General features: G+C 62.8%; 58 protein-coding genes and 1 pseudogene (1 of these 59 only partly in view). 28 read left to right on the top strand and 31 right to left on the bottom strand.

What is annotated here, in order from left to right:
• Window positions 1-69: 69 nt before the first annotated feature.
• Complete coding sequence (locus EOA78_RS05250) at window positions 70-216, bottom strand: hypothetical protein (protein WP_127314186.1); 147 nt, start codon at window positions 214-216, stop codon at window positions 70-72.
• Between the two features lie 405 nt (window positions 217-621).
• On the opposite strand from EOA78_RS05250, the gene EOA78_RS05245 reads away from it, so the two are divergent.
• The 3 genes from EOA78_RS05245 to ligD all read left to right on the top strand — a co-directional run bounded on the left by EOA78_RS05245 (window position 622) and on the right by ligD (window position 2,203).
• On the top strand, window positions 622-1,128 hold the full coding sequence (locus tag EOA78_RS05245) for a ferritin-like domain-containing protein (RefSeq protein ID WP_027154740.1): 507 nt from the start codon (window positions 622-624) through the stop codon (window positions 1,126-1,128).
• A gap of 92 nt (window positions 1,129-1,220) precedes the next feature.
• Complete coding sequence (locus tag EOA78_RS36900) at window positions 1,221-1,568, top strand: hypothetical protein (protein WP_245477405.1); 348 nt, start codon at window positions 1,221-1,223, stop codon at window positions 1,566-1,568.
• Window positions 1,451-2,203, top strand: coding sequence for a non-homologous end-joining DNA ligase (gene ligD, locus EOA78_RS05240; protein WP_245477403.1), 753 nt, complete (start codon window positions 1,451-1,453; stop codon window positions 2,201-2,203). Before EOA78_RS36900 ends, ligD begins: the two co-directional genes overlap by 118 nt.
• A gap of 7 nt (window positions 2,204-2,210) precedes the next feature.
• Here ligD and EOA78_RS05235 read toward each other — a convergent pair whose 3' ends face one another.
• Window positions 2,211-2,885 carry a winged helix-turn-helix domain-containing protein gene (locus EOA78_RS05235; protein WP_127314185.1) on the bottom strand — a complete coding sequence of 225 codons (675 nt, stop codon included), beginning with the start codon at window positions 2,883-2,885 and terminating at the stop codon, window positions 2,211-2,213.
• Window positions 2,886-2,953: 68 nt separating this feature from the next.
• Between EOA78_RS05235 and EOA78_RS05230 the strand changes: the two genes are divergently transcribed.
• The 3 genes from EOA78_RS05230 (at window position 2,954) to EOA78_RS05220 (ending at window position 3,950) form a co-directional block, all read left to right on the top strand.
• Entirely contained in the window at window positions 2,954-3,181 is a 228-nt protein-coding gene (locus tag EOA78_RS05230; RefSeq protein WP_127314184.1) for a DUF1127 domain-containing protein, read from the top strand.
• A gap of 95 nt (window positions 3,182-3,276) precedes the next feature.
• Entirely contained in the window at window positions 3,277-3,609 is a 333-nt protein-coding gene (locus EOA78_RS05225; protein WP_127314183.1) for an NIPSNAP family protein, read from the top strand.
• Complete coding sequence (locus EOA78_RS05220) at window positions 3,606-3,950, top strand: antibiotic biosynthesis monooxygenase (RefSeq protein WP_127314182.1); 345 nt, start codon at window positions 3,606-3,608, stop codon at window positions 3,948-3,950. Before EOA78_RS05225 ends, EOA78_RS05220 begins: the two co-directional genes overlap by 4 nt.
• A gap of 6 nt (window positions 3,951-3,956) precedes the next feature.
• On the opposite strand, the gene mbfA is transcribed toward EOA78_RS05220, so the two are convergent.
• Window positions 3,957-4,940 carry an iron exporter MbfA gene (gene mbfA / locus EOA78_RS05215; protein WP_127314181.1) on the bottom strand — a complete coding sequence of 328 codons (984 nt, stop codon included), beginning with the start codon at window positions 4,938-4,940 and terminating at the stop codon, window positions 3,957-3,959.
• 177 nt (window positions 4,941-5,117) lie between these two features.
• Here mbfA and EOA78_RS05210 point away from each other — a divergent pair, with 177 nt between their 5' ends.
• Complete coding sequence (locus EOA78_RS05210) at window positions 5,118-5,441, top strand: hypothetical protein (RefSeq protein ID WP_029347916.1); 324 nt, start codon at window positions 5,118-5,120, stop codon at window positions 5,439-5,441.
• A gap of 309 nt (window positions 5,442-5,750) precedes the next feature.
• On the opposite strand, the gene EOA78_RS05205 is transcribed toward EOA78_RS05210, so the two are convergent.
• Entirely contained in the window at window positions 5,751-7,100 is a 1,350-nt protein-coding gene (locus tag EOA78_RS05205; protein ID WP_127314180.1) for an MBL fold metallo-hydrolase, read from the bottom strand.
• Complete coding sequence (locus tag EOA78_RS37695) at window positions 7,097-9,205, bottom strand: S8 family serine peptidase (RefSeq protein WP_127314179.1); 2,109 nt, start codon at window positions 9,203-9,205, stop codon at window positions 7,097-7,099. Before EOA78_RS37695 ends, EOA78_RS05205 begins: the two co-directional genes overlap by 4 nt.
• A gap of 491 nt (window positions 9,206-9,696) precedes the next feature.
• Here EOA78_RS37695 and EOA78_RS05195 point away from each other — a divergent pair, with 491 nt between their 5' ends.
• From EOA78_RS05195 to EOA78_RS36880, 4 genes are all read left to right on the top strand, one after another.
• Window positions 9,697-10,674: a threonine/serine dehydratase gene (locus EOA78_RS05195; protein WP_127314178.1), complete on the top strand. Its 978-nt coding sequence runs from the start codon at window positions 9,697-9,699 to the stop codon at window positions 10,672-10,674.
• An 86-nt stretch (window positions 10,675-10,760) separates the two neighbouring features.
• The gene (locus EOA78_RS05190) at window positions 10,761-11,423 is read left to right on the top strand and encodes a glutathione S-transferase family protein (protein WP_127314177.1); all 663 of its coding nucleotides are present in this window, start codon (window positions 10,761-10,763) and stop codon (window positions 11,421-11,423) included.
• A 128-nt stretch (window positions 11,424-11,551) separates the two neighbouring features.
• On the top strand, window positions 11,552-12,562 hold the full coding sequence (locus tag EOA78_RS36885; RefSeq protein ID WP_281034032.1) for a cyclic nucleotide-binding domain-containing thioredoxin-disulfide reductase: 1,011 nt from the start codon (window positions 11,552-11,554) through the stop codon (window positions 12,560-12,562).
• Window positions 12,526-13,221, top strand: a complete 696-nt coding sequence (locus EOA78_RS36880) for an NAD(P)/FAD-dependent oxidoreductase (protein ID WP_281034031.1) — start codon at window positions 12,526-12,528, stop codon at window positions 13,219-13,221. The genes EOA78_RS36885 and EOA78_RS36880 overlap by 37 nt, the downstream gene beginning before the upstream one ends.
• 115 nt (window positions 13,222-13,336) lie before the next feature.
• On the opposite strand, the gene EOA78_RS05180 is transcribed toward EOA78_RS36880, so the two are convergent.
• Genes EOA78_RS05180 through EOA78_RS05165 form a run of 4 tightly spaced genes read right to left on the bottom strand, consistent with a single transcriptional unit; the run spans window position 13,337 to window position 17,047 of the window.
• Complete coding sequence (locus tag EOA78_RS05180) at window positions 13,337-14,473, bottom strand: ABC transporter permease (protein ID WP_127314198.1); 1,137 nt, start codon at window positions 14,471-14,473, stop codon at window positions 13,337-13,339.
• An 8-nt stretch (window positions 14,474-14,481) separates the two neighbouring features.
• Window positions 14,482-15,402, bottom strand: a complete 921-nt coding sequence (locus EOA78_RS05175) for an ABC transporter ATP-binding protein (protein ID WP_127314176.1) — start codon at window positions 15,400-15,402, stop codon at window positions 14,482-14,484.
• A complete protein-coding gene (locus tag EOA78_RS05170) occupies window positions 15,399-16,352 on the bottom strand; it encodes an HlyD family efflux transporter periplasmic adaptor subunit (RefSeq protein ID WP_127314175.1) in 954 nt (317 codons plus the stop codon). The genes EOA78_RS05175 and EOA78_RS05170 overlap by 4 nt, the downstream gene beginning before the upstream one ends.
• Window positions 16,349-17,047 carry a CerR family C-terminal domain-containing protein gene (locus EOA78_RS05165; protein ID WP_127314174.1) on the bottom strand — a complete coding sequence of 233 codons (699 nt, stop codon included), beginning with the start codon at window positions 17,045-17,047 and terminating at the stop codon, window positions 16,349-16,351. Before EOA78_RS05165 ends, EOA78_RS05170 begins: the two co-directional genes overlap by 4 nt.
• 90 nt (window positions 17,048-17,137) lie before the next feature.
• On the opposite strand from EOA78_RS05165, the gene EOA78_RS05160 reads away from it, so the two are divergent.
• Window positions 17,138-17,611 carry a CYTH domain-containing protein gene (locus EOA78_RS05160; RefSeq protein ID WP_127314173.1) on the top strand — a complete coding sequence of 158 codons (474 nt, stop codon included), beginning with the start codon at window positions 17,138-17,140 and terminating at the stop codon, window positions 17,609-17,611.
• A complete protein-coding gene (locus tag EOA78_RS05155; RefSeq protein ID WP_127314172.1) occupies window positions 17,608-18,555 on the top strand; it encodes a CHAD domain-containing protein in 948 nt (315 codons plus the stop codon). Before EOA78_RS05160 ends, EOA78_RS05155 begins: the two co-directional genes overlap by 4 nt.
• A gap of 54 nt (window positions 18,556-18,609) precedes the next feature.
• On the opposite strand, the gene EOA78_RS05150 is transcribed toward EOA78_RS05155, so the two are convergent.
• The 4 genes from EOA78_RS05150 to EOA78_RS05135 all read right to left on the bottom strand — a co-directional run bounded on the left by EOA78_RS05150 (window position 18,610) and on the right by EOA78_RS05135 (window position 21,964).
• Window positions 18,610-20,325, bottom strand: coding sequence for a SulP family inorganic anion transporter (locus tag EOA78_RS05150; protein WP_127314171.1), 1,716 nt, complete (start codon window positions 20,323-20,325; stop codon window positions 18,610-18,612).
• A 118-nt stretch (window positions 20,326-20,443) separates the two neighbouring features.
• Entirely contained in the window at window positions 20,444-20,713 is a 270-nt protein-coding gene (locus EOA78_RS05145; RefSeq protein ID WP_029347895.1) for a helix-turn-helix transcriptional regulator, read from the bottom strand.
• A gap of 198 nt (window positions 20,714-20,911) precedes the next feature.
• Window positions 20,912-21,613, bottom strand: a complete 702-nt coding sequence (locus EOA78_RS05140; RefSeq protein WP_127314170.1) for a phosphatase PAP2 family protein — start codon at window positions 21,611-21,613, stop codon at window positions 20,912-20,914.
• Window positions 21,614-21,625: 12 nt separating this feature from the next.
• Window positions 21,626-21,964 (bottom strand): hypothetical protein, encoded by a 339-nt coding sequence (locus EOA78_RS05135; RefSeq protein ID WP_127314169.1) that lies wholly within the window; start codon window positions 21,962-21,964, stop codon window positions 21,626-21,628.
• A 205-nt stretch (window positions 21,965-22,169) separates the two neighbouring features.
• Here EOA78_RS05135 and EOA78_RS05130 point away from each other — a divergent pair, with 205 nt between their 5' ends.
• Entirely contained in the window at window positions 22,170-24,161 is a 1,992-nt protein-coding gene (locus EOA78_RS05130; protein ID WP_127314168.1) for a PhoX family phosphatase, read from the top strand.
• A 145-nt stretch (window positions 24,162-24,306) separates the two neighbouring features.
• On the opposite strand, the gene EOA78_RS05125 is transcribed toward EOA78_RS05130, so the two are convergent.
• The 4 genes from EOA78_RS05125 to EOA78_RS05110 all read right to left on the bottom strand — a co-directional run bounded on the left by EOA78_RS05125 (window position 24,307) and on the right by EOA78_RS05110 (window position 27,602).
• Window positions 24,307-24,987 (bottom strand): GNAT family N-acetyltransferase, encoded by a 681-nt coding sequence (locus EOA78_RS05125; protein ID WP_127314167.1) that lies wholly within the window; start codon window positions 24,985-24,987, stop codon window positions 24,307-24,309.
• Window positions 24,984-25,475, bottom strand: a complete 492-nt coding sequence (locus EOA78_RS05120; protein WP_127314166.1) for a MarR family transcriptional regulator — start codon at window positions 25,473-25,475, stop codon at window positions 24,984-24,986. Before EOA78_RS05120 ends, EOA78_RS05125 begins: the two co-directional genes overlap by 4 nt.
• A 442-nt stretch (window positions 25,476-25,917) precedes the next feature.
• The gene (locus EOA78_RS05115; RefSeq protein WP_127314165.1) at window positions 25,918-26,679 is read right to left on the bottom strand and encodes an ABC transporter permease; all 762 of its coding nucleotides are present in this window, start codon (window positions 26,677-26,679) and stop codon (window positions 25,918-25,920) included.
• The gene (locus EOA78_RS05110; RefSeq protein ID WP_127314164.1) at window positions 26,676-27,602 is read right to left on the bottom strand and encodes an ABC transporter ATP-binding protein; all 927 of its coding nucleotides are present in this window, start codon (window positions 27,600-27,602) and stop codon (window positions 26,676-26,678) included. Before EOA78_RS05110 ends, EOA78_RS05115 begins: the two co-directional genes overlap by 4 nt.
• Here EOA78_RS05110 and EOA78_RS05105 point away from each other — a divergent pair.
• The 7 genes from EOA78_RS05105 (at window position 27,601) to EOA78_RS05075 (ending at window position 33,365) form a co-directional block, all read left to right on the top strand.
• Window positions 27,601-27,810, top strand: coding sequence for a hypothetical protein (locus tag EOA78_RS05105; RefSeq protein ID WP_127314163.1), 210 nt, complete (start codon window positions 27,601-27,603; stop codon window positions 27,808-27,810). The genes EOA78_RS05110 and EOA78_RS05105 overlap by 2 nt on opposite strands.
• 22 nt (window positions 27,811-27,832) lie before the next feature.
• Window positions 27,833-29,191 carry a cytochrome ubiquinol oxidase subunit I gene (locus EOA78_RS05100; RefSeq protein ID WP_127314162.1) on the top strand — a complete coding sequence of 453 codons (1,359 nt, stop codon included), beginning with the start codon at window positions 27,833-27,835 and terminating at the stop codon, window positions 29,189-29,191.
• An 11-nt stretch (window positions 29,192-29,202) separates the two neighbouring features.
• Entirely contained in the window at window positions 29,203-30,207 is a 1,005-nt protein-coding gene (locus tag EOA78_RS05095) for a cytochrome d ubiquinol oxidase subunit II (protein WP_127314161.1), read from the top strand.
• Between the two features lie 200 nt (window positions 30,208-30,407).
• Window positions 30,408-31,178: a transporter substrate-binding domain-containing protein gene (locus tag EOA78_RS05090; RefSeq protein ID WP_206533411.1), complete on the top strand. Its 771-nt coding sequence runs from the start codon at window positions 30,408-30,410 to the stop codon at window positions 31,176-31,178.
• A gap of 142 nt (window positions 31,179-31,320) precedes the next feature.
• Window positions 31,321-31,992 (top strand): amino acid ABC transporter permease, encoded by a 672-nt coding sequence (locus EOA78_RS05085; protein ID WP_127314159.1) that lies wholly within the window; start codon window positions 31,321-31,323, stop codon window positions 31,990-31,992.
• A 10-nt stretch (window positions 31,993-32,002) separates the two neighbouring features.
• A complete protein-coding gene (locus EOA78_RS05080) occupies window positions 32,003-32,662 on the top strand; it encodes an amino acid ABC transporter permease (protein WP_127314158.1) in 660 nt (219 codons plus the stop codon).
• On the top strand, window positions 32,640-33,365 hold the full coding sequence (locus EOA78_RS05075; protein WP_127314157.1) for an amino acid ABC transporter ATP-binding protein: 726 nt from the start codon (window positions 32,640-32,642) through the stop codon (window positions 33,363-33,365). Before EOA78_RS05080 ends, EOA78_RS05075 begins: the two co-directional genes overlap by 23 nt.
• A gap of 186 nt (window positions 33,366-33,551) precedes the next feature.
• Here the strand turns inward: EOA78_RS05075 and msrA are convergent, their stop codons facing one another.
• The 3 genes from msrA to EOA78_RS05060 form a co-directional block, all read right to left on the bottom strand.
• Window positions 33,552-34,292 (bottom strand): peptide-methionine (S)-S-oxide reductase MsrA, encoded by a 741-nt coding sequence (msrA, locus tag EOA78_RS05070; RefSeq protein WP_127314156.1) that lies wholly within the window; start codon window positions 34,290-34,292, stop codon window positions 33,552-33,554.
• Between the two features lie 106 nt (window positions 34,293-34,398).
• The gene (locus EOA78_RS05065; protein WP_127314155.1) at window positions 34,399-34,671 is read right to left on the bottom strand and encodes a hypothetical protein; all 273 of its coding nucleotides are present in this window, start codon (window positions 34,669-34,671) and stop codon (window positions 34,399-34,401) included.
• A 264-nt stretch (window positions 34,672-34,935) separates the two neighbouring features.
• Window positions 34,936-35,985, bottom strand: a complete 1,050-nt coding sequence (locus EOA78_RS05060) for a TadE/TadG family type IV pilus assembly protein (RefSeq protein ID WP_127314154.1) — start codon at window positions 35,983-35,985, stop codon at window positions 34,936-34,938.
• Between the two features lie 184 nt (window positions 35,986-36,169).
• Here EOA78_RS05060 and lepA point away from each other — a divergent pair, with 184 nt between their 5' ends.
• From lepA to EOA78_RS05030, 6 genes are all read left to right on the top strand, one after another.
• Window positions 36,170-37,975, top strand: coding sequence for a translation elongation factor 4 (gene lepA, locus EOA78_RS05055; protein WP_127314153.1), 1,806 nt, complete (start codon window positions 36,170-36,172; stop codon window positions 37,973-37,975).
• Between the two features lie 629 nt (window positions 37,976-38,604).
• Window positions 38,605-39,111, top strand: coding sequence for a hypothetical protein (locus EOA78_RS05050; RefSeq protein WP_127314152.1), 507 nt, complete (start codon window positions 38,605-38,607; stop codon window positions 39,109-39,111).
• A gap of 262 nt (window positions 39,112-39,373) precedes the next feature.
• Window positions 39,374-39,745 carry a hypothetical protein gene (locus tag EOA78_RS05045; protein WP_127314197.1) on the top strand — a complete coding sequence of 124 codons (372 nt, stop codon included), beginning with the start codon at window positions 39,374-39,376 and terminating at the stop codon, window positions 39,743-39,745.
• Window positions 39,746-40,021: 276 nt separating this feature from the next.
• Window positions 40,022-42,043 carry a hydantoinase/oxoprolinase family protein gene (locus EOA78_RS05040; RefSeq protein WP_127314151.1) on the top strand — a complete coding sequence of 674 codons (2,022 nt, stop codon included), beginning with the start codon at window positions 40,022-40,024 and terminating at the stop codon, window positions 42,041-42,043.
• 306 nt (window positions 42,044-42,349) lie between these two features.
• Entirely contained in the window at window positions 42,350-44,524 is a 2,175-nt protein-coding gene (locus EOA78_RS05035) for a malate synthase G (RefSeq protein ID WP_127314150.1), read from the top strand.
• 297 nt (window positions 44,525-44,821) lie between these two features.
• The gene (locus EOA78_RS05030) at window positions 44,822-45,370 is read left to right on the top strand and encodes a hypothetical protein (protein WP_245477402.1); all 549 of its coding nucleotides are present in this window, start codon (window positions 44,822-44,824) and stop codon (window positions 45,368-45,370) included.
• A gap of 132 nt (window positions 45,371-45,502) precedes the next feature.
• On the opposite strand, the gene EOA78_RS05025 is transcribed toward EOA78_RS05030, so the two are convergent.
• The 10 genes and pseudogenes from EOA78_RS05025 to EOA78_RS04985 all read right to left on the bottom strand — a co-directional run bounded on the left by EOA78_RS05025 (window position 45,503) and on the right by EOA78_RS04985 (window position 54,483).
• A complete protein-coding gene (locus EOA78_RS05025) occupies window positions 45,503-45,700 on the bottom strand; it encodes a hypothetical protein (protein WP_127314148.1) in 198 nt (65 codons plus the stop codon).
• Between the two features lie 25 nt (window positions 45,701-45,725).
• A pseudogene (locus EOA78_RS05020) lies at window positions 45,726-46,628 on the bottom strand (ATP-binding protein); the annotation flags it as partial.
• Between the two features lie 20 nt (window positions 46,629-46,648).
• Window positions 46,649-47,068, bottom strand: a complete 420-nt coding sequence (locus EOA78_RS05015) for a hypothetical protein (protein ID WP_127314147.1) — start codon at window positions 47,066-47,068, stop codon at window positions 46,649-46,651.
• Window positions 47,065-47,946 (bottom strand): hypothetical protein, encoded by an 882-nt coding sequence (locus EOA78_RS05010; protein ID WP_127314146.1) that lies wholly within the window; start codon window positions 47,944-47,946, stop codon window positions 47,065-47,067. Before EOA78_RS05010 ends, EOA78_RS05015 begins: the two co-directional genes overlap by 4 nt.
• A 172-nt stretch (window positions 47,947-48,118) precedes the next feature.
• Window positions 48,119-48,550, bottom strand: coding sequence for a hypothetical protein (locus EOA78_RS05005; protein WP_127314145.1), 432 nt, complete (start codon window positions 48,548-48,550; stop codon window positions 48,119-48,121).
• A 230-nt stretch (window positions 48,551-48,780) separates the two neighbouring features.
• Window positions 48,781-49,659 (bottom strand): RNA ligase family protein, encoded by an 879-nt coding sequence (locus EOA78_RS05000; RefSeq protein WP_127314144.1) that lies wholly within the window; start codon window positions 49,657-49,659, stop codon window positions 48,781-48,783.
• A 414-nt stretch (window positions 49,660-50,073) separates the two neighbouring features.
• Window positions 50,074-50,967 carry a hypothetical protein gene (locus tag EOA78_RS04995; RefSeq protein WP_127314143.1) on the bottom strand — a complete coding sequence of 298 codons (894 nt, stop codon included), beginning with the start codon at window positions 50,965-50,967 and terminating at the stop codon, window positions 50,074-50,076.
• An 866-nt stretch (window positions 50,968-51,833) separates the two neighbouring features.
• Window positions 51,834-52,181, bottom strand: coding sequence for a hypothetical protein (locus EOA78_RS36405; protein ID WP_206533410.1), 348 nt, complete (start codon window positions 52,179-52,181; stop codon window positions 51,834-51,836).
• Between the two features lie 973 nt (window positions 52,182-53,154).
• Window positions 53,155-53,688, bottom strand: a complete 534-nt coding sequence (locus EOA78_RS04990) for a hypothetical protein (RefSeq protein WP_127314142.1) — start codon at window positions 53,686-53,688, stop codon at window positions 53,155-53,157.
• Window positions 53,689-53,928: 240 nt separating this feature from the next.
• Window positions 53,929-54,483, bottom strand: a complete 555-nt coding sequence (locus tag EOA78_RS04985; protein WP_127314141.1) for a recombinase family protein — start codon at window positions 54,481-54,483, stop codon at window positions 53,929-53,931.
• 169 nt (window positions 54,484-54,652) lie between these two features.
• On the opposite strand from EOA78_RS04985, the gene EOA78_RS35860 reads away from it, so the two are divergent.
• Window positions 54,653-54,826 (top strand): hypothetical protein, encoded by a 174-nt coding sequence (locus EOA78_RS35860; RefSeq protein WP_164783645.1) that lies wholly within the window; start codon window positions 54,653-54,655, stop codon window positions 54,824-54,826.
• 194 nt (window positions 54,827-55,020) lie between these two features.
• Here the strand turns inward: EOA78_RS35860 and EOA78_RS04980 are convergent, their stop codons facing one another.
• A protein-coding gene (locus EOA78_RS04980; protein ID WP_127314140.1) for a DNA repair ATPase crosses the window boundary here: on the bottom strand, window positions 55,021-55,153 show its 3' end. It continues 1,475 nt past the right edge of the window; only the last 133 of its 1,608 coding nucleotides appear in the window; its start codon lies off the right edge, out of view; its stop codon occupies window positions 55,021-55,023.

The raw sequence follows: 55,153 nt of genomic DNA, 5'->3' as shown, positions 1-55,153 counted from the left end.
AGGTCGTCGCACGGTGATCGGCGGCCGGCCTGCAGATCCGGCTGTCGTGACCGCCTTCCATGGTCGTCATCAGTGCGCGCTGATGCCGAGCCTGTTGCCGCGGCGTGCGCAAGCGGGGCCGGGGCCGCGCATGTAATAGCGCTCCGGCCGGTAGGTCGGCGCGACGAATTCGCGGATGGCGGCAGCGTAGCCGATGAGGTGCGTCAAGAAGTTCATTTTCCCTGTCCCTGTCCCGATTTCGGATGTCCCTTCCGAATTGCGGGGATCATAGCGTCGAGGCGTGAATAGTCGGTGAACACGATGTTAATCTTTGGTCAAAAACGCCTTGGTTCGTGGCCGGAATGCGGCTGATTCGGGGTCTTTCCATGCAGTTCGTCGGCATTCCGGCTAGTGTGACTTTTGCATCACATATGTTTCGTTTGGATGTCGCTGCGGCGCGCTTGTGTTTCAACTTTGGCCGGCGCCGCGAAATTTCCGTGCGTGCTCGGGGAAAGCCAGGAACCCGTCCGATAGCCGCACGTTGACGCTCAGAGCCGGGACCCACCGGCCCAGCAGGCAGCGGCTTCCTGCGGAACCGCCGCCAGGACTCCAACACAGCAAGAACAATGGAAAGGCAAAGCCATGGGTTTCTTTTCGAAAGACATCAAGACGCTGGACGACCTTTTCGTCCACACGCTGCGCGACATCTATTACGCCGAAAAACAGATCGAGAAGTCGCTGCCGAAGATGATCGACAAGGCGACCGATCCGCAGCTGAAAGCCGGCCTGGAGAAGCACCTCGGCCAGACCAAAGGCCATATCGAGCGGGTCGAGAAGGTATTCGAACTGCATGGCGTGAAGGCCAAGACGGTCAACTGTCCGGCTATCGACGGCATTCTCGAGGAAGCCGATGAAGTCAGCGGCGACATCGACGACAAGGACGTTCTCGACGCCGCCCTGATCGCATCCGCGCAAGCGGTCGAGCACTACGAGATAACCCGTTACGGCACGCTGATCGCCTGGGCCAAGCAGCTTGGCCGCACCGACTGTGCCAATGTCCTGGCCAACAACATCAAGGAAGAGCAGGCGACCGACCGCAAGCTTACCGAGATTGCGGAAGCCAAGGTCAACCTTCAGGCCGCGGAATAGCACTCGCGATCGAGGCAAGGCCGGACAACCCGGCTTGCCTCACTTTCCGTACCTGGACGTTAACCGTATAATGCGCCACGCCTCGTTCCAGATTGCGCGAGGACAAACCGGCGGAGGAAGTCGTGCAGGAAAAGCCGAAAGCACCCGCAGGCAAGGCCAATACCAAGGCAAAGCCTGCCGGGGGCAAGGGCGAGACCTCTGTGAAATCCGCCGGGGGGACAGAAACCGTCGTAAAGCTTTCTCATCCCGATAAGCTTCTGTGGCCGCAGGAGAAGGTCTCTAAGCAGGGTCTGCTCGATCTTACGCTTTGGTCTGGCCGCGCATGCAACAATTCGTCGTCAATCGGCCGCTCAGCCTTGTACGGGCGCCGGACGGCGTTGGCGGCCAACGCTTCTTCCAAAAGCATGCGTCCGCAGGCATGCATGAAAAAATCGCCATGATGAAGGATCCGATGGACGGCGAGGAGATATTGTTCATCCGCGATTTCGATGGTGTCGCTGCCTTAGTCCAGCTCGGCGTGGTCGAGATCCATATCTGGGGCTGCACCATCGACGAACTGGACAAGCCGGACCAGATCATCTTCGATCTCGATCCCGACGAGGGCGTCGACGTGAAAGCGGTGCGCGCGGCGGCGCTCCAAATCCGAGGCCAGCTCGATGCGCTGTCATTGCCGCATTTCGTCAAGACCTCGGGCGGCAAGGGCTATCATGTCGTCGTGCCGCTGAAACCGTCGGCGGATTGGGATGAGGTGAAGGACTTCGCTCACGATTTCGCCCGCGCCCTTGAGCAGGCCGCCCCTGATCGGTATACAGCGACGCTGTCGAAGAAGGCGCGCACCGGCAAGATCTTCGTCGACTATCTGCGCAATGGCCGCGGCTCGACCACGGTGGCACCCTATTCGTCGCGGGCCAAGAAAGGCGCTACGGTCTCGATGCCGGCGACCTGGGCGGAGATCGAGGCCGGGTTGGCGCCGAACGCCTTTCCGGTCGACGACAAGACGACGCTGAAGCAGTTGGCGAAAGCCGATCCCTGGGCGGATTTTTTCAAGCAGGGCAAGCCGCTCAAGCGCGGCTGATCATCTTTCAGCCGAGAAAAACCGTCTCGAAGGCCTGCTTGCCCCTCGGCGAAAAGATCACCGCGCGGCTGTCCTTTTCGCGCCGCGCCCATTTTTCCAAAAGGATCTTGTCGAGAATGGCCGCGCCCAGCGTGCCGGCCAGATGCGAGCGCCGCACGCTCCAGTCAAGGCAGGCCCGGCACACGGGTCGCCGCGCCTTGCTCTCGACATCGATGCCGATCTCGGCGAAATGCGCGGCGGCTGACGGCCCAAGCCTGATCTCCTTATCGTCGCGGATGAGGACTTTTTTGCCGACAAGACGATCCAGCATCGCCACTGCCTGTTCTCCGGCGAGGTGGTCGTAGCAAACCCGTGCCGCGCGCATGGCTGCATCACGCGGACCCGGCCGCACCCGTTGCGGCCCGACCGCGGCGGCGACACCGGTGATCGCCTCGATCATGCCCGCCACCTGCGGCCCGGCGAGGCCGTAGTAGCGATGCCGCCCCTGGCTTGCCAGCGTCAGCAGCCCGCCCTCCATCAGTTTCGACAAATGCGAGCTGGCAGTCGGCAGCGAAACGCCGGCCTCGAGCGCCAGTTCGCTCGCTGTCAGTGCCGTGCCGCCCATCAATGCAGTCAGCATGTTAGCCCGCGCCGGATCTCCGACCAGGCTGGCGATGCGGGCTATGTCTGGTCCTTCACGCATAGTTCGTCCTTCATCGAAGCATTGTCGTCAGATAACCACTATCCTCCGCTGAGATCAAGGAGACAACGATGACCGCAAGAACCGTTCCCCACACCGTGCTTGTCAGGCGCTTCGGCCGTCGGCCGTTTCCGTTCCTTATCTTGCGCAGGTTGCATCTGCGGCTCTTGGCGCGGTGGTACGACCGCCATCTGCAGCGCCTCGACCTCGCCGAGATTGACGAGCACCTTTTGCGCGATGTTGGCCTGACGCCAGAAGACGTTCGCCGCGAATGCGCGAAGTGCTTCTGGCAAGCGTGACCACCAGAGAAATTGCCTAGCACATCGGTCCGCCGAACGTTTCGACCCCACTCGAACTGTCGTTGCAACAAACAAATCCAGCAAGGAGACAAAAGATGACCATCACCTGCTTCATCCGTTACGAGATCGACCCGTTCGGCAAGGCGGCATTCGAGGAATATGCCCGCAACTGGGGCCAGGCCATCCCGCGCTGCGGCGCTGATCTGATCGGCTATTTTGCGCCGCATGAGGGCTCGGCCACCACCGCCTACGCCGCTTACAATATCGACAGCCTGGCGGCTTACGAAGCCTACCGCATCAGGCTCGCCGCCGATCCGGTCGGCAGGGCGAACTACGAATTCGCCCGGCGTGAAAGATTCATCCTGAAGGAGGATCGCATGTTCCTGAAGCTGGCGTCCGGGCCACACGCGCCGTTGGTGAAACTATGATCGCCGTCATCTTCGAGGTTGAGCCGGCAGCGGGCAAGCGCGACGCCTATCTCGGGATCGCCGCCGACCTGCGTCCGCTGCTCGACGGCATAGACGGGTTTCTCACCATCGAGCGCTTTCAGAGCCTCACCGACCCGAACCGCATCCTGTCGCTGTCGTTCTGGCGCGACGAGGAGGCGGTGAAGGCCTGGCGGAACACGGAGGAACATAGGCAGGCGCAGAAGGCCGGCCGTGGCGGCATCTTTGCCGGCTATCGTCTGCGCATCGCCCATGTCGTGCGCGACTACGGCCTGACCGAACGCGCCGAGGCGCCTGAGGACAGCCGGGCGGTGAATGGGTAGGGCTTTCTAAGCATTCCCGATCAGCACTCCAGCCGCAAACACCAGCGCGCCGCCCAGCACCACCTGGAAGGCGGCGCGCCAGAATGGCGTCTGCATGTAACGGTTCTGCACAAAGGCGATCGCCCACAGCTCGAAGAACACCACCACGATCGCGAGAATTGTCGCGGTCCAGAAATACGGAATGAGGTAGGGCAAGGCGTGACCGAGACCGCCCAGCGCCGTCATGACGCCTGTGGTGATGCCGCGTTTAACCGGCGAGCCGCGCCCCGACAGCTTGCCGTCGTCGGAGGCGACCTCGGTGAAGCCCATCGAGATGCCGGCGCCGATCGAGGCGGCAAGCCCGACCAGGAAGGTCTGGAACGTGTCGTGCGTGGCGAAGGCGGCGGCGAAGATCGGCGCCAGCGTCGACACCGATCCGTCCATCAGCCCGGCCAGTCCCGGCTGCACATAGGTCAGGATGAACTGGCGCTGCTCGGCCGCGGCTTCCTCATCCTTCACCGCACCCGGCACATGCTCTTTCTCCAGCCGCTGCGCCAACGTCTCGTGACCCTGTTCAGCGACCGCCAGATCGTCGAGCAGCTTTCGCGTCGAGGCATCGCTGGTGCGTTTCGCCGCCTCGACATAAAACAGATAGGCTTGCCGCTCCATCGTCTCAACCTGTTGGCGCACATGCTCGATGCCGAGCGGCCTGACCAGCCAGTCGGGCCTGCGCTCGTAATAGCCCTTCACATGCTCGCGCCGGATCAGCGGAATGCGTTCGCCGAAACGCTGGCGGTGAAGCTCGATCAGCGAGTCGCGATGGCCGTCCTCTTCCTCGGCCATCTCCTCGAACACTTTGGCCGAATGCGGAAAGCTACCCGCCAGCCCGTCGGCAAAGGCGCGGTAGATGCGCCCGTCATCCTCCTCGGAAGAAATGGCGAGCGCCAGGATCTCTTGCTCCGAGAGCGACTCGAAAGGACGGCGGCCAAAACCGAAAACACGAGAAAGCATGAGAAAATCACCCTAGTTTAGAATAATTCTAAACTAGGGTTTGGTGCGCTCTTGGTCAATCGCGCCCGTCGGCCGGACGTTCAAATCAGCGAACCCGGGATTCTTACGCCACCTCTTCTTTATTGGCGAATGTTCACCTAAATAGCCGAACTTAAGCCAAGAGAAAGGAAACCGTAAATGCCGGCAAAATTGCCCACCCATGCATTTGACCCGAAACCCGTTCTCGACCTCATCGCCAGCATCGAGGGGGACCTGCAGCGCCTCAAAGGCTTGGTCGAGCAGCAGGTCGAAAAATTCGATCCGGCCAATCCGCACAACAAAGCCCCCGACGGCAAGCTGACAGAGGAGGGCGTCGAGTGCTGCTACCGCATGTTCGACGAGGGCAAATCGCGCTATTCGGTTGCCCAGCAGATGAAGATCTCCTTCGCCGCCGCCACCCATCGTTTCAACACCTGGCGCAAGATGGGCGGCGCCAAACGGAAAAGGACGCTTTTGGGGTGAGAACCCGGTTCGCCGCAGGCGAATTGAAAGGTCCAGGGGACCTTTCAAAGGATTCGAACCGGGGAGCTGCCGCCGGCAGCGGCCCCCCGGCTGAGGCAAATCAGCTGCCAGGCCGGGGCAATCGACAGCCATTCGTCGATTGAAGCGACGAACGCCCGAAGCCATAGCGGAGGGCCGGAGCGGCCAGTTCGCCACAGGCCGCAGACCCCATGGCGGTCGCCATACTTTGGAGCCTCCCAAGCAGTCCATACAGGCGCGACGGCGTGGTGGCGCTGGTGATGCGCGGACTGACTTCGACGCGTTATCGGTTCAGACCTCGAGTTCGAGCGGCGAGGCTTTGAGGGATTTGAGCTTCAGCCTGCCGGGGTTCTGCTGTTTGGCCTCGGCGAGGAGAGCCTCGACCGCCTTCATATGAGCGATGTTCTTGTCGAGTTCGGTGGAGCGCGTGCCCTTCTTCGCAATGTAGGCGGCCTGCTGCTTGTCGAGATAGTGGGTGCTGCAGTTGAGCCATATGGTGAAGGGCTGGCCGGCTTCCGCGTTCGGGGAGAGCTTGTCGGCAACGCCCAGCCGGGAATCGAGCAGCACCTCGAGGACACGCAGGTCGGGGTTTTTGTCCTTGCCGTTGGCGCAGATCAGGTAGTGATCGGCGGTGATGCGCCTGGCGAAGGCGCGGTGCAGATTGTGCTCGGAACCGTGGTGCTGGAGCTTCAGCACGTCGACATGCAGCCCGGCGCCGTCGGCGAGGCGGCCGTGATGGGTGAGGCCGGCGAGGATATCGTCGGCATGGCCATCGCCGGTCATGATGACGCGGGTGACACCGCCGCTAGCCTTCGGCTCCTCGAGCAGCAGCATGAGCGAGGCGAGGTTGGGCTCGGTGACGTCCTTGCGGTGGCCCAGTTCGTCGTCGATGGACACGCCGAAGCCGGGCGGGATCGGACCGTCGTTTTCTTCCAGCCACTCCTCGAGGTCCTGCAGCGAGCCTGCCTTCTTGGGGTTGTTGAGCCAGTTCTTCCAGTATTTGCGGAGGACTTCGAGATCCTTCTCGAACGGGCCGATGACGCGGATGGCGAGGGAGCTGTTAGCCGCGAGGCTGATCACCTCGTGGCCGCGGACCATGGCGAGGAGCTTGCCGAACTCGCCATTGAGAGGGATGTTCAACTGGTCGGCGGCGATGCGGCGGGACACCTTGATCGCCTCGGGGATCGAGTTGGCGATGCTGCGGAAGGCGTCGGCGAGCCGAAGCAGTGACGGGTTGGCCGAACTGGACAGCGTGTTAGCGCAGGCGGCGAGGACAGTGCCGATCGCCTCGGACTCATCCACCATGAGCTTGAAGGCGTTGTGCCAGATACGCTTGACCCTGGGCGGTCTCCTGAACGGTGGCTTGCCGGAGGACTGACCGTTGGCGTGCTTGTGGTCGAAAACGCGCCATTGCACTGTGTCCTCGAGCAGCTGCAGCACGCCGGCGATGTGATCCTGATCGACGTGCGAGACATAGACGAGGTCTAGTTGCTTGCCGGTGTCCTCGGCCCATTTGCCGAGATAGCCGCGCACCTCGGAGGCATAGGAGCCGGGCATACCGCCATCGGCGAGGATGGTGACGGAACCGGCCTCGATCAGCAGGCAATCGCCCTTGTCGGAGGGCAGCAGGGTGATTTTCATGATGCGGCCTCGGGCGGCGGGCGGCGGGTTGCAGGCTTGGCGGCACGGTGACTGGCGGGACGGCCCGGCGGGGCCGCGGCGGTGACGGTGGGAGCGGTAGCGGGCGGCGTGGTTTTCTTCAGCTCGGTACGGGCCAGCGCGTGGGAGGCTTCGGCGACGCAGGCGGCAGGAGAGATGACACCGAAGCCGAGGTCGTTCGTCCACTGGTAGGTGGCGCCGGGGAGGGGCCGGGCGGTGGCCTTAATGATGCCGAGGATCTGGGCAGCGGTGAGCGTCGGCTCGGCCGCCAGCATCAGGCCGATGACGCCGGCCACATAGGGGCTCGCCATGCTGGTGCCGGTCATTTCGATCCAGGGGTCATCCGGACCGCCGAAGCCGTTGGCCGCGACGATGCCGGTGCCGGGCGCAGTGATGTCGGGCTTCAGCCGGCCGTCACGGGTCGGACCCTGGCTCGAGGTGATGTGAGCGCGGCGCTTCAGTTCATCGAGATTGGCGACGGAGACGATGCGTTGGCCGCAGGCCAGGGCGCTGACCGAGGAGGTGTCGACATGCGAGGCCTCGGTGAAGAACGACGGCCAGAAGTAGCTGCCGTCGCCCAAGTCGGCCGGGTCGTCGCGCTCGATCCAAGCGTGGAAGGCGCCGTCGCGGATGACGAGGCCATGCAGCCGGACTTGCCAGACGCCGGCGGGGATGCCGATGATCAGGTTGCTGCCGAAGAACGGCGTCAGGTAGATGGCGATGTAGTTGGCGCCGTTGGTCGGGTGGTGCAACTCGTTGTAGACGCTGATCAGTGTGCGGTCGGGTAGCTGGTGGTTCTCGAGGAACTCACCGGGCTGGATCGGGCCGATCCAGTCGCCATCAGGCGGGCGGATGCTGATGGCGAGGCGATCCTGCGGCTCGTACCAGATCTCGAGCTCGTTCTCCGATGCATCCTTGATCTTGTCGCCGACGACCTGCCACTCGAGGATGTGGTCGAGGCCCTGGGCATCGATTTTGCCGCTCGCATGAATGCGGCCCATCATGTAGCCGAGATCGTCCGGAGCCTCGGGTCGTTCCTGGCCGGCGTTGCCGGCGGCAATGCAGATCGAACGGCCGGGCTCCGATAGCAACGCGTCGATCCAGCGGTCGAGGATGCTTGAACCGTCATGGGCGTGGCCGTTGGTCCCGAGGCTGATGTTGATCGAGATGGGGCGCTCACCGGCGAGATCGAGCAGGTAGTAGACGGCGTCGAGCAGGCAGGTGGAATCGTAGAACGAGGTGCGCCGGTCGATTTCGTCTTCCGGCAGCGCGATCAGCACCGCGGCGATTTCGGCTGCGCTGCAGAGACCGCTATTGCCGGCTGCGATGGAGGCGACATGGGTGCCGTGCGAGCCCACCACCATCTGCGATTGCGGCTCGAGATCGTGCGGCGAGACGTGAATCTTGGCGGCATCCGTCAGTGCGGTTTGCATGTCGGCGGCGGAGATCACCCGACCGCGCTTGAGGCCCTTGCGATTGCGGCCGACCTTGGCACCCTGATCCCAGATGCTGACAAAGCGCGATTTGCCGCCGACGAGGAAATCGGTATGGGCCCAGTCGAAGCCTTCGACATCGATGATGCCGATCAGCATGCCCTTGCCGTCGCCGAGTTGGGCCGGAGTGACGCCCGGGACCCGGCGGGCTGGAGCGGTGCCGCCGGCGCTGCCCTTGATCGGACGCGGCAGCTTCAGGGCATCGGCCGGTTCGATAAAGATGGTGCCGGCGTCGCGCGCGAGGTCGTACACTTCATCGAGGGTCATCCGGCGGGTCGCCATACCGCGCAAGGTCTGCTGGCCAGCCACCGGTGGCAGTGAATCGGTGGAGCGGACGAAAACGCTGACCTCGACGGCCGCCCGCTGCGCCTGCACGTCGACCCCGTGCTTCTTGGCGGTGCCGCTGACCGGGGCGTCCTCGGGTGCGATGGCGGTAGCGAGCGGTGGAGTGGAGGCCGCAAGCTCCTCGGTGGTCACGCGCAGCGCCGGCTGCACTTCAGATTTCGCGGAACTGACGTCTGCGTCACAATTTGCGAACATCCGCAATTTCGGATGCTGGTTCCGCAGCACAACGTTCTGCCAACTGTCACTCATCGCATCCGCCCTGTCGAATATTTTGAGGACGACAGACTCTTCTGAGACGGAGGATGTCAGTTAATATTGTCACAAGCAACAGAGTGGCGTGTATTTATCATTGTAGTTGCAACTCGCGTACAGAACAGCCGGTTACTGGTAGGCGCAGATCAATAACATCCATCATGAATCACAAGTGAGGTTCATGATGGCGCCGCTGACTGCGCGTGCGCGATTGGGGGTGGCGAAGGCAGCGGCCTTGGCGAGTTCGGCGTGCGGCCGGGTAGGCACTGGACCCGGGCCTCATGACGCGCTTCAACCACATTGCGCGTCAAGCACTTCTTGCCCCGCCACAAAACCATGTGCGCCGCCACGATGTTGTCAGAGTGGCCGGCTGCCGATGAGCACGCCCCCTTCCTGCCCAAAGGCGAATTGTAACGGTCACATTTTTACAGTGGTGCGCGGCCTGGTTTTCCGTGCACCATGGCGATCTCATTCTGCAGGACCTCCCCATGACCACCCCTCCCGGCATCGCCGATATCCGCGCCGCAGCATTGCGATTGTCCGGCTTGATAGTCGAAACGCCGCTGATCGAATCGCCGGAGCTGAACAAGCGCTTCGGTGCCAGGATCCTGTTCAAGCCGGAGACGCTGCAGCGCACCGGCTCTTTCAAGTTCCGCGGCGCCTATAACAAACTGTCGTCGCTGAGCGACGAGGAGCGCAGCCGTGGTGTCGTCGCCTTTTCGTCGGGCAATCACGCGCAAGGCGTCGCCGCGTCGGCGGCGATGTTCGGCGTCAAGGCGGTCATCGCCATGCCCACCGATGCGCCGGCGATGAAGGTCGGTAAAGTCAGGAAAATGGGTGCGGAAGTGGTGCCGTTCGATCGTTTCCGCGATGACCGCATGACGGTGGTTCGCCCGTACGTGGAAAGGGGCATGATCCTGGTCCCGCCATTCGACGATCCCGCCATAATCGCCGGCCAGGGCACGATCGGCCTCGAACTGATGGCGCAGGCGAAAGCGCTCGGGGTGAGCCTCGACGCCGTCGTCATTCCCTGCGGCGGCGGCGGCTTGAGCAGCGGCATCTCCATTGCGGTCAAGGATGCCTCGCCGGGCACGGCCGTCTGGGCGGTGGAGCCCGAGCATTTCGACGACACCTGTCGCTCACTGGCCAAAGGTGCCCGAGTTTCGATCGAACCCGGCCACACTTCGATCTGCGACGCGCTCCTCACCACCGAGCCGGGCGCGATTACCTTCGAGATCAACCGCAGGAATCTCGCCGGCGGCATTGCCGTTTCCGACAGTGCCGCGGCACAGGCGATGCGCGACGCCATGGCCCATCTCAAGCTGGTGGTCGAGCCCGGCGGCAGCGTCGGGCTGGCCGCGCTGTCATCGGGCGAAATCGAGCTATCAGGCAAATGCGTCGCCGTGGTGCTGTCCGGCGGCAATGTCGATTTCAGCACCTATGCTGAGATCATGGCGGCGGCATAGGATGGCAGCGGTTCCGGCTTCGCTCCGATGCCAAGCATCATAGCGCTCCTGCGCGTCCAGTCGAACCGTTCAAGGACTGACATGCAATGAAGCTGTACTTCAGCCGCAATCCCAATCCCCGCCTCGCGGTCGCGGTAGCGCGCTATCTCAACGCGAAGATCGAGTTTGAATTCGCCTCCCCCTTCGCTCCCGGGCAGGCTGAGCGATATCGCCCGCTAAATCCAAATCTTTCACTGCCCATACTCGTAGGCTCGGGAAAAAGCCTCTGGGAGGCCGATGCCATAGCCTGCCGGCTTTCACGCGACGCGCATTCGGATCTCTGGCGCACCGGCGACGATGAACCCGAGATGATCCGATGGCTCAGTTGGGGTAAGGAGAACTTCGCGAGAGCTTGCGAAGTCGTGCATTTTGAACGCGGGACCAAACAGCGGTTTGGGCTCGGCCCGATTGATCAGCACCGGGTTGAAGAGGGGCTGAGAGACTTCCGCACGGCCGCTGCAACACTCGAGGCCGAGCTTTCCGAGCGAGAATGGCTGGTCGAAAATTCGGTTTCCTATGCCGACTTTCGAATGGCGACGTTTCTGCCCTTCAACGATGTCGCCAGATTGCCGCTCGACGATTATCCTTCTGTCAGCCGCTGGTATCGTCAGTTTGAAGAAATCGACGCTTGGCGCAATCCTTTCCAAGGCCTGGACGCGCCTGAATTGCCGCCGGTCCCGGCAAACCCGCATGAACCTCGATCCGAATGATCATGCCTATCGGCACAACCCAATGCGCTTTCAAACCGTGCTGCTCCACGCTACCCACTAAAGGCGAGACTCCGCCTTTTCTGTTGATCAAACCCCAAAACAACGCTAACTGGCTCCCGCGAGGGACCATGCTGACAGTTGGTGAAGTGGGAGCAATCCCGTTGTTTTCGGGTTTGCCGCCGGGCGAGCTCGAGCGACTGGCGCGGACAGCGGCTGACCTCCATCTCAGCCCCGGAGAGTTCGCGGTTCACGAGGGCGGAGAGGCCGCCCTGTTTGCGGTTCTCGCCGGCAGGATCGAAGTCGTAAAGACCTTCGACGGCGTCGAGCGGACGCTCGGCTGGCGGCTGCCGGGAACGATCTTCGGTGAGGTGCCGATTGCCCTGGGCTCCGGTTTTCCGGGCGGGTATCGCGCCACTGAGCCGTCCCGCGTCATGCGCCTCGAGGTTCAGCAATATTACTCCATCGCCGCGGTCTCAAAGGACGTGGCGCAAAAGCTCAGCGCGCTTGCCCGTGAGCGGATGGGCGGGCTGCAGAGCGTCACTGCCGAGCCGCAGAAGCCGCGCGTGACATTGGTCGGCCATCGCTGGGACACCGCGTGCGGTGATCTGCGCCGGTTTCTGGCCCGCAACCAGATCTCATTCTCCTGGCTGTTGCCCGACACATCCGATGCCGAGGCTTTCTGGTCTGCCCTGGGCAGGCCGGCTCTCGATGGTCCCGTTGCCCGGCTGGCGGACGGAGAGATCATGGAAAATCCCGCCGTACGCGATCTTGCCATGCGCCTCGGGCTGCAGACGCGCCCGCGCGGCGCCGAATACGATGTCGCGATCATTGGCGGCGGGCCGGCCGGCCTTGCCGCGGCGGTCTACGGCGCATCCGAGGGGCTGCGCACGATCGTCGTCGAGCGCGAGGCGCCCGGCGGACAGGCGGGGACATCGTCGCGGATCGAGAACTATCTCGGCTTTCCCAGCGGAATCTCCGGCGACGAACTGGCTAGCCGCGCGCTGCAGCAGGCGCGGCGGCTGGGCGCCGAAATCCTGGTCACCCGCTCCGTCGCCGGCATCGACCCGGCGACTCACCAGCTGTTTCTCGACGGTACGATGCCGTGCGGGCGCGCAGCCTCATTCTTGCGACAGGCGTGACATGGCGTCGTCTCGCCATCGACGGGTTCGACCGGCTTATTGGTAAGGGCGTCTATTATGGAGCCGCGCGCAGCGAGGCAAGCACCACCCATGGACTGGACGTCTTCCTGATCGGCGCCGGCAACTCGGCCGGCCAGGCAGCACTGCATTTTTCGGGCCATGCGCGCAGCGTGACACTGCTCGTGCGCGGCCCGGCGCTTGCAGACAGCATGTCCCACTACCTGATCGAGCAGCTCAGGGCGAAATCGAACGTAAAAGTCCAGCTTCGGTCCGAAGTCCAGGCCGTGCACGGTGAGACTCACCTGACGGCGATCGACATTCTCGACAAGTCCACCAACGAGGTGAGCCGGCACGATTGCGGCGGGCTGTTCGTTTTCATTGGCGCCAACGCAGAGACCGAGTGGCTGCCGGCCGACGTCGTGCGCGATGCCCGCGGCTACGTGCTGACCGGCGACGATGTGAAGAAGGCCGGCGGCTGGTCGCAGGAGCGCGACCCCTATCTGCTCGAGACCAGCGCGCCCGGCGTCTTTGCCTGCGGCGACGTACGACTGAGCCCGGTCAAGCGGGTTGCGTCAGCTGTCGGAGAGGGCAGCATGGCGATTGCGTTCGTCCACCAGTATCTGGCGAATGAAGACAAGGCCCACCGCAGCCGAACCTAGACAGGGCCGGCAAAGTCCGCTCATGCGCCCCGTGCTGGTAGCCGCCGAGCGATTCAAACGGCAAGGTCCACCCAGCTCGGCCATTGACGGCAGCCAGTCAGACTGAGTTTTGACCTTAGTCCAGCGTCCGGCGGAACCGCACCAGTGCCACACCGGCAAACAGCGCCACGAACACGACGAGCCAGCCGATCTCGGTTGCGACCGCCGGCAGTTCGGCGCCCTTCAGCATCACCGCGCGGATGATGCGCAGAAAATGCGTCAGCGGCAGGACCTCGCCGAAAACCTGGGCCCAGCCAGGCATGCCGCGATAGGGGAACATAAAACCGGATAGCATGATCGACGGCAGGAAGAAGAAAAAGGTGAGCTGCAGCGCCTGCATCTGCGTGCGGGCCATCGTCGAAATGGTGTAGCCGAGCAGCACCAGCGCCAGCACAAAGATCAGGACTGCCGTCAGCAGCAGCGATATTGACCCGGTGAACGGAATGGCAAACAAAAGCTTCGCCGCCGCCAGCACCACCACAACTTGCACGGCGCCGACCGCCAGATAGGGCAGCACCTTGCCCAGCATGATCTCGAGCGGGCTGGACGGCATCGCCAGAAGGTTTTCCATCGTGCCGCGCTCGGTCTCGCGTGTCAGCGCGATCGAGGTCATCATCACCATCGTCATCTGCAGGATGACGCCAAGCAGGCCGGGCACGATGTTGTATTGCGAGATGCCTTCCGGATTGTAGCGCCGGTGGACCACCACTTCGAGTTGGCCCCGGGCAGCCTCGGCGGCTGTCTGCTGCATGCCGCGTGCTCGGAGCAGCGCCTGGTTGGCGACGGTACCGAGCGTCGAGATGGCACCGCTGGCGACGGCCGGGTCGGTCGCGTCCGCTTCGATCAGAATCTGCGGCTGGTCGCCGCGCTCGACCCGCCGCGCAAAATCGGCGGGGATGGTGACGACGAAGGCGACGTCGCCACGCGCCATCAGGAATTCCGCCTCGGCGGCACTTTGCGCGACACGGTCGAACCTGTAATAGCCGGTGGTCTGCAGCGCCGAAACCATGGCCCGCGTGTAAGGATCGCTGCTCGTCGCCACCAAGGCTGCCGGGAGGCTCTTCGGATCGTTGTTGATGGCATAGCCAAACAGCACCAGCTGCATCAGCGGCACGCCCAGCATCATGGCGAAGGTGATGCGGTCGCGCCGCATCTGGATGAACTCCTTGGTCAGCAGCGCGCCGAGCCTGGCGAAGGAAAAGACGCTGTTTATCCCGTTTCTCATCCCATGTTGTCCTTCGAGCCGGACATGAACTGGATGAACACATCCTCCAGGCTGGTCTCGCCCGGCGTCACCGTGACGCCCTTGTGCTCTTTCTCGACATCGGCGAGCGCTGCCTGAAGCGTGTTCTTGTCGGAGCCGACAACGTGCAGCGTCGCACCGAACGGCGCCACCTGGTCGACGCCGGGGCGATCGCTGAGTGCGGCAGCAACCTGGTCAAGCCGCGGACCCTGCACGACGAAGGTCGTCAGCCCGGCATTCCTGACCACCTCGTCGACCGTGCCGGTGGCCAGCATCTTGCCGTAGGAGATGTAACTGATGCGGTGGCAGCGCTCGGCCTCGTCCATGTAATGCGTGGAGACAAGCACGGTCAGCCCCCCGCTGGCCAGCCGATGGATCTCGTCCCAGAATTCACGCCGCGCCTTCGGGTCGACGCCCGCCGTCGGCTCATCGAGCAACAGCAATCTGGGGTTGTGCATGATGCAGGCGGCCAGTGCCAGCCGCTGCTTCCAGCCACCGGACAGCGTGCCGGCCAACTGGTCCTTGCGCGAGGTGAGGCCAAGATCTTCCAGAGTCCTGCCGACATGCTCGTCGAGCGGCTTCAACCCATAGAGCCGCGCCACGAATTCAAGGTTCTCGGCGATGGTCAAATCCTCGTAGAACGAGAATTTCTGCGTCATGTAGCCGACTTCGCGCTTGATCCTCAGACTGTCGGTGCGAATATCGAAGCCGAGCACCGTGCCTTCGCCCTCGTCCGGCGTCAGCAGGCCGCACATGATGCGGATGGTCGTCGTCTTGCCCGAGCCGTTCGGGCCGAGGAAGCCGACGATCTCGCCTTCAGCCACCGTCATCGTCACATGGTCTACGACGGTCTTGTCACCAAAACGCTTGACCAAGCCATGGACATCGATGGCGTTCATTTGCCGATATCTCCCAGATCGACATCGACGATCTGCCCCGGTTGCAGCGCGCTGGCATCGCCCTCCGGCCGTGCCTCGACCAGATAGACCAGCTTCTGCCGGGTCTCGAGTGAGTAGATCACCGGTGGCGTGAATTCCGGATCCGGCGACACGTAGCTGACGCGAGCCTTCACGTCCGGCCCGCAGCCGTCGCAATGAACATTGAGCAGCGTGCCGACTTTCACCGACGAGAACGCACTTTCCGGCACATAGACGCTGAGCTTCACGGCGCCGTCCGGCAGTATCGAAATGACCGGCGCGGTCGGGCCGGCCGTGTCGCCCGGATTGCGGATCACGTCGCTGACGCGGCCGGGCGACGGCGCCGCCAGTACGCGCTTCGACAGCCGCCAGCGCGCTTGCTCCAGCGTCGATTGCGCCTGGCTGACCTGATTCTCGGCCGCCTTGATCGTTTCGGGCCGTGCCGGCAGGCCGCCGACGGCGAGATTGGCTTCCGCCTGGCCGACCTGCGCATTGGCTGTCTCCAGCGTGGCCGAGGCGGTGTCAAAATCGGCCTGCGTGCCGGTGCCGCGTTTGAACAGGTCGCTGGCGCGGGTGTATCTGCGTTTGGCGTCTGCGGCCTGCGCCTTGGCCATGTCGACCTGCGCCTTGAGCACCTCAATCTCTTCCGGCCGTTTGCCGACCTGCAGGTCGGCAAGTTGCGCCTGGGCCTGGGCAAGGGCCGCCTCGGCTTGCGCGACGGCTATTCTTGCGTCGGCGCTTTCCAGCGTCACCACCGGCGTGCCCGGCACGACGCGGTCGCCGCGCTTGACCGAAATCGTCTCCACCTGCGCCACCTCGATCGGCGCGAGCAGCACATAGTCGCCCTCGACATAGCCGACGGCGAGCGGCGCCGCCGGTGCGCAGGCGCTGAAAAGCAGGGCGGCGAGCGGCAGAGAGCAGAGGAAACTCATGACCTACGATCCTTCCGGGCGGCCAATATGGCCCCTAGGTTATCCGTCACCGCCGCCGCGATCTTGGTGGCCTCGGCGTCGCCGATCGCGCGCCAGCCCATGCGGCGCATCACCGCCTCGCGACCGATGCGGAAATAGACGACCTGGCCGATCAGCGTGAACACGGTGAGTCGGGTAGCCTCGCTTTCGGCCGGCTCGCCCGTCGCCTGCTCCCAAATCAGACAGAGCCGGCGATGCGTCGGCTCGAACACGCCGTCATAGATGCGGTCGAGTGCCGCCGTCGGATGCGAAAGTTCACGCAGGACGAACTGCACGATCTCACCGGCCTCCGGCCTTGCCACGATAAAGGCCACCATCCGCTCCAATGCGGTGAACAGTTGTGCCCGCGCCGCTTCGGGGTCGCCCGCTTCTGAATCGCTCGGCGCCTGCAGATTGCCGATCGCCTGGCCGGCAATGGTCTGGATGGTGTCGACGATATAATCGGCCGCTGCCGCGCGAAGCCCTTCCTTGCCGCCGAAATGGTAGGCGATCGAGCCGATATTGGCCTTGGCCTCAGCCGCGATCTCCCGCGTCGATGTGCCGTCGAAACCCTGGCGTCCGAACAGCTTCAGCGCCGCGCGGACAAGTGCCGCGCGCGTCATGTCGGCGGGAGATGCCTCGCGACGCAGGATTTTTGCGTTTGTTGGCTTACTCATAACGGACGATTTAATCAATCGAATGATTAAAGTCAATCCCACCTACGTCCATCTTGCCATCTCCAGCCGCACGCGCTTTAGTGCGAAGCCATGGTCAAGGAAATCGAGCGCAAGTTCCTGGTCTCCGGCGCGCAGTGGCGGGATCTGGTCGAGGCGGACATCCGCATTCGCCAGTTCTATCTCGCCGCCGCACCCGACCGCTCGGTCCGCGTGCGCATCAGCGATGGCGCCTCGGCAAAGCTGACGCTCAAATTCGGCAGCAAGGCCCGCGAACGCGACGAATTCGAATATCCGATCCCTCTGGCGGAGGCGGAACAGATGCTGGCCTTCGCCATCGGACGTGTCATCGAGAAGACACGCCACCATGTTAGGCATCGCGGCCATCTCTATGAAGTCGATGTCTTCGGCGGGATGCTTAGCGGTCTGGTGGTCGCCGAGCTTGAGACGCCGCAGGACGTGCAGGATGAAATGCTGCCAGATTGGCTCGGCCGCGAAGTCACCGGCGAGCACAGGTTCTACAACGCGTCGCTCGCCCTCGAGGGGATTCCGGAGATCGCCGCATGAGCTATCGCATCGATCCGCGCCTGCCGTTGACCGGCGAGGTCAGGCGCATCCTCGCTGAGGAGATCGGCAAGGCGCTCGTCCATCTGGACGCGGCGCATGACAGGCCGGAGCAGGCGCTGCACAAATGCCGCAAGCGGCTGAAGAACGTTCGTGCCTTGCTGCGCTTGGTCCGTTCCGGAGACGAAACATTCTGCCGGACCGAGAACCAGTGCTACCGCCAGGTGTCGGCTCTGCTGGCAGGCCCGCGCGAGGCAACCGCGCTGGTCGAGACCATCGACCGGCTGGCGGCAAGCTTTCCCGAACACGGTGCAGGCGGCGGTCTCGATGAGGTCCGCGACAGGCTTGTCGCCCGCCAGCAGGATTTGCATGGCGGCGCTGGCCTCGGCGCCGCGATAGGTGCAGCGATTGCCGCCTGCGAGGAGGGCATCGGCCGGATCGATGCGCTGGCCTTGCCCGACCAGCCCGAACAGGCCGCCGATGTGCTTGCCGAAGGCGCCCGCATCACTCTGCGTCGCGCCAGAAAGGCGCTGGACAAGGCTGGCTCCCGGGGTGAGGCCGACGATTTCCACGATCTGCGTAAGGCGGCAAAGACTCACGGCATGCATCTGTCGCTGCTCGGGAGGCTGTGGCCGACGCCGATCAAGGCCCGGCGCAAGGCGGTCGACGAACTCGGCGAAAAACTGGGCGAACTGCATGATGTGTTCGTCCTGCGTACGCTTCTCGAAGCCGACGACCGGCCGCTCGGCTCTCCTCAAGAAACGCGGCTCCTGAGCAAGCTGTTGAAGCGCTCGGAGAAAAGCCTGAAAAAGACTTGTCTCGCCGCGGCAGCCGATCTGTTCGGCGACAGCCCCAGGCGCTCGACAAGGAAACTCGCGCGCAAAGTGCGCGACGATCTGGCCGGTGCGCCGCACGAAGACGCCAGTGCGCCGGGCGCCGCAGGCTGACGCGGTCCTTGCGTCGGTGTCCGTCCCGACATCGTTGACAAATGAGGAGGAGGTTTAGACCTCTCCCGGGGCGGCTTTTTTCAGTTGCGCCCGCGCATCCCGGATCGAGGCGGCGTATGTCACCAGCGGCCGCTTGACGCCGTGGTTGATCAGCATGCGACGTGTCTGCGGCGAAGCGCCTGATATGATGAAGCGCACGCCGGCGCGCCTCGCCTTGTGCGCGGCGCCCTCGATGACGTTGGCAGCCGTCGAATCGAAGAACGGCACGGCCGAGCAGTCGAGGATGAAGTTCTTGCGCTGGTCGGCGATGCGGTCCAGCACGGTAGCGACAGTCGAGGCGGCGCCAAAGAAAAAGGCGCCCGAAATCCGGTAGACAACGGTGTCGGCGTCGCTCGCTTCGCTGGAATCGTATGCGTTGACGGAGCCGGTTCTGTCGGCGACATCGTCCTGCACCAGTCTCTGGTCCGGCTCAACCGCTATGCTCTTGGCCATGCGGTCGATGAACAGGATCGAGCCCAGGGCGAAGCCGACGACGATGCCTTCGGTGAGGTCGCGGAAGATGACAATCAGGAAGGTCGCCATCAGTACCAGCGCGTCGCCGCGCGAAGCGCGCAGCAACGTGGCAAAGGCCTGCTTCTCGAACATGTTCCAGCACACCACCGCCAGCACGCCGGCAAGGGCTGCCAGCGGGATGTAGCTGGCCAGCGGTGCCGCCACCAGCATCAGGGCAAGCAGGATGGCCGAGTGGATCATGCCCGATACCGGTCCATGCGCGCCGGCCCGCACATTGGTCGCCGTACGGGCGATGGTGCCGGTGGTGCAGATGCCGCCGAACAGGGCGGACGCGATGTTGGCAAAGCCCTGCGCCACGAGTTCGCAATTGGAGCGGTGCCGCCTTCCAGTCATGCCATCGGCGACAACCGCCGACAACAGCGATTCGATCGCGCCGAGCAGCGCAAAGGCTATGGCGTCCGGCAGGACGTCGATCGCCCTATCGAAGCTGATTGGCGGAAAGGCCGGCATTTGCAGGCTGCGCGGGATGCCGCCGAAGCGTGTACCGATCGTTTCGGCGGGCAGGGAAAACAGCGCTACGACGAGCGAAGCCAGACCTATGGCGATCAGCATGGCGGGCCATTTCGGCCGCCACCGCTTCATCAGGGCAATGGCGACGATAGTCAGTACGGCGACGAAGGTGGCGGCGACATTGATCGTGCCGGCCGCCTCGCCGATAGCCATCAGCTTCGGCACCAGCGGTCCAGGCTCTTTGCCGGCGAGCTTCAGCCCGAACAGCTCGACGATCTGGCCGGAAAAGATAATGATGGCGATGCCGGCGGTGAAGCCGACGGTCACCGGATAGGGAATGAACTTGATGTAGGTGCCAAGCCTGAGATAGCCGATGGCGAGCAGGAAGATGCCGGCCATCATCGTCGCCAGCAGCAACCCGTCGACACCGACCCGCGCCACCGTTGCCGCCACCAGCACGATGAAGGCGCCGGCCGGCCCGCCGATCTGGAAGCGGCTGCCGCCGAGCGCCGAGACGAGGAAGCCGCCGATGATGGAGGTGTAGAGCCCGCGCTCCGGCGTCACGCCCGACGCGATCGCGATCGCCATCGACAGCGGCAGCGCGACGATGGCCACGGTCAGTCCGGCGATGGCATCGGCCTTGAAATGCTCTGATGTGTAGCCCTCGCGCAGCACCGTCACCAGTTTCGGCGTGAACAGTTCGGAAAATGTTGGCCGCGCCGGTTGATGAATTGCCCGCCGATCCATGGACTGCCTTCCGCTCCTGATGCAGGTTGCTCAAAGTGGGGCAACGACATGCATAAAAACCAAGGCGGCGAGATCGTCGGCAGGACTGTCGGCGGTCGCCGTCGCGACTTTTATCGACTCAGCCTGGCGGGTTCTTCGGCACGATCGGCTTGAGGCGCACGCCCCTGCCGCCGCGCTCGCTGGCCTGGTTCTCGCCGATCAGTTCCACGCCGGCCTCATCGAGGGCCTGGATGACCTTCATCAGCGTGTCGACTACGCCCCTGACGACGCCGTCGCTCGCTTCCATGCGCTGGATGGTTGGAAGCGAAACCCCGGCGCGCTCGGCGAGCGTCTTCTGATCGATGCCGGCCAGCGCCCTTGCGGCGCGCATCTGCGCGGCAGTGATCATCGGCTAAAAACCCCCGTCTGAGTCTCCAGCCCATGTATAATATCATCATTGTGATGGTTCAAGCATCACGATGCACATGTCAGACATGCGCGCCATACCATTTTGCGTCCTGCAGAGCCTGCGCGCCAGCTAGGACAGCAGGCCCCAGCCGCTGCAACTTCGAGGAAAATTAGCGCAGCGTCGTTCTGAACGGCCGTTTCAGGCGCCGTCGGGCCGCCCGCGCCATCGCTGTAACGCCCATGCGGCCAGCCAGCACAGCATCGCCCAGGCGAAGCCGGCGCACCACCCGGCCAGCACGTCGGATGGCCAATGAACGCCGAGATAGACGCGGCTGATGCCGACCAGCAGGGTCGTCAGCACCGCCAGTGCCAGCACATAGATCTTGGTCGTTCGCCCAGGCAGGAAGCGCGACGCCATGCTGCCCAGCGTCAAATATGTCACCGCCGACAGCATCGCGTGGCCGCTCGGAAACGAAAGCGATGCCACGTCGGCGAGATGCGAGACCAGATCGGGGCGCGGCCGGTCGATTCCGAGCTTCAGCGTACTCGACAGGGCCTGCCCGCCCGCCACCGCGACGAGGACGAGAAACGCCGGTCCCGGCCTGTGGATCAGCAGCAGATAGACGATCACGGCGGCCGTGATCAGCACGAGCACGCTGGCGCTGCCGAGGCTGGTGATGTCGCGCATCGCCCCTTCCAGCCATAGCGGTCCGATCGGATTGTCGGGCTGGCCCGCTTCACGGAAGGCGAGCAGGATTTCCGTATCGAAGGCGTGCGGCGTGGTGTCTCGCGCCACCTCCATCAGTTCCTCGAATCCCCAAAGTCCGCCGGCGAGGACCAGTCCGGCCAGCAGCACCGGGAATTCGAGCCAGTTGAACAGCTTGCTTGCGGTATTCTTCATCGGCCCTCGCAGTTACGGCCTTTGCAGATAGGGACCGAGCGTGATCAGCGCCACCGCTGCGACGGCGAGCACGATGCCAGTGCCCTGCAACGCATTGACGCGCTCGCCGAAGAACACCAGTGCCACCACGTTCACCGATACCAGCTGGATCACCGCCGACAGGCTGAACGACACCGACATGCCGAATTCACGGATCAGCCTCAGCATGATCAGATTGCCCGCCGAATAGAGCGCCAGCGTCAGAACGATCTTGCCGAGGCTCGGCGCCAGTCCCCATTGCTTGGCCGCCGTCGCCGCCAGCAGGAAGATCACCGTCGAAATGCCGAGCTGCCCCAGTCCCCAGAAACTCACTTTTTTCCCTCTCGACGCGGTCCTTCCACGCTTGCCGCAGATGTTGTTTCCGAAGCTCGGGTCGCGGTCAAGCGAGGCTGATCATGGACACGAAATCGGGGCTGGAAATTGGCCGGCAATGTCATCAAACTGTGATCTGCCGGCGATACGCGGTCAGTCAAGCAGCACGCTCAAGCCATCCCAAAGAAAGCCAGAGGGCAAGCCCATGACAGAACATCGCTCCCCAAACGCCCATTTCCGCACCAGCCTGCTCGAGGAAAACGGTGGGCCGGGAGCCAATCCCACCGACAACCAGACGATGGGCGAGATCATCGCCGCGCGGTTCTCGCGCCGTGGTTTCCTGCAGGGATCGCTCGCGGCAACCGCCATCGCCGCCACCGTCAGCCCGCTGGCGCTGATCCTCGCCGACGATGCCCGCGCCGCCGGCGGCTCGGCCTTCAGCTTCGACGAGGTCGAGGCAGGCGTGGACGACAAGCATCATGTCGCCGCCGGCTATGACGCCGACGTGCTGTTGCGCTGGGGCGATCCGCTGTTTGCCGATTCGCCGGAATTCGATCCAACAAAACAGTCGGGGCAGGCCCAGGAAAGACAGTTCGGCTACAACAACGACTATGTCGGCTATATCCCGATCGACGGCTCGGCCGAGCATGGTCTGCTGGTGGTCAACCACGAATACACCAATCCGCATCTGATGTTCCCGGGCCTCGTCACCATCGTCGAGGGCGAGGCCAAGCAAGCGCCGCTGAGCAAGGAACAGGTCGATATCGAGATGGCCGCGCATGGCGGCACCATCGTCGAGATCCGCAAGGTATCAGGCAAATGGCAGGTGGTGCGCGACGGCAAGCTCAACCGCCGCATCACCTCGAATACCGAGATGGCACTGTCCGGCCCCGTCGCCGGCCACGACCGCGTCAAGACAAGTGCCGATCCGACCGGCACAAAGGTCTTCGGCACCGTCAACAACTGTGCCGGCGGCGTCACGCCCTGGGGCACCTACGTCATGGCCGAGGAAAACATACACGGCTATTTCTCGGGCGAGCTGCCAGAAGGCCACAAGGAGGCCGCCAACTACAAGCGCCTGGGGATTCCCGAAGGCGCCTATGAATGGGGTGCGCATTACGACCGCTTCGACATCGGCAAGGAGCCGAACGAGCCTAATCGCTTCGGCTGGATCGTTGAGGTCGACGTCAACGATCCGACCTCGGTGCCACGGAAGCGCACTGCCATGGGCCGCTTCAAGCATGAGGGTGCTGAATCGATCGTCGCCAAGGATGGCCGTGTCGTCTTCTATCTCGGCGACGACGAGCGCTTCGACTATGTCTATAAATTCGTCACGGCCGACAAGTTCAACGCCGAGGACCGCGCCGCCAACATGAATCTTCTCGACGACGGCACGCTCTACGTCGCCAAATTCGCCGAGGACGGGTCGATCGAATGGCTGCCCATCGTCTTCGGCCAGGGGCCGCTGACGGCGGAGAACGGCTTTGCCAGCCAAGCCGACGTGCTCATCGAGACGCGCCGTGCCGCCGACCTGCTCGGCGCCACCAAGATGGACCGCCCCGAGGACATCCAGCCCAATCCGACGACCGGCAAGGTCTACGTCATGCTGACCAACAATTCGAAGCGCAAAACGGACCAGGTCGACGCCGCCAATCCGCGCGCCGAAAACGCCTTCGGCCACATTATCGAGATCGTCGAGGACGGTGGCGATTTCACTGCCGCCAAGGGCAAGTGGGAAGTGCTGTTGAAGTGCGGCGATCCCTCAGTGGCCGAAGTCGGCGCCACCTTCTCGACCGCAACGACCGCCAATGGGTGGTTCGGCATGCCGGATAATTGCGCCATCGATTCGGCCGGCCGGCTCTGGGTCGCCACCGACGGCCAGGGTCCGAAGGCCACCGGCCGCACCGATGGCCTGTGGGCGGTCGACACCGAAGGCGAGGCGCGGGCGACATCAAAGCTGTTCTTCCGCGTGCCGATCGGCGCCGAAATGTGCGGCCCGCTATTCACGCCCGACGACCAGACCGCCTTCGTCGCGGTTCAGCATCCGGCCGATGGCGGCGAAGACTGGGAGGCTTTTGGCCGTCCCTCTTACTACGAGGACCCGTCGACCCGCTGGCCTGACTTCAAGCCCGATATGCCGGTGCGGCCGTCGGTCGTCGCCATCACCAAACAGGGCGGCGGCAAGATCGCGGTCTGACCCAGGGCTTTGCGGCCTCAGAGGGGGATTTCGCTGATACGAAATCCCTTCTCTCCCTTAAAAGGTGTTTGAGAAAAGGGGAGAGGGCCCACATCATCGTCGAGATCGTCAAACGCGATCCGGCCACCAAACACGCTCTCGGCAATTATCCATCGCGTTGAACCACGGCCATATTCATCGTGCTTCTCAATCTGAAGCCAATGGATTCGTACAAGCCTATGGCCGCTGCGTTGCTGGCATAGGCGTGAAGGTATGGTATTTCGCCGCGCGCCATGATCTGGCTTGCCACGAACAGGGACAGCAGCCTGCCTAGGCCGCCGCCGCGAAACTCCGGATGTGAGCACACCCCGCTAAGCTCGGTGTAGCCGGGCTGCTTCATGCGTTCGCCGGCCATCGCCACCAGTCTGCCTCCGATTCTCACACCCCAGAAATCGCCAAGGTTCAAAGCCTCGAGCGTGAATGGCCCGGGCTTGGTGATCGACGCCAAGGCGAGCATCTCGGCGGCATCGTCGCGCGTCATGCGTTGCACGCGCTCGTCGGACACGATCTGCAATGGCGGCTCGGCAATCATCTGGACCAGGGCAGCAGTGGAAATCACAGAAAACCTCGCCGGCAGGGCAATGGCGTCCGCCTGAACCAGGATGGCGCTCTCATACGGTGGAATAAGCCTGCCGAGCGCTTGCAGGCTTTCCGGGTCATCGGCGGCGGTGGCTGCAAAAGAAACAATTGACGGCCGGTATCGCTTGGCAAGGTTGTCACCTTGCGCGAAGGCCTGATGTCGTGTCGCGAGCGCGTTCCAGATCGGGCGGTCGAGGACATGTTTCATTGCACGGAACCCACGGCCCTTCCTGCACGACGGTGGAGGGGAGCCGCAGCGAGGCCGTCCTCGATTGCGGCCAGTTGATCGAGAAGCGGCCCCGAAAGGTCTACGCACAAATCCGCGACGGCCTTCTCGATACGTGGCCAGACGTCGCGCTTCGCAACATCGACCAGCCGTCGACCATTCCGCGTGAGGGCGACAATCCTGCGCCTTTGGTCATTGTTCGACGGGCTGACTTCGACCAATCCCAGCTCGGCCAGAAGAGCCACGCTTCGTGTGACGCCCGGCTGCGCAATCCCAAGAGCCTGGGCCAGTTCACCGACGGGCAGGGGCCCCAGCCTGTCGAGCGCGGCTAGGAGTGGATACTGGCTCGATTGAACCGGGACATCCAGGCGATCGAGAACTCGCTGCGTATCCGCCTGCAATTGCTCGCCTATACGCTTGAACCTGCTGCCCAGGCACAGGAAACCAAGAGACCGTATGACGTCTTCCATAATCAACTCGTCCCTACTTAATCTATAACATAATATATAACATTGCATAGAAAGTCAAAGCGCGCGACCCATGAGGGGCGATCCATGAGGCGCGGCCCGATCCGGCTGATGACTTCGGGATGGAGGCCGCTGCCATGAGCCGCCATTTGGCGGAGATTTCCCTTCAGTCGGCGCCGATTGCATTCTATATGGCGCTTGCGCGATATGATCGGTAATCGATCACGCCAAGGCGACTGATTCGAGGCCATGGGCTGGCCTCCATGCTGGGATTGCTCCGCCTGGTCAAGGCGATTTGAGGCAGCCGCACAGTCAATTACCTTCGGCACCGCACTGCATGGCAAATCGGACACTGTTTGCAGGGTCTCGGTTCCTAGCCCCCGCGGAGCGGGAGAGGTGGCCCGACGAAGTCGGGACGGGAGGGGTCGAAATTCGCGAAGGCCGATCAGTTCCGCAGCCGGTAGCCGGTCCTGAATATCCACGCGACGATCGCTATGCAGATAAGCAGGAAAACCACGGTCATGCCGAGGCTGATGCCGATCGAGACGTCGGACTTGCCGTAGAAACTCCAGCGAAAACCGCTGACCAGATAGAGGACGGGGTTGAACAGCGTCACCGTGCGCCAGATGCCGGGCAGCATGTCGATCGAATAGAAGCTGCCGCCAAGGAAGGTCAGCGGCGTGATGATCAGCAGCGGCACCAGCTGCAATTGCTCGAAGCTTCTCGCCCAGATGCCGATGATGAAACCGAACAGGCTGAAGGTCACCGACGTCAGCACCAGGAAGGAGAGCATCCAGAACGGATGCTCGATAGTCAGCGGCACGAACAGCGACGCGGTCCCCAGGATGATCAGGCCGAGTATGATCGACTTGGTCGCCGCACCCCCGACATAGGCAATGATGATCTCCAGATAGGACACCGGCGCCGACAGCAGCTCGTAGATCGAGCCGACGAATTTCGGGAAGTAGATGGCGAAGGAGGCGTTGGAGATCGACTGCGTCAGCAGCGACAGCATGATCAGCCCCGGCACGATGAAGGCGCCGTAGCTGATGCCGTCGATCTCGGTGATGCGCGAGCCGATGGCCGAGCCGAAGACGACGAAATAGAGCGATGTCGAGATGACCGGCGAGACGATGCTCTGCAGCACGGTCCGAAAGGCGCGCGCCATCTCCATCTTGTAGATCGCCCAGACTGCTCGCAGGTTCATGCGTCCTTCCTCACCAGATTGACGAAGATCTCTTCGAGCGAGCTGTTTTGCGTGTCGATATCGCGGAACTGGATGCCGGCCGTCTCAAGGTCGCGGAGCAGCGAGGCGACGCCCGGCCTTTCGCTCTGGTTGTCATAGGTGTACGTCAGTCGATCACCGCCCGGCGAAAGCTCCAGCGCGTAGCGCGAAAGCGACTCGGGTAGGGTGGCGAGCGGACCGCGCAGTTCCAGCAACAGCCTTTTGCGGCCGAGCGTGCGCATCAGTTCGGCCTTGCCCTCGACCAGCACGATCTCACCTCTATTGATGACGCCGACGCGGTCGGCCATCGCCTCGGCCTCCTCGATATAGTGCGTGGTCAGGATGATGGTGACGCCATCCTCGCGCAGCCGGCGCACCATCGCCCACATATCCTGACGCAGCTCGACGTCAACGCCGGCTGTCGGCTCGTCGAGGAACAGCACTCTCGGTTCGTGCGACAACGCCTTGGCGATCATCAGCCGCCGCTTCATGCCGCCCGATAGCGTGATCGCCTTGGCGTCCTTCTTGTCCCACAACGACAGGTCGCGCAGCACTTTCTCGACGAAGGCATGGTTGGCCGGCTTGCCGAACAGGCCGCGGCTGTAGTTGACCGTCGCCCACACGCTCTCGAACGCGTCGATGGTCAGTTCCTGCGGCACCAGCCCGATCAGGCTGCGCGCGGTGCGATAATCCCGGCTGATGTCGTGGCCGTCCACGCTGACCGTGCCCGACGAGCGGTTGACGATACCGCAGACGATCGAGATCAGTGTCGTCTTGCCGGCGCCATTAGGCCCGAGCAGCGCAAAGATCTCGCCGCGCTCGATATCGAGGTTGATCTCCTTCAGCGCCTTGAAACCGGTGGCGTAGGTCTTGGTGACCCCGGAAATGGAAATAATGGATGGCATGGCTGAAAAACGGCTGCTTGAAAGGAGAACTGTTGATTTTAGTCCGCTGAATGTCGGTGCGCGCTGCCGGAAGTCAATGGTACTCCTGACAGTTCTGGACAGTGGCGTGCGAAAAACGCATTCACCGCTGCCGCAGCCCTGCGGCGTTCCGCCTCGCGTGACGCCACGCCGCTTTGACCGTTTGGCGCATCCGGCCTATCTTCCCTGACATAGCAGCAGCCGGAGCCGCCATGGACCCGCTCATCCTTTCGCGCATCCAGTTCGGCGCGAACATCTCGTTCCATATCCTGTTTCCGGCTATCACCATCGCGCTTGGCTGGATGCTGCTGTTCTTCAAGCTTCGCTACAACGCCACAGGCGATACCGCCTGGATGCGCGCCTATTTCACCTGGGTGAAGGTGTTCGCGCTGTCCTTTGCCATGGGCGTGGTTTCGGGCGTCACCATGAGCTTCCAGTTCGGCACCAACTGGCCGGGTTACATGGAGACCGTCGGCAACATAGCCGGCCCGCTGCTCGCCTATGAGATACTCACCGCCTTCTTCCTCGAGGCAGCATTCCTCGGCATCATGCTGTTCGGCTTCCGCCGCGTCTCCAACCGCATCCACACGCTGGCAACCGTGCTGGTGGCCGGCGGCACCACCCTGTCGGCCTTCTGGATCATCGCGCTCAATTCCTGGATGCAGACGCCGGTCGGCTTTGAGATGCGCAACGGCGTAGCCCACGCTACCGACTGGTGGGCGATCGTGTTCAACCCGTCGATGCCCTACCGGCTCGTCCACATGCTGCTTGCCTCCGGCCTGACGGTTTCGTTCCTGATCGCTGGCCTGTCGGCGCTGCGCTATCTCTATGGCGACCGCTCGGAATCGATGTGGAAGGCCTTGCGCACCGGGGTCTTCACCGCGGCGATCCTGATCCCCATTCAGATCTTCGCCGGCGACCAGCATGGCCTCAACACGCTCGAGCATCAGCCGCAGAAGATCGCCGCCATGGAGGCCAACTGGAACACCGGCCCCAACGTGCCGCTGGTCCTTTTCGCGCTTCCCGACGAGGCGGCAAGGGAGAACAAATTCGAAGTCGCCATCCCCGATGGCGCCAGCCTCATCCTCAGGCACAGCGCCAGTGGCGTCGTGCCGGGGCTGAACGACTATGCCGGCAACCATCCCCCGGTCTTCCCGGTGTTCTGGGCTTTTCGCATCATGGTCGGCATCGGCGTCCTGATGCTCGTCGTCTCCTGGTCGGCCGCCTTTTTCCTCAAGCGCCGCCACAGCCTGCCAAAACCGCTGGCGCTGGTTATGGTGCCGATGGCGCTGTCCGGCTGGCTGGCGACGCTGGCCGGCTGGTACACCACCGAGATCGGCCGCCAGCCCTGGCTGGTCACCGGTGTGCTCAAGACCGTCGATGCGGTCGGCCCGGTCGCCGGCAGCCAGGTCGCGCTCTCGCTTGCGGTCTATCTCATCCTCTACGCGCTGCTTCTGATCGCCTATCTCGGCGTGCTGGTCTATCTGGCGCTGAAGGCGGCGAAGGACGGCGATACCTCGCCGCTGCCGGGCGTTCTCGACGCGCCGCTGTCGCAACCGGCGGCAAAATAGGGAGAACGGTGATGACCCTCGACTGGCCGACTTTGCTCCCCCTCATCTTCGCCAGCCTGATGGGCCTTGCCATCCTGATCTACGTCATCCTCGACGGCTTCGATCTCGGCATCGGCATCCTGTTCGCGGCCGCTGAAGACGCCGAGCAGGACACGATGATCGCGGCAATAGGCCCGTTCTGGGACGCCAACGAGACCTGGCTGGTGCTGGCCGTCGGCCTGCTGCTGGTCGCCTTCCCGCTGGCGCACGGCACCATCCTCACCGCGCTCTACATTCCGGTCTTCCTGCTCCTTGTCGGCCTGATCCTGCGCGGCGTTGCCTTCGATTTCCGTGCCAAGGTGCCGGCCGGCCGGAAGCATCGATGGAACCGCGTCTTCTTCCTGGGCTCGGTCATCGCCTCGCTGGCGCAGGGCTACATGCTGGGAATCTATGTGCTGGGCCTGGATGTCGGCCTCGGCGGCATGGCCTTCGGCGCTCTGGTGGCGCTCTGCCTTGCCGCCGCCTATGCGGCGATGGGCGCGGCCTGGGTCATCTACAAGACGGAAGGCGAATTGCAGAAGAAGGCGGTGCTATGGCTGCGCCGGGCGCTGGTGCTGACCGCGCTCGGCATGGTCGCCGTCTCGCTGGCCACGCCGCTCGCCAGTCCGCGCATCTTCGACAAATGGTTCGTCTGGCCCGCCATGCTCTATTTGTCGCCGCTGCCGATCCTGTCGGCGGTGCTGTTCGCCTGGCTGTGGCGGCAGACCTTTCACCTGCCTAAAGCGGACGACCGCCACGCGCTGACGCCGTTCTTGACACTGGCCGCCATCTTCACGCTGGGCTTTGCCGGGCTCGCCTGGTCGTTCTATCCCTTCGTCGTGCCCGACAGGCTGACCATCTGGCAGGCGGCGTCCGCGCCGGAAAGCCTCGCCATAATCCTGGCCGGGACGGTGGTCGTGCTGCCGGTCATCATTTTCTATTCGTTTTATGCCTACCGCGTGTTCGGCGGCAAGGCGACGGATTTGACCTACGACTGAGAGGCAACCGCCGCACTGCACAATATTTAGGCGGCCTGCCAGTCGAGCGGCATTGGGTCGTGAAGAAAGCCTTCCCCGATCCTCTTGAGAAAGCCCGATTCGCGCCGATTTCGATGGTTTGGCATGCCTGTTGCTTTGCCCTGACGACCAATTGGTTTTGCTCAGTCAAAGGAAAAGTAATGAACCGTCGCAATGTGTGCATGCTGGCCTTCGCCGCCGTGGCTGGAATCGCCATGGCTCCGCTTCCGCAGGCGCGGGCTGACGCCTTGAGCGACATCGGGACGCGGGGCACCATCCGCATCGCGGTGCCACAGGATTTCCCGCCCTTCGGCAGTGTCGGTGCCGACATGACGCCGCAAGGCTACGACATCGATATCGCCAATCTTATTGGCGAAAAGCTCGGCGCCAAGGTCGAGATCGTCCCGGTCACCAGCGCCAACCGCATTCCCTATCTTCAGACAAACAAGGTCGACCTGGTCATTTCCAGTCTCGGCAAGAATCCCGATCGCGAGAAGGTCATCGACTTTTCCGAAGCCTACGCCCCCTTCTACAATGGCGTGTTCGCTCCGGCGGATGTCGCGGTCGCGAAGGCAGAAGACCTCGCCGGCAAGACCGTCGGCGTCACCCGCGGCGCGATCGAAGATCTCGAACTGACCAAGGTCGTGCCCGCGAGCGTCGAGATCAAGCGCTACGAGGACAATAACGGCACTATTTCCGCTTTCCTTTCGGGCCAGGTCGAGGTGATCGCGACCGGGAATGTCGTCGCCGCCGCCATCCTCGAAAAGAACCCGCCCAAGCGGCCGGAGCTCAAATTCCTGATCAAGAATTCGCCTTGCTACATCGGCATGAACAAGGAAGAGCCGGCGTTGATGGCCAAGATCAACGGCATCATCGCCGCTGCCAGGTCCGATGGCGCCCTCAATGCAATTTCGCAAAAATGGCTGAAGGTCGACCTGCCGGCTGACCTGTGATCGCCGCTCGCCGCGTGTGGCTTAGAGCATTTTGCAGCCAAATGGAACCATTTGGCGTCCGCATAAATGCGGCAAAACAAGCAGTTAGAGCGAGTTACCGGTTCCAAGAGAACCGGAACCGCTCTAGGTCAGATAGCAAGCCATGACCTATCAGTTCGATTTCGGCTGGCTGATCGGTTCTCTGCCGGTGCTGCTGAAGGGCATCCGGATCACCGTGCAGCTCATCGTGATCGGCGCGGTGTTCGGCGTGGCCCTGGGCATTGCCTGCGCCTGGGTGCGGGCGCTGGGGCCGAAATGGCTAAAACCCGTCGTCGCGACCTATGTCGAGCTGATCCGCAACACGCCCTTCCTCATCCAGCTGTTCTTCATCTTCTTCGGGCTGCCGTCGCTTGGCATCAGGATGTCGGAACTGACCGCCGCCAATCTCGCCATGATCGTCAATCTCGGCGCCTACAGCTGCGAAATCATCCGCGCCGGCATCCAGGCCACGCCACGCGGCCAGTTCGAAGCCGGCGCGAGCCTGGCCATGACGCCGTTCCAGAGCTTCTGGTATGTGGTTCTGGTCCCGGCGCTGCAGCGCATCTGGCCTGCGCTGTCATCGCAGATCGTGATCGTCATGCTGGGTTCGGCCGTCGTTTCGCAGATTGCCGCCGAGGACCTGACCTTTGCAGCCAACTTTATCCAGTCGCGCAACTTCAGGGCCTTCGAAACCTACATCGTCTCGACCCTGATCTACCTGGCCCTCGCCATCCTGCTGCGCCAGCTGCTGGCCGGCCTGGGCTGGATGCTGTTTCCAAGGAAGGCGTCGCGATGAGACAGGCGCCATGACCGAGTTCAGCTTCTGGGACATCCTGCGCAGCCTGCTTCTGGCCGCCCGCTGGACCGTTGTCCTCTCGCTGGTTTCCTTCATCGGTGGCGGCATTGTCGGTGCGGCCCTGCTTTTCCTGCGCATCGGCGGCCGGCAGTGGCTGCGGCTGCTGTCACGCGGCTACATCCAGCTGTTCCAGGGCACCCCGCTCCTGATGCAGCTCTTTCTCGCTTTCTTCGGCCTTGGCCTGTTCGGCATCGACGTTCCCGCCTGGCTTGCCGCCTGTGTCGCGCTCATCCTGTGGACCGCCGCCTTCCTCGCCGAAATCTGGCGCGGCTGCGTCGAGAGCATCGCCAAGGGTCAATGGGAGGCGTCCGCCAGCCTCGGCATGGGTTATCTCCAGCAGATGCGCTACATCATCCTGCCGCAGGCGCTAAAAGTGGCGGTGCCGCCGACCGTCGGCTTCTCGGTGCAGGTGGTGAAGGGCACCGCGCTCACATCCATCATCGGCTTCGTCGAATTATCGAAGGCCGGTTCGATCGTCACCAACGCCACATTCCAGCCGTTCACCGTCTATGGACTGGTCGCGCTCATCTACTTCGCTTTGTGCTGGCCGCTGTCGAAATCGAGCCAGCTCCTGGAAAGGAAGCTCAATGTCGCTCATCGCAATCACTGAGGTGAAGAAGCGCTTCGGCGATAACGAGGTGCTGAAGGGGATTTCCATCGACATCGCGTCGGGCGAGGTCGTCGCCATCATCGGCAAGAGCGGCTCGGGCAAGTCGACGCTGCTGCGCTGCATCAACGGGCTGGAGACCATCGACGAAGGCTCGATCGTCGTCGCCGGCGCCCAGTTCCTGCCCGACGAGGTGCATCTCAAGGCGCTGCGCCTGAAGGTCGGCATGATTTTTCAGCAGTTCAATCTGTTCCCGCATCTCACCGCAGGCGGCAACGTCATGCTGTCGCAGATGGTGGTGAAGAAGACGCCGAAAAAGGACGCCGAATCGGTCGCGCGAAAAATGCTCGACCGAGTCGGTCTCGCCCACAAGTTCGACGCCTTGCCGGACGAATTGTCCGGCGGCCAGCAGCAGCGCGTGGCCATCGCCCGGGCGCTCGCCATGCAGCCCATCGCGCTGCTATGCGACGAAATCACCTCGGCGCTCGACCCCGAACTCGTTGCCGAAGTGCTGGCTGTCGTCAGGGAATTGGCCGCGGAAGGGATGACGCTGGTGATGGTCACCCACGAGATGCGCTTCGCCCGCGACGTCTGCTCGCGCGTCGTGTTCATGCATCAGGGCCGCGTCCACGAGATCGGCGCCCCCGAGGACGTCTTCGCCAATCCCAGGACGCCTGAACTCCGACAGTTTCTGGGCGTGCAATAAGCTATATTGATATTCAGCCGGCCTGCAAACGGCGGCTCCCTGCGCTTCCGGTACTCACGTACACGAAAGTACGCTCCGTTCCGGTTCTCGGAATCCACCATTTTCGGCTCGGCCTAACCTGAATCTCAACACACCTCACGCCGACGTGCGTCCACTTAGACGCACCAAGTACACGCTGGCAGAAGATCAGCTCTTGTTGGCGGCCAGCACCAGCACCGGTTTTTCCCTGTAAAGGTCTGGGAAGAGCGTCTTCAAATTCTCGATTTTGGGCAGGTCGTTGTAGACGATATAGGGGTAGGTCGGATTCAGCGTCAAAAAATCCTGGTGATAGTCCTCGGCCGGATAGAAGGTTTTCCCGGTCTCCAGCGTAGTCACGATCGGCTCTGGAAACACCTTGGCCTTGTCGAGCTGCGCGATATAGCTCTCGGCGATTTTCTTCTGTGCATCGTTTTCGGCAAAGATCGTCGAACGGTATTGGGGGCCGCGGTCCGGACCCTGGTAATTCAGCTGCGTCGGGTTGTGCGCGACCGAGAAATACACCCGCAGCAACTGGCCGTAAGTGACTTTGGACGGCTCGTAGGTGATCTCGACGGCTTCGGCGTGCCCGGTCCGACCGGTGCCGACCGTCTCGTAGACGGCGGTGTCCTTGTCGCCGCCGGAATAGCCGGACACGGCGCTGGTCACGCCCTTGACGTGCTGGAACACGCCTTGCACACCCCAGAAACAGCCTCCGGCGAAGATCGCCTTGGCGGTGTCGGCGGCAGGTTTTTCGTCCATCGCCGGCGGTGGGATCACCACCGCCTTCTCGGCCGAGATTGCCGGCGTCTGCCACAAGGCGGCGCCGGCCGCCGCGAGCATCAGCGCCGCAAGGGCGCCCCTGGCGACGTTCGTCAATCGTTTCGCGGCGGTTTTTTCAATGCCGGTCATCTCTGATCTCCCTGCATGAGTTTAAGACTATACGACAGATAGGTCCGTCGCGGTTTCACATTGCCGTGCGGCGCGTGCATCGGCCGCGCCCCGTTCCGGACGCGGCCTACTTGGCCGTCCCCATTTCGTTGCAGGTCTTGGTCGCCGCGTCCTTTTTCATCGCGTCGGTTTCCATGGCAGCCTTGTCCATGCAGTCCTTCATCTTTTCGGCCGCCATCGGATCCGCGGGCTTCATCGCGTCGGTCGCCGGCTTCATGGCGTCAGTCGCCATCGCACCGGCCGGCTTCATCGCATCTTCGGCGCGCGCAATGCCGCCGGCAAAAAGCGCCGTCGAGCAAAGCGCGAAGGCGAGCGCCGGCAAGGTCGGGCGGTTGGTCATGATGGTCTCCCAGGTTGGTGGCGCGCCGGAATGGCGATCACATCAGCTCTTCGCCGCGGCGTGGGCCTTCGTTACAGCCATCACCGCTTCGTGATCACTCCTTCCCCTCCCACAACGGGCCCACAACGGGCCCCTCCCACAACGGGGAAGCCAAACGTCGAACTTCGCAGCGGTTGCCTGCAACAAAAACGCCGCCCGGGGCGGCCGGACGGCGTTGAGATGCTGTGCGGACCCGCTCCGTTCGGGCGCGCCGCAGCTGTCGGCCTATTGCGTAAGCACTGTTTGCGAAGGCCGCTGATTGAAATCGCATTTGCCTGTCACGGTGTAGAAGAAGTCGGCGTTGGACACCGGAGCCGGTACGGGATTGCCGCCATCTTCCCAGGCCTGCTGGCTGGGTTGGCCGCACGGCACGGCGGTGAAGATGTCCACCAGTTTGCCGTTCGCGACTTCAACGCCGTCGATGTACAACCGGTTCGATGTGTTCGCGTCGTTCGACTTGAGCTTGGGTATTTGGGCCGACGGCACATCCATTTGCAGATACAGCACATCCATCAGGCTGACGTCGATCACCGCGCCGGCGCCGTTCGGGGGATACATGGTGTTGGTGCAGGTGGTCAGGTATTTCTTGTTGCCGCTCGTCTGTGTAATCGCGCCGGTAGGCAAATTGTTGAAGTTGGTCACCTGTTTGGTCGTGCATTTTTGTTCCTGGACCTTCGTGCTCGTCGCTCCATTGACCGTATACACTGTCGACGTGCCGTAGCCTTTCGGATCGCCAAAGTTGTTGTAGACATAGCTGATCTTCATCAATGGGTTGAGCGCCGTCTCGCCGAATTTCGTGCCGTAGAGCGTCATCGTCTTGTTCCAATAGCCCGACACCTTGTCGACCTTGAACGTGGTCTGCACCAGCGCCGGCCGCTTGCGCACCGCCGACGCGACGCCGATCTGCACCGTGTCGACGTGGGCGATCTGCATGAAGTTCGTCGGCATGGCAAAGCTGGCCGAAGCATTGATGCTGGCGGTGCCGTCGGCGGCGACGACGAAGCTGTCGAGCTTGGCGGTGCCTTGCCCGCTATTAGCCGTAAACGACTCCTGCAGCTTCACCTGACGGTCCGCCAGTGACGTGCTGGTTGGCAGCGTCGTGATCGACAGGGTCGCGGCGTCGAGCGCATTCTGCATCGATCCCTTGGTCGCAACGGCTGAGTTGTAGTCGATTGAAAAGCCCAGAGCGGCCATCATGGGGATCAGCATGATGGCGAGTATCGGCGCTAAGGAGCCGCTCTCGGAACGGAGAAAATGGCTTCCAGAATGTGGCATTGCTTGGCCCCCCAAACGGTGACAGGTCGTTGCCTGTCACGCAGGGCGCAAACTATGCTCTAATCTGATGGATCAAAGTTTAACGACGCTATGTCCGCCGGCAGCGCAAACCTGACGTGATTGCTCTGGGCGCGGCGCCCGGCCGCTTGCCCGGGCAAGCTGCCCCTGCTAAAGCCGCCCCATCATGACCACGCCGATCAAGAACATCCGCAATTTCTCCATCGTCGCCCATATCGACCATGGCAAATCCACACTTGCCGACCGGCTGATCCAACTGACCGGCGGGCTGGAGCTGCGCGACATGAAGGAGCAGGTGCTGGACTCGATGGACATCGAGCGCGAGCGCGGCATCACCATCAAGGCGCAGACCGTGCGGCTGAAATACCGCGCCAACAATGGCGAGGACTATATCCTCAATTTGATCGACACGCCCGGCCATGTCGACTTCGCCTACGAAGTGTCGCGTTCGCTCGCCGCCTGCGAGGGGTCGCTGCTGGTCGTCGACGCCTCGCAGGGCGTCGAGGCGCAGACGCTGGCCAATGTCTACCAGGCCATCGACAACAACCACGAGATCGTCGTTGTTTTGAACAAGGTCGACCTGCCGGCCGCCGAGCCCGAGCGCATCCGCGAGCAGGTCGAGGAGGTGATCGGTATCGACGCCTCCAACGCCGTGCTGATCTCGGCCAAGACCGGGCTTGGCATTCCGGACGTGCTGGAGGCGATCGTCAATGATTTGCCGCCACCGCGCGAGGGCGACATAACGGCCCCGCTCAAGGCGATGCTGGTCGACAGCTGGTACGACGCCTATCTCGGCGTCATCGTGCTGGTCCGCATCATCGACGGCGTGCTGAAGAAGGGCCAGACCATCCGCATGATGGGCACCGGCGCCAAGTACCTGGTCGAGCGCACCGGCGTCTTCACCCCTGCCCGCATCAATGTTGACGAGCTCGGCCCCGGCGAGTTCGGCTTCTTCACCGGCTCGATCAAGGAAGTCGCTGACACCCGGGTCGGCGACACCATCACCGAGGACAAGCGCCAGACCGCGCAGGCGCTTCCCGGCTTCAAGCCGGCGCAGCCGGTGGTGTTCTGCGGGCTGTTCCCGGTCGACGCCGCCGATTTCGAGGATCTGCGCGCCGCGGTCGGCAAACTGCGCCTCAACGACGCTTCTTTCTCTTATGAGATGGAAACCAGTGCCGCGCTCGGCTTCGGCTATCGCTGCGGCTTCCTTGGCCTGTTACATCTGGAAATCATCCAGGAGCGGCTGGAGCGCGAGTTCAACCTCGACCTAATCGCCACAGCACCTTCGGTCGTCTACCGCTTGGCTCTCAATGACGGCACGGTCAAGGAACTGCACAACCCGGCCGACATGCCCGACGTGGTCAAGATCCAGGCCATCGAGGAGCCATGGATCCGCGCCACCATCCTGACGCCGGACGAGTATCTCGGCGGCATCCTGAAACTATGCCAGGACAGGCGCGGCATCCAGGCCGACCTGTCCTATGTCGGCAAGCGCGCCATGCTGACCTACGATCTGCCGCTCAACGAAGTGGTCTTCGATTTTTACGACCGGCTGAAATCGATCTCCAAGGGCTACGCCTCCTTCGACTATCACCTCACCGACTACCGCGAGGGCGATTTGGTGAAAATGTCGATTCTGGTCAATGAGGAGCCGGTCGACGCGCTGTCGATGCTGGTCCACCGCACGGCGGCGGAAAAGCGCGGCCGGCAGGTGTGCGAAAAGCTGAAGGAGCTGATCCCGCACCACCTGTTCAAGATCCCGATCCAGGCCGCCATCGGCGGCAAGGTCATCGCCCGCGAAACGATCTCGGCGCTGCGCAAGGACGTTACGGCCAAGTGCTACGGCGGCGACGTCTCGCGCAAACGCAAGCTGCTCGACAAGCAGAAAGAGGGCAAGAAGCGGATGCGCCAGTTCGGCAAAGTGGATATTCCGCAGGAGGCGTTTATCCAGGCGCTGAAGATGGGCGATTGAGATGGCGGTTGGCGCGCTGAGCGCGCCAAGACATCAATCCGGTGGATCGATGGCAGGCTTCGGAAACGGGGGAGCTGCCGGAGGCAGCGGGCTGCAGGGATGGGGAGGTTAGCCGACCCGTTTCGGAGGCTCCACAAAAAGATCCAAGGGCCCCAACGTGTCCTCTCGCATTTTGATGTTAGTCGGACGGACCCATTCGTCGGAAAGTAATTTACTGTGGCCCAGCCCGAACCATCCCGCCGGACGTAGATGGGCCTGCCCGTATCCATACTTAGCGCCATCATCGTTCCAAGATGTAGGACAGTGGGCGCATCCCACACAGCGCCATGCAGAATGAAGCCATTGGGCAGCCTCTCAATCCTCCTCACGACTAGCGGCAAGAAGCCTTCCTCCTGCAGTTTGGTTTTACGCAGAGTAAGTTTCGGTTTGCCGGAACGACCAAACGGCGAACACTTGAGCCGCTTATTGGTGCAGGGATGCAGTGTCCAAGGTGGACCGAGACATTCAAAAAAAAGTTCCTCCACCTCTTGGCCCAGGAATATAGTAGACTGCAGCCCTGCAAACGGGACAGGTAGACTAGGGTCCTTGGTGCTATCGACTCTCGCCGCTTTCCGCCGCACTCTCTTCCGATGGCCGCGCCGCTCGAAATCCGCAACAGCGTTTCGGGAAAAATCTTCCCGGCCATCGGGCCGTTGATCATCGGCGCGATGTTCGGCTTCGGCGCGCTGCGCGGGCTGGCTTCGGGCGTGGATGGCGTGCTGGTGATCGCGCTGCTTTCGCTCGGCTGCCTGGCGCTTGGCTTCTTCATCGCGCGCGGCGCCTTCGACACCTCGGTGAAAGTCGTACTCGACGACAACGGTTTTCGCGACCGCCGCGCCGGCGACGTGCTGGTGCCCTGGGGCAATGTGCTGAGCGTGCGCCTCGCCTCCGGCGGCAAGGGTGCGGCGATGCTCAATTTCGAGCTGACCGGGGAGCCGCCCGACGAGATCAAATACGCACCGGCCAATGCGCTCAGCCGGATGCTGCCCTTTGGCAAGAACATCGTGCATATGGAAATCTCCTCGCTCGACGTCCAGGGGCAGGACATGATCGCGGCGATCAGGCGGCTGGCGCCGCATGTGGCGGTGGAGGGTTGACGCGCCTTTATCTCCCCCTTCAGGGGAAGACGTCGCTGCCTCGCGTGAAGCGCGACTCATCTTTTCGTTACAGATGTGCCGAGCCCGGTCGGACCAACCCCTCTGGCCTGCCGGCCATCTCCCCCTCGAGGACGGAGCCTACTCGCTCAGCCGCCCGCGCCAGGCAAAGATTGCCGCCCGCCCCCTTCCACCCCTCCGCGCAACATGCCATGTTCACCCTCGCGGCCGGGCAGGCCGTTTAATTCCGGGGGGATCATTCATGTTGGCCTACACTTCCGCGCGGCGCATCGCCGTCGCGTTTTTTCTTGCCGCCTTTTTTGCGCCCGCCGCCCATGCCGGCGACGTCACTTTCGAGATCAGGAACGGCCATCCCAACGCCATGCGCGTCGAGCTCTACAGCCAGGACCGCGACCATATCTGGCCGGGCAACAATCAGGATTATTATCTCGACGATGGCGAGATCAAGTCGATCCCGCTGTCCTGCAACGATGGCGAATCGATCTGCTACGGCGCCTGGGTCGACGGCGACGAGGGCACCTATTGGGGCGTCGGCCCCGGCAACAAGGAACAATGCGACGATTGCTGCTACACCTGCAGCGGCGGCGAGACCGAGGAGATTGACTTGGTGCCGTGAGCTGCCGGCGTAGGATCAGCACTGGGAATTGGGCGCCGAGCGGCGAAGCTGCCGATATCCCTCCTCGAGGGGGAGATAGCCGGCAGGCCAGAGGAGGTTGGTCCGACCGGGCTCGCCCTGTTGCAGCAGATGGAGGTTGGCGCTCCATGCGAGGCCCTGTCGCCTTCGGCGACATCTTCCCCTCAAGGGGGAGATTAGGCACTTGGCCCAGCGCTCGCGGCTTTATCGGCCGGCCGGTATCGGCTAAGGGCGGGGAACAAAATCTCCGGACCGCCAATGACCTCCAAATCAAAACCCCTGTTCCTCGGTATCGACACCGGCGGCACCTACACCGATGCCGTGCTGTGGTCGGAAGCCGGCGGGCCAAGCGGCAAAGTCCTGGCCAAGGCCAAGGCGCTGACCACGCGGCACGACCTCGCCGTCGGCATATCCGGCGCGGTCGGTGCGGTGCTGCAGAAAGCCGCCACCGACCCTGCAGCGATAAAACTGGTGTCGATGTCGACGACGCTTGCCACCAACGCGCTGGTCGAGGGCCAAGGCGGCCGCGTGGCGCTGGTGATGATCGGCTTTTCCGAGGGCGATCTGGCCCGCGACGGGCTGAAGGCGGCGCTCGGAACCGATCCCGTCGTGTTCTGCCCCGGTGGCCACGATGTCCACGGCAATGCGGCCAAGCTCGACCTGTCCGGGCTGGAGGCGGCGCTGCCGGAACTCGGCGCCTCGGTGTCCGGCTTTGCCGTCTGCGCCTATTTCGCCACCCGCAATCCGGCGCATGAGCTCGCCGCTCGCGACCTCATCCGCGAAAAAACCGGCCTGCCGGTCACCGCCAGCCACGAGCTGTCGGCCAAGCTCGGCGGCCCGCGCCGGGCGCTCACCACGCTGCTCAACGCCCGGCTGATCTCGATGATCGACCGGCTGGTCGCGGCGACCGAAGGGTTTTTGGCCGCGCGCGGCATCGCCGCCCCGCTGATGGTGGTGCGCGGCGACGGCGCCCTGGTCTCTGCCGCTTTTGCCCGCCAGCGGCCGATCGAGACGATTCTTTCAGGCCCGGCCGCCAGCCTTGTCGGCGCCCGCCACATGACCGGCCTCGACAATGCTGTCGTTTCGGACATCGGCGGCACCACTACCGACGTCGCGGTGCTCGACGGGGGCCGTCCCAGGCTCGATCCGGAAGGCGCCACCGTCGGCGGCTTCCGCACCATGGTCGAGGCGGTCGCCATGCGCACTTTTGGGCTCGGCGGCGATTCCGAAGTGGCGCTGGAGGACGGCGTGCTCAGCCCAAAAGTCCTGCTCGGGCCGCGCCGCCTGGTGCCGCTGGCGCTGGCCGGCATGGTGCATGGCGAAGCCGTCACCTTAGAATTGGAGCGCCAACTGCGGGCGCCGAACCTCGGCCGCATGGATGGCCGCTTCGCCGTGCGCACCGGCGTGCCGGAGCGGCTCGCCGCCGGCCTCACCGCTCCGGAAGCGAGGCTGTACGAGGCGATCGGCAGCGTGCCGCTCGCCCTCGACAGGCTGCTCACCTCGAACGCCCAGAACGCCACCTTGAACCGGCTGGTGTCGCGCGGCCTGGTGCATATTTCGGGCTTCACGCCGTCGGATGCCGCCCATGTGCTGGGCAAGCAGGCCAATTGGGATGCGGCAACGGCCCGTCTCGGCGCCGAACTGTTCGCCCGCAAGCGCGACGGGCGCGGCCAGTTCATCGCCGCCACGCCGGAAGCGATCGCCGAACGGGTGCTGGTGACGCTGACGCGCTGGTCGGCCGAAGTCATCCTCGAAACCGCCTTTGCCGAAGACGGGCTGGATGGCGCCGCGACCGTGGCGCATGCGCTGGTGCAGCGCGCCGTCGACGCGCATCCCGGCATCGCACGGCTCAGCGTCGCGCTCGACCGCCCGGTGATCGGCCTCGGCGCCTCGGCGCCGCTGCACTATGCCGGCCTGGCCGAGCTGGTCGGCAATGGCTGCGTAGTGCCTGAGGATACCGACGTCGCCAACGCGCTCGGCGCCGTCGTCGGTCAGGTCAGGGTCTCGGCGGAGGCGCGGGTCAGCCAGCCCAAGGAGGGGCTGTTTCGCGTCGCGTCAGGCGAAACCGTGCGCGATTTTGTCGACGAGGCGGCGGCGATCGCCGCGGCGGAGACCGATGTGCGGGCGATAGCCGCCGGGCGGGCCAGGGACGCCGGCACCGACAGTGCAGAAATCGAGGTCGCGACCGAGTTCCGCGTCTCCACCATCGAGGGTCAGCGCATGTTCATCGAGGCGCATGTGGTGGCGGTGGCGTCCGGCAGGCCAAGGATTGCGGTGTAGGCCCCCTTCTCCCCGTTCACGGGGAGAAGGTCCCGGCAGGGGGATGAGGGGCAGCGCTAACGAATAGGAGTGATGGTATACGAGATCATGTGCCGTGATCTCGGAACGTCGCGCCCGCCCCTCATCTGGCTGCCGCCATCTTCTCCCCGTAAACGGGGAGAAGGACGCTCTCATCAACCGCCAGCGTTGCATGGGCCCTCAGCGTCCGAGCCCTCGACGCCTAAAACAACCCCCTTCACCCTAAGCTGAATTGACCGTGCCACCCTGACATGCCAAAGGCCTAGCCTTTCGTCTGGAGAACCTCCGATGACCGATTGCGTCGAAATCGCCGGATTGCGGATTGCCCGCGAGTTCTATGATTTCGTCGTGAACGAGGCACTGCGGGGCACCGGCATTGCAGCCGACGCCTTCTGGACCGGCTTTGCTGCCATCGTGCACGATCTTTCGCCGAAGAACCGAGCGCTGCTCGAAAAGCGCGACGCGCTGCAGGACCAGATCGACCGCTGGTATCGCGACAATGGCGCGCCCAGCGACATGGAAGCCTACAAGGATTTCCTCAGGGAGATCGGCTATCTCGTGCCGGAAGGCCCGGCCTTCTCCGTCGCGACCGCAAATGTCGACCCGGAAATATCGGTCGTCGCCGGGCCGCAGCTGGTGGTGCCGGTGATGAACGCGCGTTATGCGCTGAACGCCGCCAATGCGCGCTGGGGCTCGCTCTATGACGCGCTCTACGGCACCGACGCCATTCCCGAGACGGACGGCGCCGAGAAGGGCGGGAAATTCAACCCGGTGCGTGGCGCCAAGGTGATCGCCTGGGCCAAGAATTTCCTCGATGAGGCGGTGCCGCTCACGACAGGCAAATGGGCTGGGGTGAATGGGCTTTCGTTCGCCAATGGTATGCTGCGGCTGGGCGAGGGCGCCGGTGTCACCACGCTCGCCGATCCAAGACAGTTCGTCGGTTATCGCGGCGATGCCACCGATCCCGAGGCCGTTCTGCTGGTCAAGAACGGCCTGCATATCGAAATCCTTGTCGACCGCGCCAATCAGATCGGCCGGACCGATGCAGCCGGCATCTCCGATGTCATCCTGGAATCGGCGCTGACCACCATTCAGGACTGCGAGGATTCGGTCGCAGCGGTCGATGCCGAGGACAAGGTCATCGTCTACCGCAACTGGCTCGGCCTGATGAAGGGCGACCTGGCGGAAGAGATCACCAAGGGCGGCAAGACGTTTACCCGAAAGCTCAATCCGGATCGCAGCTACACTTCGCGCGGCGGCGGTACGCTGACGCTGCCCGGCCGCTCGCTGATGCTGGTCAGGAATGTCGGCCACCTCATGACCAATCCGGCGATAACAGACCGCGACGGCAACGAGGTGCCGGAAGGCATCATGGATGCAGCGATGACGGCGCTGATCGCGCTGCACGATGTCGGGCCGAACGGCCGCCGGCAAAACTCGCGCGCCGGCTCGATGTACGTCGTAAAGCCCAAGATGCACGGGCCGGAGGAAGTCGCCTTCGCCGTCGAGATTTTTCGCCGCGTCGAGGCGCTGCTCGGCATGGCGGAAAACACCATCAAGATGGGCATCATGGACGAGGAGCGGCGCACCACCGTCAACCTCAAGGAGGCGATCCGCGCCGCGAAGGAGCGCGTCGTCTTCATCAACACCGGCTTCCTCGACCGCACCGGCGACGAGATCCACACCTCGATGGAAGCCGGCCCGATGATCCGCAAGGGCGACATGAAGCAGGCCGCCTGGATTGCCGCCTATGAAGCCTGGAACGTCGATACCGGGCTGGAATGTGGGCTGGCCGGCCACGCCCAGATCGGCAAAGGCATGTGGGCGATGCCCGATCTTATGGCGGCGATGCTGGCGGAAAAGATCGCCCACCCCAAGGCCGGCGCCAGCACCGCCTGGGTGCCGTCGCCGACGGCTGCGACGCTGCACGCCACCCATTATCACAAGGTCGATCTCCACGCCGTCCAAGTGGCGCTGAAGAGCCGGCCGAAGGCAAAGCTCGATGACATCCTGTCGGTGCCGGTCGCGGCGCGGCCGAACTGGTCTCAAGAAGAGATCCAGAAGGAGCTCGACAACAACGCGCAAGGCATTCTGGGCTATGTCGTTCGTTGGATCGACCAAGGCGTCGGCTGCTCGAAAGTGCCTGACATCAATGACGTTGGCCTGATGGAGGACCGCGCCACGCTGCGTATCTCCTCGCAGCATATCGCCAACTGGCTGCACCATGGCGTGTGCACCTCAGACCAAGTGATGGAGACGATGAAGCGCATGGCTGGCGTCGTCGACCGCCAGAACGCAGGCGATCCGCTCTACCGGCCGATGGCGCCCGACTTCGACAGTTCCATCGCCTTCCTCGCCGCCTGCGACCTTGTCTTCAAGGGCCGTGTCCAGCCTAACGGCTACACCGAGCCGGTGCTGCATGCACGGCGGCTGGAGCTGAAGGCGAAGGAAAGGGCTGGATAGCAGGCCGCCGTTGCAAAGGCGCAGTCTCACAATACGAGGCGCGAAATAGAAAATCGTCCGATGCCGCATGTTTGAGATGCGCCACTGACGGTTAACCTCATTTCGGATGTTTCCAGGTGGGGCAGAAATTGTGCGCCTATCCGTGCTCAGGCCGAATGCACGTTGTAGGCATATATTAGTAGACGCTAAGGCGCCGTTGTCCCGGTGCATGCGATCTGCTAGGATTTAATCACCGACAACGGCTCTGGAAGGCCGTGCGTCCGACATCATGCACAAGATCAACTCAAAAACCGGAGAATGGCCATGAAACGGCTTCTGACGGTCGCTGCCCTTTTGGCTGCGGGCAGTTTGTTTGCCATGCAAGGCGCAGCCGCCGATGACGCTGCGATGATCAAAAGCGCTGAATCCGCCGCACCCCCCGCTGTAGCAAGCGGCGCCACGATCCACGCTATGGATGAGAAGGGTGCAATTCGTACATTGCGCGAAGGCACAAACGGCTTCTGGTGCATGCCGGACAATCCGGGCACGCCTGGCCCGGATCCAATGTGTGGCGATGCCAACTCGATGGAATGGGCGATGGCGTGGATCGAAAAAAAGGACCCGCCCAAGGGCAAGGTCGGTTTCATGTATATGCTGTCCGGCGGCACCGACGGCAGCAACACCGATCCTTATGCGACAAAGCCCGAGGAAGGCAACAATTGGGTGGAGACTGGCCCACACGTGATGATCGTCAATGCAACGGACATGATGCAGGGCTATCCGACGGACCCCAAGCCGGACACGTCGAGGCCATATGTGATGTGGGCGGGCACTCCCTACGCACATCTCATGATCCCGGTTAAGTAGCTGCCGCGGAAATGACTGGCGATTGCGGTCTGGCTGCATAGCACCGGAATGTCGAATACCTTGCCGGCGCGGGCCGCTTCCGCCCGCGCTGACAACCGACGCCGATCCGCGGGTATTGTGGGTCAGCTGGTTTCAGGCCGCTTCGAGCGGCGGCACCGCGCAACCGATTGCGACATGCGCCACGCAAATCGTCAGGGTGGCGGCCGACGGCGTCTGGTTGGCCGACCTGGCGACGATGGCTCTTCCCGAAGGCAGCAACTGCGCGAGCTCCTCGGGATGACCCGGCAGCCCAGAACGGATGTATAGGCTTGCCGGCTGCTCGGCGGGCAAGCTTTCCGGCGCCGAACATTGCACTCTACGCCGCTTGCGCCATTCGCTCCGAGCTCATGCGGTAGGAAATCGCCTCGGCCAGATGGATGCGGCCGACCGTCTCGCTGGCCTCGAGATCGGCCAGCGTTCGCGCGACTTTCAGCACCCGGTGGTAGGCGCGCGCGGAAAAGCCGAGTTTTTCGCTGGCGTCCCTGAGCAGCGACAGGCCTGATGCATCCGGCATCGCGATCTCCTCGATGACCGAGGGCGAGCAATGCGCGTTGGTGGTGGCAGTGGTCGCGCCGAGCCGCTCGAAACGCTCGCGCTGGATTCTCCGGGCGCGTGCGACGCGCAGCGCCACCGCGGCGCTTTTCTCCGCCCGGTCCGGCCGGATCAGATCGCTAGCCGAGACCGCCGGCACCTCGATCCGGAGATCGATGCGGTCGAGCAGCGGGCCGGAAATGCGCGCCTGGTAGTCGGTGCGGCAACGGTCGCCGCGCAGGCAGCGATAGCCCGGCTCGCCGGCCATGCCGCAGCGGCACGGGTTCATCGCCGCGACCAGCTGGATGCGCGCCGGATAGGTGACGCGATGGTTGGCGCGGGCGATCATGCAGTCGCCGGTCTCCAGCGGCTGGCGCAGCGCGTCGAGCGCCTGCGGCGAGAATTCGGGAAACTCGTCGAGGAACAGCACGCCGTGATGGGCAAGCGACGCCTCGCCCGGCCGCACCCGCAAGCCGCCGCCGACCATCGCCGCCATCGAGGCCGAATGGTGCGGGGCGCGGAACGGCCGCCGGTCGGTCAGCTTGCCTTCGCCGAGTTCGCCGGCCACCGACGCGATCATCGAGACTTCGAGCAATTCCCTCGGCGCCAGCGGCGGCAGGATCGACGGCAGCCGCTGTGCCAGCATCGATTTTCCCGATCCCGGCGGTCCGACCATCAGCAAGATGTTTACCAAGGACCCATCGGCTGTCAGCCGGGTGTTTGCGACTGCCGCACACCTGCGCCAATCAGCATTGCCGCCAGCGTCACTGTGGCGGAAATACTCACCATGGCCGCCATGGCGCAAAGACTCCAACTCCATTCAAGCCAGGAGGTTATGACCGGGTCCCACGGCTCTCGCAGATAGTGACGTAGTACTAGGCAGCCTGACAACGCAACGACACAAGCAGCCAGGCCGGCGACGACACCGATAAACCGGATGCCCCGATGGACCCATACGGCCACAATCACGAAGCTCAAAAGAACACCTATGAAAAGTGCCGTGTTGTAAAGCGCGTGGTCAGCACCGGGAGGTGCGAACCAACTCCTACGAAATATCTGTTGCCAGCTCTCCAGGCCGCTCACTAGGGCTGATGGAAAGACGTACATGTAAGGTAATAATTTCGTCATTGATGCCGGTCTGCTGGCGTGAACAGCGGGATAGTGAAGCTGCTCAACACGTTGTCGTCCTTATCTACAAATTCATAGAACGCGGGCTGGACTGCCCATTGCCTTGAACCTGATACAGAAAACTGAAACCCTCCGGATTTCGCGAGGGAAACATAGTCCTTACTCACCTGCTCTCGAAATGCTGCATATAAATCATCCGATCCTACCGAAAACTTCGGACGCACGCGAATTTCGTCCACGTTTGCTTTTGAACCGGGCATAACAGGATTTGCGGTATATCCGAAGTAGCTTGTATACCCGGTCTTATCCGGCTTAACGCCATAAGCTATGTCAAGGGCCAGCATCGAATTGGTCGGATCGCCGAGATCGGAAGGAACGTACAGACGCGTAGCCTCGGTCACGCCTTCAGGCGGCAATTCGATCGTGCGGGTCGGTGGCGCCTCGATGCCCGCTTGTTGGCGACAACTGGCTTCGTTGGCCATTCCGCTTTTTTGCTCGTCGTTGGCATCGCCCAGGAATTGCGAAACCACCCTGCCATCGAGATTGCCGTATTTGATGCACCCCAGGACAGGGCGGTCGACAGGGTCTGCAGAGTATCGAACTTGGCTTTCGACTTCGCCGGGCCGAACCCAACGATCCGCCAGTAGAGGGATGAACCAGCTAACGCGGAGCCAACCGTCCCGGCTATTGTTTACGACGCAGACAAAATATTTGATTATCTTCCCGTTCTTGTCGACCGACGAATTTGTCGAGAAATCGTAGGCCCCCTTCTTGAAGACTTGCGGTGTCTTCCCGGGACAGCGTTCATCCGCGAGACTGGCCGTTGCCACTGCGGTGGCGGCGAGTGCAAGAGAGAAAAGGATAGTCGAGCGTTTCATTGATCCCCCTTCGAACGAAATACCAGCCGACGGAACGTTAGTACAGTCCGACGAGGCAAAAGCAAGAAACGCTTGCGACACGCCAGAACCTATCGTCGAGGGTGTTGCCGACTTGCTTCCGTGCATTTGCGTGTAGGGATGTCGCCTTCGTTCGATGCTAGGGTCGCGATGCTCATTCCAAACCCTTGGCTAGAGCGTAGGGCGAAGGTCCGCCGGGCGTGTTCGCCAGATAGCATGTAAACTCGTGCTCTAGCCTGACCATAGCCAAGTCCTTGCCCGCCTCTCTCCCTCGCTGGCCGCCGGGCCTGCGCCAGCGGTCGTCATTGGTGCTGATCCACCAGGCCCAATGCCCTGCGTATCGAAAGCCGGTCTCGGCTCTTATCCTGCCAATGCTCTCCGATCCGAGGAAACTGGCGCAATAGTCACTGGGCGTTGACGGGTCGGCGACGGCGCGGCTCCAGTCGAGCTGGAAACGCGCTGCAAAACCTCGCACATAACGCGCCGCATGGACGATGGTGGCGCAAATTGCGATGGGCTTGCCGTCATAGTCAAGCACCTCATAACCCTCACCGACATCGCGGACTTTCAAGCGTTCTGCTGTCATGACGTTCTCCATGGCTTTAGAGGCCGCAGACGCCCATGAGCGGGCGGCAGGCCGTTCAAGGAGTGATGTCGGGCAGACCTAGGTGCTGCTTCTTGCTTCTCTTCGACGTAAGGGCTCACCCATCGTCGGTTATCACGCGGCTTGTCCAAAAGGTGCCAAGGGCCGCTTCTCTCAAGGCACGCGGCAGAGGGTATCTAACCCTTGCTGGCAGTCAAGAGGCTGTCAGGTGTTCATTCTTCCTCGCGAAATCCCTTGAGGGACGCATGGCGAAGCTTCTCCTCGCCCTTCAGGAACTTGACCCGCCCCACCAATCCCGGCTTGAGCCATTCGGCCTTCTCTTTGGCGAGCCCTTTCGGCGGCGGTGCGCCGACCTTGCCTTGCACGCGGTCCCATAGGTCCTGTCGCTTGTCGGCTTTGAAGGTGACGAAGGCACCGCCCATGTAGTGGCCCTTGTCAGCCATGAGCACCATTGCCGGCTTTCCGGTCTCCCGCTTCACCCCGATGATGTCCATTTCCTTCTCGACGTAACACTTGATCTTGCGCCAGTTCATCGTTGAGCCGCTGCGATAGAGGCTGTCGAGGCGCTTTGAGACGATGCCTTCAAGCCCAGCCTCGCAGGCAAGATGGTAGACGGCTTCGCCGGTGCCAGGCAGAGCTTCGCTGAACTGAATATGTCCGCCGGCCGGGACTACCGCTTGCAGGATTTCGCGCCTGTCCTTCAGCGGCATGTCGCGCAGATCATGGCCGTTGAGGTGCAGAAGGTCGAAGGCGACGAGGTAAAGGTCTTGAGGGCGTCTCGTGATGGCCGAGCGCAGCGTATGGAAGTCCGAAAGTCCGGCCTCGTCGGTGACGATTGTCTCACCCTCGATGATGAAGCTCTCGGCCTCTATCGACTTCGCTTCGTCGGCAAGCGGCCGGTATTTGACCGTCCAGTCGAAGCCGTTCTTGGTGAAGAAGCGGATGCCGTCAGCGTCCTTGATGATTTGGGTTCGGTAGCCGTCGAACTTGACCTCATGGCCCCATTCGCCACCCCTGGGCGGCTGTTCGACGAGCTCGGGCTCCATAGGGCGGATGAACGACAGCCGGACGCGGCCGGCAAGCTTACGCATTGGACCCTACCCAACTCATATTTTATTCAATTTCGCATAGCGGCAATCGTTCCGTTAGCTCTCACTTATGAAGCCCCGCTGCACCGGGGCTTTTCATAACCTGTCAGGCGCTTAAGTTGACGTAGCTGCTGCGCACTTCAGCAGCATGTTTCTCGGCGGGCGTCATGGTCTGGACCGGGCACACCTTGGGGACCGGTCCAGGCCCCGCCGGTTCGACCCTGTTGGGGCCAAAGGGCTGTGGCGGAGTGCCACAGTCGTCGGCCGGGAAGTAGAGGCGCTCGGCAGAGCCCGGACGGGTGACGGTCCAATTACCGCGCCCGTCATGAAAGACGCGGTAAAGGTGAGCCGACCGCGCCCTCACGGCCCGCGCCTGCCAAGTCAGAAAAGCGCGAGGGTAGTGAAGCGTGGCGGGCATTAGCCGACCCGAACGATGCCCGCGCGGACTGCGGCGCCGAATGACATGGCCTGCCGGCCCGGAACCTTCACGACCCACTCTCCCCGCTCCTCATTGAAGCTAAGGGCCTTGCGCTCGTTTGCGGGCATGTCGGCGATGAGAGTGTCAAACGCGGCGGGGTCCTGATAGGGCAGCGTTTCCATACGACCCAAGGCGGTCCTGCCAAGGTGGGCAAGCTTCTCCCTGTCGTTGTTGATGGTTGCCATGCGGGCTTCCCTAAGTTCCCCATCGTTCAGCGTCTCCATAAGCATGTCGACGGAAGCGACCCCGGCAGGCAGGGCCTTGAGAACCGCGTTGGCCTGCGCGGTGAAGCCCTCGACAATCGCGTCCACGGCGTCGTCGGTCACCCCTGCCGGGATGCTGCCTTCAACGTCGCCGGTCTCTGCGGCTTGCCAGATGCCACTCTCCACCGCGTCGGCGCCCAAGGCACCCGCCAGCGTTTCCATCACCGCTGCTGCAAGGTCCGTTGCATCGCCGTCCGTGGAGCCTTCCGGGGCATCACTCTGGCCCTGCTGCTGTGCGCCCTGCTGGTTGCCTGCCGGGGCGGCGGACTTACCCCCGGCAGGCCCATCAAAACCCGGAGGGAGCAACCCTGCGAGCCGTGCGGCCTCAATCGTGGTCTCGCCTACGCCGGGGATGATGACGTTGCCGGGGCGGACTTGGCGCTCCGTGGTCACCGTCCGGGCGCTTAGGTCTTTGGCGGCCTGTCGGCCATCGCCGAATGTGTCAACCTGCACCTTGCGGCTGGTCTGGACGGAGGGAGCGGCGGCGGGAGTGTTACGTGCCTGGGCGGCTTCGGCCACGGTGTCGGCTGCGTTGTCTGAAGTGGTCTGAAAGGAGGCATAATTTGCCATCGGGAGTGTGTCTCTTTTCTCTGCTGATTAATGGTTGTTTGAGGTGGGTGGTGGAGAGGCGTTTACGTGCGGGCGGTGCTCTCTAGCCGACTGACGCACGAAGCCCCTGAAATGTCGTTACCAGTCGGAAACGGCGCGTAGTCCTTACGCCGTGCGACCCCGGTTTGGGTGTCAATCCAATCCTCTCCCGCCCAGGCTGACAGCTTGCGGTCGCGTTTGAAGATCGACATGCCGCCCCTAACGACATGTATCCGGGTGTCCGGGTCGAAGCCCTCGCGAATGAGAAGGCGGGCTAGTGGCCCGAGTGGGTCTTTGGGGCTCTTGCGGTTGCTTAGGTCAATGACATGGCCATTGTGCCGGGCGCCGTATGAACCGAACAGTTCAACGGTTAGGGTCGCGGCATGGATGCCGTGGATGTGGGTGGAGATACCTTTGCTCCTCTGGATTTGATGTTTGTTGCTAGGGTGGTCGTCACGGCCTCGGGTCGAAGATGTCGTGGTCCGTCTTGTAGGAGGTAGACGCCCCCGCCGGGGTCCTGGGTGGTGGGCTGGAGTGGACCACTAGGCGGTCGAAGGTGGGTTCGGGTGAGAACCGCTCGGGCAGATGCGCCAGGGCGTCGTCTATCGTCTGCTGCGTGATCCCGTGATCCCGGACATAGCCGCTGTGCATGAGAGGCAGAGTGACGTCGGAAAGGTTCTTACGGGAGCGGAGGAGCGAAGCGGTGTTGAACCAGCGACCCGTCCGCATACGTCGCTGCTGTAGGGACCACCCGAACCCCTTGCGGTCCACTATGACCCGGTAATGGGGGCCTATGGTGGCGACGACTGGGCGATAATCGTCCATCCATTCGCAATAGTTGAGCATACTCATTGTGCCGGAGCCTGCCGAACTAGGCCGAGGTCGTGGCGCTTGCTGTTCTTGCCCGTCCCTCCAGTCTTCAGCCGGAGATTGGTCGTACGGAGGTCTAGGCGGTTGCCGTTGAGGTTCCGAACGTACTCTCCGGGCTTCGCATCCATGATGAGCCGGGGAATGGTGACAAGGCTCCCGGCGACCATCGCCCGGACGGAGACTTGCATGTCGTCTGTTGCGGTCCCGTCTTTGACGACGACCCAAGAGGCGTTTCTTACGCGATCGGGCAGGCTGTCAAAGGAGGCTTGCTCTACCTTAGCGAAAAGAGTTCGGCCGCGCTTACGGTCATTGATTGGTACCAGCACGATTTCACTGGATACGCCCCGCCTGTGGTGGTCATTCGGGGCCGTTAGATATGTTTCGGGGCGCCCTGGGATAGGGCCGCCACCCGGATTGGTGGTGGTCATTGTTACGGGGTCCAAAAAATTGAGAGAGGGTTGAAGAGCAGTCGGACGCTCGGGTGGCCTGAAGGGGGCCTAGCGTGTGTTACGGGCGGTCAAAAATAGATGGAGACATAGACACGCACGTCTACGGCCCGGACGGAGGCATTGAAGAAAAGAGAGACGCAGGACGCCGGGCAGACAGCGGAACGGTCTGTGATGCCGGCCACGAATGGTGAGCCATACGCCCGTTTCGGGGCACCTTGGAGACACCCGAAGGGGCTCCCAAAGTCAGCGTATGTTGGATGAAGGGACCTTTTCAGCGTCCTGCGTCGAAGGGCAGAGGAAAGACAGCTCCCACATTCGGGAGCCCTTGGCTCTTCTGCGAAGAGAGGGAGTGAGCGGTGCCCACGTTACGGGAAACCAAAAAGAAGCGGACGGAACACGCTCGGCAGGCGAGCAGATTCAACGTCCATACACATTAGGAACCGGAGGCCCCTTTCCTGGGGGTGGGGGTAATCACCCCTGCCAACGCTCATAAACATGTATAGCGACCGGAGGTCCCTTTCCTGAATGGTGGGGTAATCACCCCTGCCAACATCCTTGAACAGGGTATATGCAACCGGAGGCCCCTTTCCTAGGGTGTGTCGTAATCACCCCTGCCAACGCTCATGGACCGCTTTCCTGAGGTGCGGCCTAATTGCCCGGCCTTCGCCTTCAGGACCTCACCCAAAGACACGTTTAGAAACTCTGTGATGGGGCCGCCATTCCTATGGGTGGCGGGAATTGATTTCCTGTCTGGTCCGGGCCGTGGAGACGCGTTCGAGTCCGGACGGTACATTCTACCACCCGGACCCTCGGACCCCCTGAAACAGCCCTACCAGTCACAAATGCGGGCCTATCGGAGCCGGACGGGCATCGCTTCCCGACCGCATATCTCCCGCAAGGCCGCCGTGAACTCCGCCTCCGGGATGAGCCTGATAAGCTCCCTCATGAGGGCGTCGGCCATGACCAATTGCCGGACATAGCCCGTGGACCCTAGCGGCTTGCCGGCCGCAATCCACTCCAGTGCAAAGGACAGGGTTTCAGTGACGTCGCTAACCCTCGATATCGCCTCCCTGGCCAAGTCTCCGGCGCCCTCATCTTGGGCGGAGGCGTCGATACCCCGGACGGGCTTTTGTTGCTTCTCTAGCTCGCGCTCTGCCCTTGCCAGCCTGTCATATTCAGCCAAGGCGTCTGCGGTCCAGCGAAGGGGCTCCAGGGCATGGTGAGAGTGTATTGGGCGTTTGTTGACAATGGACCGCATGGTGGACGTAAGGCCCCCCAGCGCCCGCGCTAGGTGCCCTATGGCTTTCGCCTCGGGCTCCCGGAGCTTGCCGCCGATGGGACCGGGCGTTTCCGGGGCCTCGTCCGGGTCAGTTGTCGTTTTCAAGGTCTTTCTCCTCGTGTTGCATTAGACATCGGAGGGAAAGAGCCGATAGATTTCGGGAGCGCAATGCTAAATATCGTAAAGGTGTAATGGCCAGTTGCCGGGATATCCCGTTGCCGGGTCAAATATTCCTAAGCTATAGCCGGTTTAACATCCGGGGATCCTCTTAGATTGTCCCGGCAACGGCAGCCCCCTGATACAATAATATTCTTGACACTGGTCCAATAATTCCCTGCCCTGGGCTCACCCCACCAGCACTTTCTGAACCGTGGCCTTGCTGAAGCCGACATGGGCGGCCACTTTGCGGATGCTCATTCCATCGGCGCTTAGCCGGGCGATCTCAGCCTTCACCTCAGGCGTTACCAGCGCCGGCCGCCCCCCGGACCTGCCCTCAGCCTTGGCCTTGGCGATGCCTTCCATTTGCCGCTCCCGCCGCAGCGCCGTCTCGAACTCTGCAATGCTGGCGAGGATGCCGAAGACCAGCCTTCCGGTGCGCGTGGTCGTATCGAGCGAGGGGTCGTCCAGCACCCTAAAGCCCACGCCCTTGGCGTTCAGCCCCTCGACAATCTCGTGTAGGTGCGCCGCAGAGCGGGCCAAGCGATCAAGCTTGGTGATAATCAGGGTGTCGTTCTCGTCCCGAACGTAGTCAAGACACTTGGCAAGCTCCGGCCTGTCCTTGTCCGTGCCCGATTGCTTCTCCTCAAATATCTTGGTGGCCCCTGCCGCCTTCAGCTTCTCAATCTGCGTGGCGTGGTCCTGCCCTGTCGAGCTAACCCGCGCATATCCAACTACTGCCATGCTGTACCCTTTCCTCTAAAACGTTGCCGGACACACAATTAGTGGACGCTAAGGGTACAGTCAATGGGATAGTGTCCAGAAAGTAAACCTTTGTGGACAGTGCAGGTGTTCGGGCCGGACTTGCCTAAGGGTTCCCATTGCGCTCCTGTGCGCTCGGGAGGGCAGGGAAATGACGCAAGCGTGGAAGCCTGTCACCGCGTTCCTGGAGGTGTTCGGCGCGGCTCAATTCTATCTCGGTCTGTCGCCGCACCTAGACGGTGCTGCTGTCACCGGAGGCTCACTGGTGTTGGCGCTTGGCGCGGCCGCGATCATCGCAACCGGGGAACATAGGCGTAAGCCATAGGCCGACCGCAGGGCCGCTCATGGGGGCGGAAGGGGGTACCGGGGGTATCGTGCGGCCACAACTGTCGAGTTCGACCCCTCGGGTTTTTCCACCAAATTGAAATGGATTGGTGGGCGCGGAACTTCCTATTAAGCAGTCGCTTATATATGGATGGAGAGGCTTTGGTTCTCCCCTCCGATCGCCGTAAGGACCAATCATTGGCCGAGGTTGATCTTCAAAGCCGCGTGAAGCATTGGATGAACGCGAACCTTTGCCTCGTCGGGTATCAACGCAATGGAAATGATTGGTTCGTCTAGGTGCGAATACCGAAATCGGTCAGCGGGGTCG

The organism is Mesorhizobium sp. M5C.F.Cr.IN.023.01.1.1, assembly GCF_003997585.1.
GTDB classification, from domain to species: Bacteria; Pseudomonadota; Alphaproteobacteria; order Rhizobiales; family Rhizobiaceae; genus Mesorhizobium; species Mesorhizobium wenxiniae.
The sequence above is the reverse complement of the archived record's forward strand: the minus strand, read 5'-3'. Positions and strand labels throughout refer to the sequence as shown.

Bases quoted from the DNA above. Each gene is read 5' to 3' on its own strand.
- EOA78_RS05165 (WP_127314174.1), bottom strand. From the start codon at position 17,047: ATGAGTAAGCCAACAAACGCAAAAATCCTGCGTCGCGAGGCATCTCCC.
- EOA78_RS05245 (WP_027154740.1), top strand. From the start codon at position 622: ATGGGTTTCTTTTCGAAAGACATCAAGACGCTGGACGACCTTTTCGTC.
- EOA78_RS05105 (WP_127314163.1), top strand. From the start codon at position 27,601: ATGGCTGAAAAACGGCTGCTTGAAAGGAGAACTGTTGATTTTAGTCCG.
- EOA78_RS05040 (WP_127314151.1), top strand. From the start codon at position 40,022: ATGACCTCCAAATCAAAACCCCTGTTCCTCGGTATCGACACCGGCGGC.
- EOA78_RS04985 (WP_127314141.1), bottom strand. From the start codon at position 54,483: ATGGCAGTAGTTGGATATGCGCGGGTTAGCTCGACAGGGCAGGACCAC.
- mbfA (WP_127314181.1), bottom strand. From the start codon at position 4,940: ATGCTTTCTCGTGTTTTCGGTTTTGGCCGCCGTCCTTTCGAGTCGCTC.
- EOA78_RS05195 (WP_127314178.1), top strand. From the start codon at position 9,697: ATGACCACCCCTCCCGGCATCGCCGATATCCGCGCCGCAGCATTGCGA.
- EOA78_RS05075 (WP_127314157.1), top strand. From the start codon at position 32,640: ATGTCGCTCATCGCAATCACTGAGGTGAAGAAGCGCTTCGGCGATAAC.
- EOA78_RS05115 (WP_127314165.1), bottom strand. From the start codon at position 26,679: ATGAACCTGCGAGCAGTCTGGGCGATCTACAAGATGGAGATGGCGCGC.
- EOA78_RS05175 (WP_127314176.1), bottom strand. From the start codon at position 15,402: ATGAACGCCATCGATGTCCATGGCTTGGTCAAGCGTTTTGGTGACAAG.
- EOA78_RS05230 (WP_127314184.1), top strand. From the start codon at position 2,954: ATGACCGCAAGAACCGTTCCCCACACCGTGCTTGTCAGGCGCTTCGGC.
- EOA78_RS05030 (WP_245477402.1), top strand. From the start codon at position 44,822: ATGGCCATGAAACGGCTTCTGACGGTCGCTGCCCTTTTGGCTGCGGGC.
- EOA78_RS05095 (WP_127314161.1), top strand. From the start codon at position 29,203: ATGACCCTCGACTGGCCGACTTTGCTCCCCCTCATCTTCGCCAGCCTG.
- EOA78_RS05110 (WP_127314164.1), bottom strand. From the start codon at position 27,602: ATGCCATCCATTATTTCCATTTCCGGGGTCACCAAGACCTACGCCACC.
- ligD (WP_245477403.1), top strand. From the start codon at position 1,451: ATGCAACAATTCGTCGTCAATCGGCCGCTCAGCCTTGTACGGGCGCCG.
- EOA78_RS05225 (WP_127314183.1), top strand. From the start codon at position 3,277: ATGACCATCACCTGCTTCATCCGTTACGAGATCGACCCGTTCGGCAAG.
- EOA78_RS05120 (WP_127314166.1), bottom strand. From the start codon at position 25,475: ATGGAAGACGTCATACGGTCTCTTGGTTTCCTGTGCCTGGGCAGCAGG.
- EOA78_RS05000 (WP_127314144.1), bottom strand. From the start codon at position 49,659: ATGCGTAAGCTTGCCGGCCGCGTCCGGCTGTCGTTCATCCGCCCTATG.
- EOA78_RS05160 (WP_127314173.1), top strand. From the start codon at position 17,138: ATGGTCAAGGAAATCGAGCGCAAGTTCCTGGTCTCCGGCGCGCAGTGG.
- EOA78_RS36885 (WP_281034032.1), top strand. From the start codon at position 11,552: ATGCTGACAGTTGGTGAAGTGGGAGCAATCCCGTTGTTTTCGGGTTTG.
- EOA78_RS05050 (WP_127314152.1), top strand. From the start codon at position 38,605: ATGGCCGCGCCGCTCGAAATCCGCAACAGCGTTTCGGGAAAAATCTTC.
- EOA78_RS05065 (WP_127314155.1), bottom strand. From the start codon at position 34,671: ATGACCAACCGCCCGACCTTGCCGGCGCTCGCCTTCGCGCTTTGCTCG.
- EOA78_RS05005 (WP_127314145.1), bottom strand. From the start codon at position 48,550: ATGACAGCAGAACGCTTGAAAGTCCGCGATGTCGGTGAGGGTTATGAG.
- EOA78_RS05125 (WP_127314167.1), bottom strand. From the start codon at position 24,987: ATGAAACATGTCCTCGACCGCCCGATCTGGAACGCGCTCGCGACACGA.
- EOA78_RS05085 (WP_127314159.1), top strand. From the start codon at position 31,321: ATGACCTATCAGTTCGATTTCGGCTGGCTGATCGGTTCTCTGCCGGTG.
- EOA78_RS05090 (WP_206533411.1), top strand. From the start codon at position 30,408: ATGCTGGCCTTCGCCGCCGTGGCTGGAATCGCCATGGCTCCGCTTCCG.
- EOA78_RS04995 (WP_127314143.1), bottom strand. From the start codon at position 50,967: ATGGCAAATTATGCCTCCTTTCAGACCACTTCAGACAACGCAGCCGAC.
- EOA78_RS05170 (WP_127314175.1), bottom strand. From the start codon at position 16,352: ATGAGTTTCCTCTGCTCTCTGCCGCTCGCCGCCCTGCTTTTCAGCGCC.
- EOA78_RS05100 (WP_127314162.1), top strand. From the start codon at position 27,833: ATGGACCCGCTCATCCTTTCGCGCATCCAGTTCGGCGCGAACATCTCG.
- EOA78_RS05145 (WP_029347895.1), bottom strand. From the start codon at position 20,713: ATGATCACTGCCGCGCAGATGCGCGCCGCAAGGGCGCTGGCCGGCATC.
- EOA78_RS05210 (WP_029347916.1), top strand. From the start codon at position 5,118: ATGCCGGCAAAATTGCCCACCCATGCATTTGACCCGAAACCCGTTCTC.
- EOA78_RS05130 (WP_127314168.1), top strand. From the start codon at position 22,170: ATGACAGAACATCGCTCCCCAAACGCCCATTTCCGCACCAGCCTGCTC.
- EOA78_RS05015 (WP_127314147.1), bottom strand. From the start codon at position 47,068: ATGACGAAATTATTACCTTACATGTACGTCTTTCCATCAGCCCTAGTG.
- EOA78_RS05235 (WP_127314185.1), bottom strand. From the start codon at position 2,885: ATGCGTGAAGGACCAGACATAGCCCGCATCGCCAGCCTGGTCGGAGAT.
- EOA78_RS05080 (WP_127314158.1), top strand. From the start codon at position 32,003: ATGACCGAGTTCAGCTTCTGGGACATCCTGCGCAGCCTGCTTCTGGCC.
- EOA78_RS05010 (WP_127314146.1), bottom strand. From the start codon at position 47,946: ATGAAACGCTCGACTATCCTTTTCTCTCTTGCACTCGCCGCCACCGCA.
- EOA78_RS37695 (WP_127314179.1), bottom strand. From the start codon at position 9,205: ATGAGTGACAGTTGGCAGAACGTTGTGCTGCGGAACCAGCATCCGAAA.
- EOA78_RS05190 (WP_127314177.1), top strand. From the start codon at position 10,761: ATGAAGCTGTACTTCAGCCGCAATCCCAATCCCCGCCTCGCGGTCGCG.
- lepA (WP_127314153.1), top strand. From the start codon at position 36,170: ATGACCACGCCGATCAAGAACATCCGCAATTTCTCCATCGTCGCCCAT.
- msrA (WP_127314156.1), bottom strand. From the start codon at position 34,292: ATGACCGGCATTGAAAAAACCGCCGCGAAACGATTGACGAACGTCGCC.
- EOA78_RS05155 (WP_127314172.1), top strand. From the start codon at position 17,608: ATGAGCTATCGCATCGATCCGCGCCTGCCGTTGACCGGCGAGGTCAGG.
- EOA78_RS05140 (WP_127314170.1), bottom strand. From the start codon at position 21,613: ATGAAGAATACCGCAAGCAAGCTGTTCAACTGGCTCGAATTCCCGGTG.
- EOA78_RS05220 (WP_127314182.1), top strand. From the start codon at position 3,606: ATGATCGCCGTCATCTTCGAGGTTGAGCCGGCAGCGGGCAAGCGCGAC.
- EOA78_RS05035 (WP_127314150.1), top strand. From the start codon at position 42,350: ATGACCGATTGCGTCGAAATCGCCGGATTGCGGATTGCCCGCGAGTTC.
- EOA78_RS05250 (WP_127314186.1), bottom strand. From the start codon at position 216: ATGAACTTCTTGACGCACCTCATCGGCTACGCTGCCGCCATCCGCGAA.
- EOA78_RS05060 (WP_127314154.1), bottom strand. From the start codon at position 35,985: ATGCCACATTCTGGAAGCCATTTTCTCCGTTCCGAGAGCGGCTCCTTA.
- EOA78_RS05150 (WP_127314171.1), bottom strand. From the start codon at position 20,325: ATGGATCGGCGGGCAATTCATCAACCGGCGCGGCCAACATTTTCCGAA.
- EOA78_RS35860 (WP_164783645.1), top strand. From the start codon at position 54,653: ATGACGCAAGCGTGGAAGCCTGTCACCGCGTTCCTGGAGGTGTTCGGC.
- EOA78_RS05205 (WP_127314180.1), bottom strand. From the start codon at position 7,100: ATGAAAATCACCCTGCTGCCCTCCGACAAGGGCGATTGCCTGCTGATC.